This window comes from Mesorhizobium ciceri WSM4083 (assembly GCF_000519305.1).
Taxonomy (GTDB): domain Bacteria; phylum Pseudomonadota; class Alphaproteobacteria; order Rhizobiales; family Rhizobiaceae; genus Mesorhizobium; species Mesorhizobium ciceri_B.
The window spans coordinates 1-53,587 of the sequence record NZ_JAFG01000017.1; the positions used below are offsets into that span (position 1 = coordinate 1).

Genomic DNA, 53,587 nt, shown 5'->3' on the forward strand with positions numbered 1-53,587 from the left:
CTATCTACCGCCGCCGCAAGGAGACCGTCGAGCGCTCCTTCGCCGACGCCAAGCAACTGCATGGTCACCGCTATGCGCGGTTCCGAAGTCTCACCAAGGTCGCCTGCCAGTGCCTGCTCGCCGCCGCCGCACAAAACATCAAGAAGATCGCCCTTTGCCTGTGCCCGAAGCCCAAGTCGGCCCGCACATGAGGCCCAACGCCTCCTGTCAAAATCCCCTGACACAAACAGTCCAAGACACTTCAATCACATAACAAAAAACCCCGCCGAAAATCGACGGGGTTTGTCAGCAGTCTGAAGGGCCCCGTCGAAACGGGGCCATTTTTGTTTTCGGCCGTCAGTGCCAGTAAGGCGTGACTTTGTAGTATTCGTAGGATGCGTCGCGAGCGGTCTCGCCATCCGCGTCGGTCAGTTCGTTGATCGAATAGGCGGGTGCCGCCTTCAACTGCTCCTTGGAGAACGGCACGACATAGCCGCCCATGTCCTCATCATAGTCGAGGCTGGCCCACGGAATGGCGTGATATTTCTCGCCGATACCGAGGAAGCCGCCAAAACCGATCACCGCGAACATGATGCCGTTCGCCGTCTTGTCGAGCATCACATCCTCGATGCTGCCAATGCTCGTGCCTTCGGTGTTGTAGACCGATGTGCCGATCACCCGCGAAGCGGCAATGGCTTGGGTGTGGCCTGTCTGGGTTGTCATGATCATGCTCCTCACTGTCGTTGAACCATACTTGGACAATGAGGGGCGCAGGCGAAGGTTCCCGACTTTTTCGGCGTCGACCGATCACTCCGCGAGGATGAAGGTGACCTTCATATTGACGCGATAAGCGACAATCTTGCCGTCTTGAACGACGATCTTCTGGTCCTGGATCCAGGCGCCCTCGACGTTCTTCAGGGTTTTGGATGCGCGCGCAATTCCCTGTTCGATGGCGTCCTGAAAGCTCTTCTTCGACGACGATGTGATTTCGGTGACGCGGGCGACAGACATGGCTTCCTCCTGCCAAAACGCTCATTTGCCGGTCGAGCGTACAGGCGGCTTGCGCCTTCCACAAGCATCGGCGGTCGACAGAGGATATGTCCGGCCTAGAGACCCTTGGCGATGCGGTCGAATGCCATCAGCCGCTCGAGCAGGGCGGGCATGTCCTTCAGCGGCAGCATGTTCGGGCCATCCGAAGAGGTCGAGTTGTCAGGATCCTGGTGGGTCTCGATGAACACGCCGGCAACGCCGACAGCGACGGCCGCGCGCGCCAGCGTCTCGACAAAGCGGCGCTCGCCCCCCGAGGAGCCCCCCTGCCCGCCCGGCTGCTGCACCGAATGGGTAGCGTCGAAGATCACCGGAGCGCCGATCTCGGCCATGATGGGAAGAGCGCGCATGTCGGAGACCAGCGTGTTGTAGCCGAAGGACGCGCCGCGCTCGGTGGTCAGCACATTGGCATTGCCGGAGCCGGTGATCTTGGCAACGACGTTCTTCATGTCCCAGGGAGCGAGGAACTGCCCCTTCTTCACGTTGATCACCTTGCCGGTTTTCGCCGCGGCGACCAGCATGTCGGTCTGGCGCGACAGGAAAGCCGGAATCTGCAGGACATCGACATGCGGCGCGACGATGGCGCACTGCTCCTCGGTGTGGACATCGGTCAGCACCGGGAGCGAAAATTCCTTGCGCAGTTCGTCGAAGACGGGAAGTGCCGCGTCCATGCCGGCACCGCGCGTCGCCGACAGCGAGGTGCGGTTGGCCTTGTCGTAGCTGGTCTTGTAGACAAGGCCTATGCCGAGCCTGCCGGTCAGTTCCTTCAGCGCGCCGGCCATGTCGAAAGCGTGCTGGCGCGATTCAAACTGGCACGGGCCGGCGATCAGGGACAAAGCCGCCCTGTTGTCGAAGACGACATTGCCGACGGTTACAGACGAATTGGGCGCCATCGAATTGGACGCTTGCGGCTTGCTCATGGGATCTCCCGGAAGATGAAAGCCGCGCCCTGTCCGGGTGCGGACCGCACGACGATATCATTGCCCGCTATATCGTGTTGGACGGAATTGGCTGCAAGCAGCCTCGATGTCACATCGGCGTTCCGAACCGAAAAGACCACCGCTGCGAAGCGCAGATCTGTCGGCGAGCCGGCCGGCAGGCCAAAGCGCGCGGTGAAAGCCACGCGGTCAAGCACGCTCAAATCTGCATTCGGCAAGGGAAACATGCCGCCCTGCCTGTCGGCGGCCGCATCATCCACCGCCACGGAAATCAGCCCATGCTGCTTTCCAGGCGCATCGCTGACCGCCAAGATCTCGACAATTCCGGTCGCGCCGTTGGCGTGGGCCTGCAAAGCCGTGCGGTCGACATCAGGCGCGTTGACGCGCTCGCAGGCAAACAGGAAGGCGTCCGTGGCTTCGGCTCCGGCCGCGAAGGCAAGCTTGAACGAAGCGATGTCGCTTTTGCCGGCCGGGTCGGTGAAGGCGCGCGAAAAACCCAGCATGTCTCCCGCCGAGACGCCGGCATCGACATAGCGTGCATGGTCGGCATCGGCATTGCCCGTACCTAGAACAATGGCGGAAAATCCCTCGTCGCCCTTGCTGTCGCGATAGGCGCGATCACGCGTGACGAAGACATTGCCGTCCGCGATAGCCTTTGCCGCCACCTGTTCGTCGCCGACCGCCAGCGGTTCGAGATACGTACCGTCGGCCAGGAAAACACAGCAGTTTTCCGTTCCGAAGGGATGGATGCCGGTCGGGGCCACGACGAAGCCAAGCGCGGCGAGCCGAGCTCGCGCCACCTCAAGGCTCTGCGTCGGCAGCACCATGTGATCGAGCGGATGAGTGCCAGTGGTGGTTCGGGTCATGCAGCCGGGATGTGCATCATTCCGCAAATCGGTTCAAGACTTGATCGCAATCCCGGCCAGTTCGCCCCCGCCAGCCACCGGACGTCGAAAAAGGCACCAGTTGGGAAGAGGCCTCGATCAGCTTCCGGCAACGACATCGGCGGAATAGCGCAGCTCGCGCAGCGGTTTGACCTTGCTGGTGGTCTGCGCGTAGAGCGGGTGCGCCTTGTAGGCGGCCAGCGCGGCGTCATCGGCGAATTCCGCATAGACCACCACGTCGACCTCATCCGACAGCGGATCCACCTTGGTGTTGAGCGTGACCTCGAAGAGGCTGGAATGAGGAATGTCGCCGAGCGCCAGCAAGCCGGTGCGCACAGCCTCGACATCCTCTTTTCGCCGCGCGCTGAAGAAAACGATATGCCGGATCAACCCTGCCTCCTCGATCGAAAATGCCGGGGTCTTTTGTGACGGCAGGACGTTGGCGTCAATCGACAAGGATGTCGCGGCTGCAGCCGCCGGAGCTAAACCTTGCCGGTGGCATATCGCACAATGCGGCTAAGTTCTCTCACGGTGGTGTCGAGATACCGGCCCTGATTGTACATGCCGTCCCAGATCAGCAAAAACGCGATGGCGGCAATGACGATTACATAACGCATGGCTAAATCTATCGCACGAGCAATTCTGCGGCCATAGGCGTTTTTTGCGCGCTCGGCCTTTGCTGTGCAAAAAGGCGGATTCTCGCTGGCGCGAGCAATCCGCGTGGCACAGCCCCGCTTGCGGCCTGCCTCTTGAAGTTTCCCCGCATGACGTGGAAGATTGTCGCAGGGATTCACTGGGAAGCGCTGAAGCTCTGGTAAAGGAGCGCGTGTTTCATTCGAGCCCGCCCGTCACTGAGCCGGTCAGCGCCCGGGATCGGCAACGGCGTTCGAACCTGGCGAATGGTCCAAGAGAACCGTGGCTCGGCAATCTGCCCCGACACCGCGGAAATCCAGGGGGCATGAGATGGCACAAAAGGAACTTTTTGGCGCAGCATTGAGCGACGCGGTCAGGCTCGATGAGTTCAATTTCGCCGAGATCGTCAAAGGTCTGCCGGCGAAAGCGCGCATGGTGCTGTCGGCGGCGATGAACCTGCCGCGCGGTTCGCTCAAGGTGAGGTTGCCGGACGGCCGCGCCGTCCTCGTCGGCGGCAAGGGACCTGGCCCGGATGCCGAACTGGTGCTGAAGAATTGGCGTTTGCCCGGCCGCGCCTTTTCCGGCGGCACGATCGGCGTAGCCGAATCCTACATGGACGGCGATTGGGAAAGCCCTGATGTGACCAGCTTCCTTGAGCTGTTCGTCATCAATTCGGTCATTGGCGAGCGTATCGCGGGCGGCACCAGCTGGCTGATCAACACCGTCCAGCGCATCCGCCACTGGTTCAACCAGAACACGCGCACCGGCTCGAAGCGCAACATCTCGGCGCATTACGACCTCGGCAACGCTTTTTACAAACAATGGCTCGATCCGAGCATGACCTATTCCTCGGCGCTCTACACGACCGGCGCCAACGACCTGGAAAGCGCCCAAGCCGCCAAATACCGCGCTCTGGCGAAAGACACAGGGATTGGTCCGAAGGACCATGTGCTGGAAATCGGCTGCGGCTGGGGCGGCTTCGCCGAATTCGCGGCGCGCGAGATCGGCTGCCGCGTCACCGGGCTGACGATCAGCCGCGAGCAGCACGATTTTGCAACGGCTCGCATCGCCAAGGCCGGGCTTGCCGACAAGGTCGACATCAAGCTGCAGGACTATCGCGACGAAACCGGCACCTATGACCGCATCGCCTCGATCGAGATGTTCGAGGCGGTCGGCGAGAAATACTGGCCGGTGTTTTTCGGCAAGATGAAGGCCTGCCTGAGGCCCGGCGGCACCGCCGGCCTGCAGATCATCACCATCAACGAAGCCGCCTACGACACCTATCGCGCAAGGCCGGATTTCATCCAGCGCTACGTCTTCCCGGGCGGCATGCTGCCGACACCGTCGATCCTGAAGGCACTGGGCAAGGATCATGGCCTTGCCCATCTGCGCGAGCGCGTGTTTCCGGACGACTACGCGCGCACGCTTGCCGAGTGGCGCCACCGGTTCTGGGCGTCATGGGAAAAGATCGTCCCGCTCGGCTTCGACGATCGCTTCAAGAAGCTCTGGGAGTTCTACCTGCACTATTGCGAGGCCGGATTCCGCGCCAGCTACATCGACGTGCGCCAGGTGGTCTACAAGGCGTAAGCCGACATGCTCTTGAACAGGTTATGTCGAGCATGATCTCGACATCGCCGCGTCGTCGCCGTCAAAAAGTCCGATCGCAAAGCAGGATGCCGCGCAGGACGGTCGAATCGGAAATCACCTGATGCGCAGACGGACGATCTTCTTCGGCGTCATTGTTGTCGCTGCGGTGGGCATCTGGCTTAACAACACCTCCCTGTTGTCAAGCCGCCCCGCCGGCAAGCCGGAAGTGCTTGCCCATCGCGGCCTTGCCCAAGACTACGCGCGTGAAGGAATGACAGGACAGACTTGTACGGCCAGTCGCATGTTGCCGCCGCGCCATGGCTACATCGAAAACACAATTCCCTCGATGGAAGCCGCCTTCGCGCTGGGCGCGAACGCGCTCGAACTGGATGTTCACCCGACGACGGACGGCAAGTTTGCCGTCTTCCATGACTGGACGCTGGATTGCCGCACGGAAGGGAAGGGAGAAACGCGCAGCCATTCCATGGCCGAGTTGAAGACCCTCGATGTCGGCTATGGCTATACGGCGGATAGCGGCAAGACCTTTCCATTCCGCGGCAAGGGTATCGGCATGATGCCATCGCTGGATGAGGTTCTGACGCACTTCCCGGCTCGCCGCTTCAACATCAACGTCAAGAGCAACGATCCGGGCGAAGGCGAAAAGCTGGCCGCATGGCTTGCCACGCTGGCACCAGCCGAGCGCGGTTATCTCTCGGTCTATGGCGGCGACAAGCCGATTGCCGCGGTCAAGGCTGCGCTGCCGGACATGCATACGTTAAGCCGCGCATCACTGACGCAATGCATCCTGCGCTATGCCGCGATTGGCTGGAGCGGCTACGTTCCAGATTCCTGCCGCAAAGGCACTCTGCTCATCCCCGTCAACATCGCGAAATGGATGTGGGGTTGGCCGAACCGGTTTCTCGATCGCATGCAAGGCGTCGACAGCCGCGTCTACCTGCTCGGCCCCTATTCCGGTGGCGGCTTTTCGCAAGGGCTCGACGATCCCGAACTGATCAAGCAACTGCCGGACGGCTATTCCGGCGGCATTTCCACGGATGCGCTGGATCTCGTCATGCCTGACATCAAGCAACGTTTCGGGTCGGATCAATCCACGCCGTAGGGGGTTGCATCGAGCCGACCCATAAACCACCCTTCAAAGCAGGATGCGGTATTTCGCGAAGCCTGCCTCGCCCTCGCCTGCCGGCTCGATCTTCAGCGATTTCACCTGCGCGATGAAATCCTTCGCCTTGGCACCGGTTTCGAACACGGCGCTGGTTCCAGGCAGCGGCGCGAACGACCAGTTGTCGTCCGCCGACGGGTTGATTGTACCCTCGCTGACGATGTAGCGGACGATGACATCGCGATTGGTGTCCGGCGCCTCGTAGATGATCTTCGAGGCATTGATGTCAGGAAAATTTCCGCCGCCACCGGCCCGGTAGTTGTTGGTCGCGACGACGAATTTCTGTTTGGGATCAATCGGTTTTCCATCGAAACTCAGGTCGACGATGCGGTTGGCGCCAGCGTTGGCCAGCCCGCCCTTGGCATCGTATTTCGGCGGCTGCGACAGGTCGATCTTGTAGGTGACGCCGTCGATGACGTCGAAATTGTAGGACGGAAAATCGGTGTTGATGAGGGCCTGGTCGGCCTTATCAGGCTCGATCCGGTTGAAGATGCCGGCTGACATTTCCAGCCACTCCTTGACCTGCGCACCGGTGATCTCCACCGCCCGCACCGTGTTGGGATAGAGATAGAGGTCGGCAACGTTCTTGATGGCGATGTCGCCGGCCGGCACGTCGGTATAATAGTCGGCGCCGTTGCGCCCACCGGCCTTGAACGGAGCGGCCGCCGACAGCAGCGGCACATCCTTCCATTGCGTGTTCCTGAGAATGTCTTTGAGGTACCAGGTCTGCGCCTGGCTGACGACCTGCACCGACGGGTCGTCGGCGACCAGCGCGAAATAGGAATAGAGCGGCGCGGAGGTCTTGCCGACGGGACGCCGCACATAGGCCAGCGTCGCCTGGTGGTCCTGTTCGAGGGCCGCGATGATGCGCTTGTCGTCCGGGACAGTCGGTTTGTTCTTGTTGTCGACGCGTTCGAAGATCGGCCGCGCCTCGGAAGTGGCTGAAACCACCTTCCATTTCGACCCGTCACGTTCCAGCATCAGGTCGATCAGCCCCATATGCGAGCCCCAGAAACCGCCCATGACGGCGGGTTTGCCCTGCAGCGTGCCTTTCTGCGTATCGACGCCGTCGAGCGACTGGAAATCCTTCTTGCCGGGAAACACCAGATGCTGGTGACCGGTGAACACCGCGTCGATGCCGTCGACACCGGCGACGAAGAACGAGGCGTTCTCCATCATGTCGCCCTGCTTCACGTCGATGCCGGAATGCGACAGCGCAATGACGATGTCGGCGCCCTCCTCCTTCATCTGCGGCACCCAGGCCTTGGCCGCCTCGACGATGTCGCGCGTCTTGACGTTGCCTTCGAGGTTCTTGAGATCCCAGACCATGATCTGCGGCGGCACGAAGCCGATGATGCCGACCCTGATCGGCTGCTCGGCGCCCGAACCGTCCTTGATCTTCTTGTCGAGGATGACATAGGGCTTGAGGTAGAGCTTGTCGTCGCGCGGGTTCGCGGCAAGCTCGGTGCCGCGGATCAAATTGGCGCAGACGAAGGGAAAATTGGCACCGGCGAGCACCTTGTCCAGGAAAGACAGGCCGTAGTTGAACTCGTGGTTGCCCAGCGTCGAGCACTCGTAGCCGAGCAGGTTCATACCCTTCATGATCGGATGCACGTCGCCGTCCTTCAGGCCCTTCTCATAGGCGATGTAGTCGCCCATCGGATTGCCCTGCAGCAGGTCGCCATTGTCGATCAGCATCGAATTCACGGCTTCCTTGCGCACAGCATCGATGAGAGACGCCGTGCGCGACAGGCCCAGCGTGTCGTTCGCTTTGTCGGCGTAGTAATCGTAAGGCAGCACGTTCACATGGATGTCGGTGGTCTCCATGATCCGGAGATGCGCCTGGTTGGCTTGAGCCCTGGCTGAGAACGGATGCAGCATGATCAGCGCCCCTGTGGCGGCGGCGCCCGCAAGGAGACCACGGCGGGAGACGGGATGGAGCAGTTGCGACATGTTTTCTCCTTCGACAAGCTTACATGCCCTGCCCCGAAAGCGAACTTCGCTCTGAAACCCGCTTGAGTCCATTCAACAAGTCGCGCGCATGAAGCCGCCACTCGATCAGCGACAGGTGACGTGCCGATGAACGATCCGGTGAAGAAATCAGCCCTTGTCGTCGTCGCCCTGGGTGATCAGCCGAGCGCTGCGTTGCCCCGTCGCATAGATCCACAGCCAGCTCAGCGAAACCGCAAGCCGGTTGCGAAAACCGATCAGGAAATAGATGTGCGCCACTCCCCACAGCCACCAGGCGGCCCAGCCGGTGAGCTTGATCCAGCCGAAATCGATGGCGGCGGCGCGTTTGCCGATCGTCGCCAGATCGCCGGCATGCCTGTAGTGGAAAGGACGCGCGGTGGTGTCGCCACCGAGCCTGGCCTTGATGGTGGCCGCAACATGTCGGCCCTCCTGCTTGGCGGAAGGCGCCACGCCGGGAACCGGCCGCCCGTCCGGCCGCAGCACAAGGGCGGCGTCGCCGATGACAAAGATCTCCGGGCTGCCGGGCACGCTGAGGTCAGGCTCGACCAGCACCCTGCCCGCGCGGTCCGCCTTCGCTCCCAGCCATTCGGCGGCTGGCGAAGCGGCAACGCCGGCTGCCCACAGGATCGTTCGGGCTGCCAGTTGCTTATCGCCAAACACAACACCTTCGGCGTCGCAGCGTGTGACGGCCCGGCCGAGCTCGACCGTCACGCCGAGCCGCTCGAGCGCCTTCGATGCATAGTCGGAAAGTTTCGGTGCGAAATTGGCCAGGATCCGGTCGCCGGCCTCGATCAGCACCACGCGCGTTTGCCGCGTGTCGATGTTGCGAAACTCGCCGCGCAGCGTGTCATGCGCGAGCTCGACGATGGTGCCGGCAAGCTCGACGCCGGTCGGCCCGCCGCCGACGATCGCAATGGTCAGCAACGCCTGGCGTTTGGCGGGATCAGCCTCCCGCTCGGCCTGCTCAAAGGCCAGGAGAATTCGCCGCCGAATGGTGGTGGCGTCCTCCAGCGTCTTCAGGCCCGGTGCGAACGGCTCCCATTCGTCATGGCCGAAATAGGCGTGGCGGGCACCGGTGGCGAGCACCAGCGTGTCGTAGGCGACCGCGCTGCCGTCATCGAGCAGCACGCGCTTGCCGGCGCGGTCGACACCGGTGACATTGGCGAGCAGCGTCGTCACGTCCTTGCGCTTGCGCAGCAGGTGACGGATCGGCCAGGCGACCTCGGAGGTCGCCAGCGCCGTCGTCGCCACCTGGTAGAGCAGCGGCTGGAAGAGATGATGGTTGCGCTTGTCGATCATGGTGATGCGCACCGGAGCACCAGCAAGCGCGCGGGTGAATTCGAGGCCGCCGAAACCAGCGCCGACAACGACGACATGATGCCTGGCTTCGTTCATTTCGTTCACCCTGATAGCAAGATCGCCTGTCCTGGATGTAGGTATTTTTGTGCAATGCAACAACAGATAGCCAGTGCCCGAGACTCGTCGTTGCATGTCGTGAACGCACATGTTGTATCGTATCGCGAGGTATAGCGTTATCGAACACGCGACGAGGTGAGGCATGGCTGACGATCATGACGACGACGCTCCGGCACAGTATTCTTCGCCGCCCTGCTTCATGCACGAGTTCGATCCGGAATTCCGTGCGCCTTTGAGCGACTGGACCGACGTCAGGCGCTGGCGCAAGGCCGAGCGCGAACGGCTGATCGCCGCCCGGCTGGCGGTATCGGCCGACGCGCGAACGGTAATGTCGCAGCGCATTGCGGAAGGCCTCGACGCGATCATCGGCGAGATCACCGGGCGCATGGTCAGTCTCTATTGGCCGTTTCGTGGCGAGCCGGATTTGCGGCCTTGGATGGCCTCCATAAACGAACGCGGCGGCCGCACCGCGCTGCCCATCGTCATCGAGAAGGGGCAGCCGCTGATCTTTCGCGCCTACAAAGCGGGCGACAGGTTGGAGAAAGGCGTCTGGAACATCCCGATCCCGGCCGAGGGCGATCCGGTGCTGCCGGACATCGTCATCTCGCCGATCGTCGGTATCGATCCCCAGAATTACCGCCTCGGTTATGGCGGCGGTTTCTTCGACCGCACGCTGGCAGCGATGCCGTTCAAGCCGCTGGTCATCGGCGTCGGCTATGAGCTGCAGCGCATCGCCACCATCTACCCACAGCCGCACGATATCCCGATGGATCGCGTGGTAACGGAGGCCTAGGCCATTTCCGGCTTCATGCCCATGGCGGTCCTGTCGACGATTTCGCGTAGCGCAAAGGACGAATTGATCTTGGTCACATGCGGCATCGCCGACAGCCATTCCTTGTGGATGCGCTCATAGTCGACGAGATCCTTTGCCGCGATCCTCAGGATGTAGTCGTATTCGCCCGACATTAGATGGCAGGACAGAACATTCGGGCAGCGTTTGATCGCCGCCTCGAAATCCGACAGCGTCTTCTCGAACTGTCCCGACAGCGATATGTGCACGATCGCCGTCATCTGGTGGCCAAGTGCGGCATTGGAAAGCCGGGCATGGTAGCCCCGGATAGTTCCGGATTTCTCCAGATTGTCGAGCCGGCGCGAACAGGCCGACTGCGACAGGCCAACCTTCTCGGCCAGTGCCGCATTGGGTATCCTGCCATCCTTCTGCAAAGCCTCGAGAATGGCGATATCAATCCTGTCGAGCGGCATTATTCGTGAATCCTGCGAATATCCAGCTATTTCGCGCAACGATTATCGAAACAGGCCGGTTGGCGCAAGCGCATTCGCAAACACCTGCGCAACGATTCGTGGTTCACTCCATCTATACAGGGAACGAGCCCGAAGGGCCGGATCAGGAGAAGAAAATGCGCGTCGGCTGCCCCAAGGAAATCAAGAACCACGAATACCGCGTCGGCCTTACCCCTGGCTCGGTCCGCGAATATGTCGCCCATGGCCACGAAGTTCTGGTCGAGACCGGGGCCGGGGCCGGCATCGGCGCCGATGACAATGCCTATCGCGCCGCCGGCGCCACGATTGTCAAGACGGCCGCCGAGGTGTTCGCCAGGTCGGACATGATCGTCAAGGTCAAGGAGCCGCAGCCCAGCGAATGGGCGCAGCTTCGCGAAGGCCAGATCCTGTACACCTACCTTCACCTTGCTCCGGATCCGGAGCAGACCAAGGGCCTGCTTGCGTCCGGCGTGACCGCAATCGCCTACGAGACCGTGACCGACGATCGTGGCGGCCTGCCGCTGCTGGCGCCGATGTCGGAAGTTGCCGGACGCCTGTCGATCCAGGCCGGCGCCACGGCACTGCAGAAGGCCAATGGCGGCCGCGGCGTGCTGCTGGGCGGCGTGCCCGGCGTGCTGCCCGGCAAGGTCACCGTGCTCGGCGGTGGCGTCGTCGGCCTGCACGCGGCCAGAATGGCGGCCGGCCTTGGCGCCGACGTCACCATCATCGACCGCTCGATCCCGCGCCTGCGCCAGCTCGACGACCTCTTCGCCGGCCGCGTCCACACCCGTTACTCGACTGTCGAGGCACTGGAAGAAGAGTGTTTTTCAGCCGACATCGTCGTCGGCGCGGTGCTGATCCCGGGTGCCGCGGCGCCAAAACTGGTTTCGCGCGAAATGCTGTCGGGCATGAAGAAAGGCTCGGTGCTGGTCGACGTCGCCATCGACCAGGGCGGCTGCTTCGAGACCTCGCACGCCACCACTCATGCCGAGCCGACCTATGAGGTCGACGGCGTCATCCACTATTGCGTCGCCAATATGCCGGGTGCCGTGCCGGTCACTTCGGCCCACGCGCTCAACAACGCGACGCTTCACTACGGCCTGCAGCTTGCCGACAAGGGCCTGAAGGCGCTGGTCGACGATCATCATCTGCGCAACGGCCTCAATGTCCACAAGGGCAAGATCACCAACCGGGCAGTCGCCGAGGCGCTCGGCTACGAACTGGTCGAGCCGAAAGCCGTCCTCGCCGCCTGATTTTCGCGAAAACAGCTTCTTTCAATCCAGCCCGCCGGTTCCACACCGGCGGGTTTTTCTTGCGAGCCTGTTTTTCAGGCAAAGCATGGCGTGGAAAAATGTGACCCAACGGCACTTTGCTCATCATTGTTGCATATTTGTCATTCCCGTACCGGGCGACTCCCTGCTAGAGACATCCTGGGTTTATTCATTGGGGTACGGGCATATGTTCATTCGCACATCCGCGAAATCTTTTCTTCTTGGTGCTGTTTCTGCTGTGGCTTTGATGTCTGCTGCTCATGCAGCCGACGTCGTGCAGCCGGTAGAAGAAGCTGCCGGCTTTAACTGGAGCGGTCTGTACGTTGGTTTTGGCGTCGGCGCCGGTGCCAACGTACACAAGCTCAGCAGCGATTTTATTCCAGTCTCGCTGAACGGCATTGGTGGCGAAGGCGTCTATGGCGAGCTGACGGTTGGCTATGACTATATGGTCTCGCCCCGGTTCCTCATCGGCGGTCTGCTGGACGCTCACGTCGGCAACATCAAGACCACGCTGGACATTACGGGGTTCGACGCTTCGATCAAGGAAACCTACGGTTTCGACGCTGGTCTGCGGCTCGGCTACCTCTTGACGCCAAACACTCTGGGCTACGTGCTGGGTGGCTATTCCTGGCAGAAGTACAAGCTCGATACGAACGCCGGCTTCGACTTTGATTGGGATCAGAGCGGGTATTTTGTCGGAGGTGGCATCGAAACGGCCATCAACAGCAATTGGACGATCAAGACTGAGTATCGCTATACGGGCTTCGGGACCAAGGACGATCTTCTTTCCGAGGCTGGCATTGTCGGGGTTCCGGACGGTCTCCTCAATCTTGACACCTCGCGCCATACTTTCCAGATCGCAGCCAATTATCGTTTCGGTGCCCAGAACGGCGGCGGTGCTGCCTTCGAGACGCCAGCCTACAACTGGACCGGCTTCTATATCGGCGGCGCTGGTGGCGCCGGTGCGTCCGTGCATCAGATCAACGTTCCGCCGCTCGGCGACCTGGAATTCAATGGTCTCGGTGGCGAAGGTGCCTTTGGTGAACTGAACGTCGGCTACGATCATGACTTCGGCAGCTGGGTCGCAGGCGTCATGGTCGATGCACGCTACTCCGGCATGACTTCCAAGCTGGATCTCGGCGGCGGATCGATCAACGTCGATACCGACTATGGGTTCGATGTGTTGGGCCGCGTCGGCATGAAGATGAACGAATCGACGCTTGCCTATGCGCTTGCCGGCTACAGCTGGCAGCATTTCGATCTGAACGCTTCCGACCCGATCGGCGACATTCTCGACTGGGGTTCCAGCGGCTTCTCGGTTGGTGGCGGTCTGGAAACGGCTCTGTCCAGCAACGTTACCGTTGGTCTGGAATATCGCTATTCGCAGTTCGCCAAGAAGGACTTTTCTTCGGAATTCGGCGCACCTGACGACACCCTTACCGCGACTTCCTCTTTCCACACCGTGCGTCTCGGCGCGAAGTACAAGTTCAACTAAAAGGCCCTCCAGCCAAACAGTTGCAGCCCGTCGGCTATGCCGGCGGGCTTTTTTGTTGCGCGAATCCTTTTGCTACAAACGCAGGCAACAAAAAAGCGGAGCCAAAGCCCCGCTTCCTCGATATCGAGATTTGCCGCCGGTTCATCCGCGGTCGGCAAATCGATCGACAATGGCTTTCTATCGCGAATATGCGACGGGAGTACGACAACTGTTCCCAGCGGCTAATCTCAGCCTCAAGCGCGCTCGATGCGGCACTGGTAGCAATTGTTGCGCGCCGAGCGGACATGGACGTAAGCGATCTCGTCGCGTTCCAGCAAGGTCTTGGCCCGCCCGGTGATGTCTCCGATCGGGATCACGCCGCCGCTGCCATAGACGATACGATCATCCCCGCCATAGCCGCGCACGATGTAGTCGGGGCTTTCGAGAATCTCGGGCAGCGCCTCGCTCTCGGCAGCGCGGTCGCATTCCTCGGCATGCAGGAAGATCGGCCCGGTTTCGGCATAGGGCTGAAGCTGCGGGAATGGCCTGTATGCCAGAACAAGGTAGGCATCGCCGGCTCCTATGTTCTTCAAGCAATGCCGGCAAGGCATGCCGTCACCGTCGGAGATCTTTCGCTCGGGCATTTGGCCATAAGCATCGATCCCGCCGCGCTGCAGCGTCCTGACATCTTCGGTCGGCAAGGCTTTGAACTGGATGGTCATGGAAAAATCTCCGGTGTCGTGACTGGAAATTATGTCCTTGAACCCTCACCGCCCACCCGATTCCTGCCAAATGTCGAAGAGCCGATCGCCCGTCGGCGATCGGCTCTCATCAAGTCCCGTCAAAGGTGCCGGCCAATTAGAATTCGGAGCTGCGCCTCAACGGATGAAGTCGTCGAAGCGGCGCAGCGTCACCCGGCGATTCCGCCAGTTTTCGCTCTGCGTCTGCACCAGCAAAAACTCCTCGCCATAGCCGACTGTCTCGAGAGCATGACCCGGCACGCCGAATTCGCGCACCAGCGTGCGCTTGAGCGAAACGGCGCGCTGTTCGGACAGAGCCTGGTTCGACTGGAAGGAGCCGACGGCGTCGGTGTGGCCCTCGATCAGCACGCGGGCGCCGCGATCGCGGCGCAGGATGCGCCGCAGGGCGTCGGCAATGGTCTCGATCTTGTCGTATTGCGAGTTGGAAATAGCCGCCGAACCGAAGGCGAAGTTGATCGACTGGATATCGATCGAGCGGGCCATGCGGCGCAAATCCGGGCGCCGCTTGAATTCGCGGATGGTGACGCGCTCGTTCGGCCGCAATTTCACACGCGGCGCCGCCTCGAGCTTCCGCTCGATCGTCGCGGCCGATGGCGTTGTCGCTTGGGCTGCGGCCAAGCTTGGCATGGCAATGGCCGCGATCAGCGCAGCGGCAAGTGTACGGCGGGTCAGCATGTCTTCGTCTCCTTCGGCCTTGGCCGCATTGATGGTGCGGACAACATGCCAAAAGCAGCCTGAAGGGCCGATGAACGACGGGTTCAGATTAGAGCTGGTGTCAGCTTCCAGCTAGGGTCGCATGACGCTGGCCGCGCGCTCGGTGAAAGGCAGCGGATGGACGATTTCCTTCTTTTGCGCCACCGGTGCAAAGCCGAGCTTCTGGTAGAGCGGCAGAGCCGCCGGATGATCGAGCGTGCAGGTCTGCACCGTCACCCGCTTCGGCCCATGCGACCATGCGGCAGCGATCGCGGAGCCCAGGAACCAGCGGCCGATGCCTTGCCCGGTCGCATGTTCCATCATGCCGAAATAGGCGAGCTCGACTTCTTCCGGCAGATGCGGCTTGAGATCGAAGAAGCCGGCGGGCGCGCCGTCGAGGTAGAGCACCCTGATGTCACGGTCCTCGCGATGGATGCCGGCCGAAAGCTCGTCGTCATCCAGCCTCAGCACATTGACCCAGTGCCATTTGCGCCCCACCCGGTCCATCAGATAGCGGTAGAAATGCAGCGGAATGTCCTTGGTCTTCAGCAGCGCGACCTGACGGTTATACGGCACAGGCGGCGAATAGGCTGGAGGCACATGCATCTCGAGGAAGGTCACCGTGACGTCAATGTCTTCCAGCGCGCCGTTTTCCATCGTCTTCATTCCTTGCTGATCACAACGGGGCCGGTCGCCACGGGCGTGTCGGAAAGCCCGCCCCACTCCGTCCAGGAGCCGTCGTAAAGCCTGTTGTTCGTATGGCCAAGCGTTTCCAGCGCCAGCGTCACCACCGCCGCGGTAATGCCGGAGCCGCATGAAGTGACGACAGGTTTCGACAGATCGATGCCGGCCTCTTCGATCACCTTGCGCAGGCGGTCCTTCGACAGCAGCTCGCCATTTTCCGACAGCACCGAATAGGGCAGATTGCGCGCGCCGGGCATATGGCCGGAGCGGATACCCGCGCGCGGCTCAGGCTCGGTGCCGGCAAAGCGGCCCGGCCCACGGGCGTCGGCGATCTGGCTTGCCCTGGTGTCGACGATCCCGCGCATGTCGGCGAGGCTGGCGACGCGCCCGGCGTCGAAATCGGCATGAAACACGCTTGGCGCGATCTTGGTCGGCTCAGCCGTCACCGGCCTGCCGGCGGCTTTCCAGCCATCGAAGCCGCCATCCAGAACATAAGTCTGGAAGACGCCCATCACCCGGAACATCCACCACGCCCGAGGTGCGGAGAAGAAACCCGGACCATCGTAAACGACGATGGTGTCATCGGCCGAAACGCCCATGGCGCCGACATACCGGGCAAAATGCTGCGGCGACGGCAAGGTATGCGGCAGGGGCGAATCCGGGTCCGAAACGGCATCCTGATCGAGAAACCGTGCGCCCGGGATATGGGCGGACTCATACTCGCCGCGCGCATCACGCTTCTGCGCCGGGAGGTACCAGGATGTGTCGATGATCGTCAGGCCCGGCTCGCCGAGACGTTGCTGCAGCCAGTCTGCGTCGACGGTGAAGGGGCTGTCCTCGGCCATTCTTGTTCTCCTGCTCGCCTTTTGGCGATCACTGCCTGTTCAGTTTGCCGGCATCGGCCCAAAGCGGATGCGGAAGCGCCGGTTTTCACGGCCCTTCTTCTCGATCTTGCCGATGTGGATTTCGCCGACTTCTCCGGTGCTTTTCACATGGGTGCCGCCGCAGGGCTGGCTGTCCACCGAGGCGTTGTCGCCGATACAGACCAGGCGGATCTTGCCGGTGCCGACCGGCGGCCGCACGTTCTTGGATTTTACCAGGCCTGGATTGGCGGCCAGTTCCTCGTCGCTGATCAGTCTGACAAAGATCGGATGATCGGCCCGCACCAGCTCCATCAGCCCGGCGGTGACGTCCTCCTTGGTGAAGCCGGCATCCGGAGCGTCGAAGTCGACACGGCTGTCGTCCTCGGAAACCGAAGCACCGGTGATCGGAAACGGGCAGACGACGGTGAGCAGGTGGCAAGCCGCGTGCATGCGCATCAGGAGATGCCGCCGCTCCCAGTCGATCGCCAGCCTCAGCGCGTCGCCCACCTGCGGAACCGCCTGCTCCGGCGCTGGCACGTGTATGATCTCGTCCTTGGTCTCACCGGTGAGGGTGGCGGCAATGGCGATGCGGCTGCCATCGCCGCGTTCGAGATACCCGGTATCGCCCGGTTGGCCGCCCGAAGTGGCGTAGAAGATCGTCCGGTCGAGGATGATACCGCCGCGGTCGTTGACGGCAACCACCGTTGCGTCCGCCGTGCGCAGATAGGCGTCGTCACGAAACAGGGCGTCCGTCCTGTTTGCCATCACGCGACTTTCTCGAACGGCACCGAAATTGTACTGCGCTGTTCCATCCAGCCCGGCACTGGCAGCTGCCTTTCGCGCAGGAATTCCGGGTTGAACAGTTTTGACTGATAGCGCGTGCCGTAATCGCAAAGAATGGTCACGATGGTGTGGCCGGGGCCTAGTTCCCTGGCCAGACGGATCGCGCCGGCTATGTTGATACCGGTCGAGCCGCCGACGCAAAGCCCCTCTTCCTGGATCAGGTCGAAGACGATCGGCAGCGCATCCTCATCGGGGATCTGGAATGAAAAATCCGGCGTGAACCCTTCGAGATTGGCGGTGATGCGCCCCTGCCCGATGCCTTCGGTGATCGAGCTGCCTTCGGACTTCAGCTCGCCGCTGGTGTAGAAAGAATAGAGCGCGGCCCCCAGCGGATCGGCGAGCGCGATCTTCACATCCCGGCTTTTCGCCTTCAGTCCGGAAGCGACGCCGGCCAGCGTTCCGCCCGAACCGACCGCCGAGACAAAGCCGTCGACCTTGCCGCCGGTCTGGTTCCAGATTTCCTCCGCCGTGGTGCGAATATGGCCGTCGCGGTTGGCGACATTGTCGAACTGGTTGGCCCAGATGGCGCCGTTCGGCTCCGTCCGCGCCATCTGCTCGGCCAGGCGGCCGGACAGCTTCACGTAATTGTTGGGGTTCTTGTAGGGCACGGCAGGCACCTCGATCAGCTCGGCGCCGAGCAGTTTGATCGTGTCCTTCTTTTCCTGGCTCTGCGTGTCCGGGATGACGATGACGGTGCGGTAGCCTAGCGCCTTGGCAACCAGCGTCAGTCCAATGCCGGTGTTGCCGGCCGTTCCCTCGACGATCACACCGCCGGGCCTCAGCAGCCCGCGCTGCTCGGCGTCGCGGATGATGAACAGGCCGGCACGATCCTTGACCGACTGGCCCGGATTCATGAATTCGGCCTTGCCCAGGATCTCGCAACCAGTTTGTTCAGAAGCTTTGTTGAGGCGGATCAGAGGCGTGTTGCCGATCGCGTCGATCACAGAACGGGGCATCCAGGATTCCTTGTGTGCGTGCGCCGAAACCCTAGAAACCCGAAGCTGCGGTTTCAAGGCAAGAATTTGTCTGGTCCAGTCGCATTTGCAGTGCTGTTGTTGCGTCGGCGCTTCCCGAGGCTGGCCTCTTGCGCCACTGTTCATTTCCGGCTGACGTTGAAAAGCGGCTTTTCATTCGATTTCTTCACCGCTAGAGCAAAGCACCAACAAGTCGACAGGGCGCAGCATGACACTCTACCGGGCCAACCCGAAGCACGGCGTCGCCTGGATCACGGGCGGCTCAAGCGGCATCGGCCGTGCCCTGGCCAGGGATCTTGCTTCCCAGGGCTATGCCGTCGCGGTGACGGCGCTCGACGACGATCCGATCAACACGCTTGTCGTCGAGACCGCGCAGATGCCGGGCAGCGTCACGGCCTTTCCCTGCGATGTCACCGACGAGCCGCGCATGGCAAGAACCGTCGCCGCGATCGAGAAGGAACTCGGTCCCATCGTGCTCGCCATCTTCAATGCAGGGAACTACATTTCCACGCCGGGGGAGAATCTTGTCGTCAACGACTTTCGCCGGTCCTTCGAGGTCAATTATTTCGGCATCATCAACGGCCTCGTGCCGGCGGTCGAACGCATGCGTGTGCGGGCGCGCGGCCATGTCGTTCTGGTCGGCTCCGTGACATCCTATTTCGGCTGGCCGACAACGGCCGCCTATGGCGGCACCAAGGCGGCCATCAACATCCTGGCCGAGTCGCTGAAGTATGATTTCGACAAGATGAATGTGCGTATCCAGGTGTTCAATCCAGGCTTCATCGACACCCCGCTGACCGAGAAGAACATGCTGCCCATGCCGGGACTGATGCCGGTCAGCCGCGCATCGCGCCGCATGGCGCGAGGCATCAGGTCGGGCGGCTTCGAAGTCCATTTCCCGCGCCGGACAAGCTGGCCCCTGAAACTGCTCGGCCTGCTGCCGAGGCCGCTGTGCAGAGGGTTTATCGGCCTGATGACCAGTTGGAAGGCGCGGCCTCTGCATTACGACCGCAAGCCGCCGATCGAATAGGACGCCTGCGAAATTGGCCGGCTCCCCGTTTCGGGCCGCCGTCGCCATGGTTGAGACAAATGCTGCGTGGAGTCTGCGATGGGGCGACGGATCGTGCTTGCTGTGCTGGGCCTTGTCATTCTCGCACTGACCTTCGTGCTCGGCCCGCGCGTTCGCGTCGACACCACGATCCGTTTCGATCCCTCGCTCATCGGTGACGATCCGCAGGCCTATGTGGCAAAGGCGGAAGCCGCCATCCCCGGAATCCGCGACGGGCTGGAGAAGGAGATCGTCTGGGCCAATCCGATGGTGCATGCCAGGACGCCGCTGTCGATCGTCTACATCCACGGCTTTTCCGCATCGAAGGGCGAGGTCCGCCCGCTGCCCGACGAAGTGGCGGAACAGCTTGATGCCAATCTCTTCTACACACGCCTTACCGGTCACGGGCAGGATGGCGCGGCGATGACGCAAGGCAGCATCAACGCCTGGATCAACGACTATGAGGAGGCGCTCACCATCGGCCGGGCGATCGGCGACAAGGTGATCGTCATCTCGACTTCGACCGGCGGCTCGCTGGCGGTCTGGGCGGCAACGCAGCCCGGTGCGTCGGACGGGGTGGCGGCGATTGCGTTCATCTCCCCGAACTTCGGCGTCAAGGCTTCGGGCGCCGAGATCCTGACCATGCCGTGGGGCAAACAGATCGCCAAGCTGGTCGCCGGCAAGGAACATAGCTTCGTGCCGCGCAACGCGCTGAATGAAAAATTCTGGACCACCCGCTATCCGATCGAAGCAACCTTGCCGATGCAGGCGCTGACCGAGCTTGCCTATGGTGCGCCGGTGGAGAAGGCGACCATCCCTGCTTTGTTCATCTTTTCTGATTCGGACAAGGTGGTGCGGGCCGACCGCACCCGCGAGATTGCCGGGCGCTGGGGCGCCCCGCATGAACTGGTTCCGGTCGACGACACCGGCGACCCGGACAATCACGTCATTGCCGGCGACGCGCTGTCGCCATCGACCACGGCGTTTCTGGCGCAAAGGATCGCCGTCTGGATCGAAGCGGTGGTGAAGTAGGCCGACGAAAAAGGGCGGCCGAAGCATCGCTTCAGCCGCCCTTTCCTTGGTCTGTCCCGGCAATCAGCCAGGCTAAGCCTGACTGATTACAACGCGATCTGGCTTACGCAGCCCGCGCCGCCGGACGCTTGCCGCCGAAGCGGCGCTTGTTGTTGCCTTTGAAGGCGGGCTTGGCGCCATCAGGCTTGCGCTCGCCTGCGAAGGCAGGCTTGTCGCCGAAGCGCTTCTTGCCAAAGCCGTTGCCCTTGTTCTCGCCGCCGGGCCGCCTGCCGTCGCGACGGCCATTGCGGTCGTTGCGATCATTGGCCGGCTCGAAACGCTCGTTCTTTTCAGCCGGATTGCGCAGCGGATCCGGGCTGCCGAGATGGTCGGCAACGATCGGTAGCTTGGTGCGGATGATGCGCTCGACCTGGCGCAGCTTGCTGTTTTCGGAAGGATCGCAAAGCGTGATCGCGATGCCGTCCATGCCGTTGCGGCCGGTACGGCCGATGCGGTGGACGTAGCTCTCGGCTTCATCAGGCAGGTCGAAATTCACGACATGGCTGATGCCGGGCACGTCGATGCCGCGCGCCGCGATGTCGGTCGCCACCAGAATGCGCACCGAACCCTCGCGGAAATCGTTGAGCGCCTTCTGACGGGCGTTCTGCGACTTGTTGCCGTGGATGACGGCGGCCTTGAAGCCATCGCGCTCGAGGTCCTTGGTCACCCTGTCGGCACCATGCTTGGTGCGCGAAAAGATGATGACGGACTTCATCGCCTCGTCGGCGAGCATCGTCGACAGCACCTGGCGCTTCTGCTTGGTGCGGGCAAAGACGACGCCTTGCACGATCTCTGCCGCCGCCGTGCTTTGCGGCGCGACTTCGACGCGGATCGGGTTCTTCAATAGGCCCTTGGCCAGTTCGGCGATTTCATTGGGCATGGTCGCCGAGAACAGCACCGTCTGACGATCGGGCGCGGTTGCCTTGGCGATGCGCTTGACGTCGTTGATGAAGCCCATGTCGAGCATGCGGTCGCCCTCGTCGAGCACCAGCCACTTGGTGTCGGCAAGCACGAGGTCGCCCTCACGCACCAGATCGGTCAACCGGCCGGGCGTTGCGATCAGGATGTCGACACCGGGCGCAACCTTCTTCACCTGGCTGAAGCGCGAGACGCCGCCAAGAACGAGCGCGGTCGAAACATGCGCGCCCTTGGCGAGGATCTTGATCGTGTCCTCGATCTGCACGGCGAGTTCGCGTGTCGGCGCCAGGATAAGCGCACGCGCCGTCTTCGGCCGGCGCTTGGTGCCGAGTGCGATGATCTTCGACAGGATCGGCAGCGCGAAGGCCGCGGTCTTGCCCGAGCCGGTCTGGGCGATGCCGAAAATGTCACGGCCTTCCATCTGCGGCGGAATCGCCTGCGCCTGGATAGGCTTCGGCTCGGTGAAGCCGGCGTTGTGGGTGGCCTTGAGCAGCGCGCCCGTAATACCCAGCGCCGCGAAACCGGTGAGTTCCGCAGTGTTGCTACCGGGCAAAGTGTTTTCGTTGGTCAAAATAATCTTCTTTCACGCGGCTTCTGGCCGCAAACATCGATGGCGGCAGGGCGCAACCTGCCGTCGAAAAAATTGATATGAAACGACAAGGCGGGCGGACGCTAACGTCCACTCGGCTGCGCTGTCGTGCCCGCAGGCATCATGCCACGGGGCTTTTTCGCCGCTTTGTGATGTACCGGAAAAGGGCCGATATACCGGAAAGAGGGAAAACAGACGCAACCAGTCTCATTCGTCGAGAAGGCCGGATTCGTTCCCGGCCCAAGCGCCTATGGGCTGCATATGGCTGAGTTCACCGCCAAATGCAAGGGGCGTCATGCTGCAGCGCAACAAAACCCGTGGCGCAAGCGGCGCTTGCGCTCGCTTGCCGGCACGATTACCACGAAATGCCGCTGGCTTGGGAGGTAATCGATGAAAGACGTTCTGAAGGAACTCGAGCGCCGCCGCGAGATCGCCCGCATGGGTGGTGGCCAGGTCCGCATCGATGCCCAGCACAAGAAGGGCAAGCTCACCGCGCGCGAACGCATCGAGGTGTTTCTCGACGAAGGTTCGTTCGAGGAATTCGACATGTTTGTCGAGCATCGTTCGACCGATTTCGGCATGGAGAAGACCAAGATCGCCGGCGACGGCGTCGTCACCGGCTGGGGCACGGTCAACGGCCGCCCGGTCTACCTCTTCGCCAAGGATTTTACCGTGTTCGGTGGTTCGTTGTCCGAAGCCCACGCCGAGAAGGTCATCAAGGTGCAGGAAATGGCGCTGCGCAATCGTGCGCCGATCATTGGCATCTATGACGCCGGCGGCGCGCGCATCCAGGAAGGCGTCGCCGCGCTCGGCGGCTACGCCGAGATTTTTCAGCGCAACGTTCTGGCCTCCGGCGTCATTCCGCAGATTTCCGTCATCATGGGGCCTTGCGCCGGCGGCGACGTCTATTCGCCTGCCATGACCGACTTCATCTTCATGGTGCGAGACACCTCCTACATGTTCGTCACCGGACCGGATGTGGTGAAGACCGTGACCAACGAAACGGTGACCGCCGAGAGCCTCGGCGGCGCTTCCGTCCATACGACGAAATCGTCGATCGCCGACGGCGCCTATGACAATGACGTCGAGGCGCTGCTGCAGATGCGCCGGCTGGTCGACCTATTGCCGGCTTCCAACACATCGGAGCTTCCCGAGATCGAATGCTACCAGTCGGTCACCGACCATGATCTGTCACTCGACCGGCTGATACCCGACAACGCCAACAAGCCCTACGACATCAAGGAGCTGATCCTGAAGGTTGCCGACGAAGGCGACTTCTTCGAGATCCAGCAGAATTTTGCCAAGAACATCGTCACCGGCTTCGGACGCGTCGAGGGCCGCACGGTGGGCTTCGTCGCCAATCAGCCGATGGTGCTGGCCGGCGTGCTCGATTCCGATGCCAGCCGCAAGGCGGCCCGTTTCGTGCGCTTCTGCGACTGTTTTTCGATCCCGATCGTCACCTTCGTCGATGTCCCCGGCTTCCTGCCCGGTACGGCGCAGGAATATGGCGGGCTGATCAAGCATGGCGCGAAACTCCTGTTCGCCTATGCCGAGGCCACCGTGCCGAAGATCACCGTCATCACCCGCAAAGCCTATGGCGGCGCCTATGACGTGATGGCGTCGAAACATCTGCGCGGCGACATGAACTACGCCTGGCCGACAGCGCAGATCGCGGTGATGGGCGCCAGGGGCGCGGTCGAGATCATCTACCGCAAGGACATCGGTGACGCCGAAAAGATCGCAGCCCATACAAAGGCTTACGAGGATCGCTTCCTGTCGCCCTTCGTCGCCGCCGAGCGCGGCTATGTCGATGAGGTGATCATGCCGCACTCGACCCGCCGCCGCATCGCCCGGGCGCTGCGCATGCTGCGCAACAAGGATATGCAGAACCCCTGGAAGAAGCACGACAACATCCCGTTGTGAGGCAGCGGTAAGTTACTCTTCTTCCGCCGCCCCAAACCCCGCTCCCATGGTGGCTCGCACGGGGCTGCCCCATGGCGTCGCGTGGTTGTCGATGCGCATCTGGAAGATGAAGTAGGTCGGCGAGCAGAAGCCGATGCCTTTGACTTTGCCAATGCCTGGCGTGTCCGGCGGCAGCGACTGGCACATATAGTCCTCGCGGCAGAAATGATCGGCCGAACAGGCCGGCCGGTTGCCGCGATTGACGGCGCCGCCAAGGCATTGGTCGAAATTGTTGGTGGCCACGCAGATGTCGAATTTCTTGCCGCCGACCAGCCCGCAGATCTCGTTCGGCATCGGCTTGCCGGCTTTGAAGGCGGCGAATGTGCGGTCGTTGTCATCGCAGCGGCGATAGGCGATGCCGCCCGGCACGCCGATCTTCGGCGGACGGCAGGTGTAGGCGGTGCGCGAAACGTCAGGCGCGAAAGCCGCGAACTGGCCCGATTTGCTGTAGCGGTCGTTGAAAGGCTGCGCCGCGTTGCTGGCGATCGAGCCGGTCAGGCAGGGATGCCCGGAAAATATTTTTTCGCTGTCCTTGGGCAGCAGGCATTGCGCCAGTTTCGTCTGCACGCCCGAAGCGGTGGCCAGCGGCGTGCAGACGGTGCCGCCACCGCATTGCCAGGTCGCACCAAAGCGGGCCGCATCTTCCGGCATCAGGCACGGCATGGTCATCTCGGCCGGCGCGTAATCGACCGCATCGGCGTTCGTCCAGACCGCCGGCGGCGCAAAGGAGAGCGGACGGAAGCGGTTCGGCTGCTTGCCTTCGGCCGTGGCGGCGAGCCACGCCTGGCGCCGCGGGATCTCGGCATGAAGATGCGGTGAAATCCCGACCTCGATGCGGTTCAACGGCGACGTCGTCTTGTCGTCTAGCCCGATGAAATGGAAACCGGCGGTGGAGCCGGCCTGATGGCAACCCTGGCAGGCGCCATTGTCCAGCCGCTCGATCAGCGCTTCCGGCGTGCGCACCAGTTTCAGCGCGGAATAATCGAGCGGTGCGAATTCCTCGGGTGGGAATAATTGCGTAAACGGATGATTGGCCTGCCGTGCACTGCCGAAAGTCGACCATGAGATGATCTTCCTGGCCAGGAACTCGTCGGGGATTTCATAAACACCTTCGTCGACCGCCGGCAAATTGGCGCCGACATAGGCGGCGAGCCGTGCCTTCATCGCCGCGTCCTGCGAGAGTCGTGCGGTGTCGGGCGTGTTCTCCAGCGGCTTCTCGCTGATAGCAGCGCCATCGATGCCGAATACCCGCATGAGATAGGCCGCCTGCCCGCCGAACTCGGTTTCCTGGCCGGACGGGAAGCGCACCACCTGCGCGTTGAGCTCCAGCTGCTTGAAGGTCAGCCCAGCTCTCTCCAGCGGCCCGCCGGTCAGCCAGCCGGCATCGACGCTCTCGTCAAGCTGTGGCGTCCAGCGTCCGACAGTGCCGACGCAGCCGCCATCGGCATCGGGCGCGGCGCTGTAGACGGCATTAAAATTGAACGGCAGGCGCGATGCCAGCAGCTTGCCGTTCTTGCGAAAACTGTAGGCCAGGCGGTAGATGAAGCGCACCTCGCCGCAGCTCCTGTCGCCTTGCAGCATGGTGAAGTCGCGACGGTCGAGCCGGTTGACGACGCCGACCAGCCGGAAGCGCGCGGCATCGGTCTTGAGCCAGCGCATGTCCATGATGCGGCCGACATTGCCGTCGGTGACCTCGTAGAGCGGCCGCCCGCCGGCCTTCATCTCGGCACGGAGTGCTGCAACATCGGAGGCTACCGTTTCGACGATGGCGTGATAGGCCGGCGCCTCGTCGTAAAGCGTCTTCAGGCCGTCCTCGCCGTCGACCGCGAAAACGTCGGCAAAGCCATAGCCCTTGGCATCGAGCGCAGCGAGCACCGCCGGGTCGTCGATGATCGTCACAGGACCTTGGGCGCGCGCCGTCGACGCCACGAAGGCGCCAAAGAGAGTGGCGAGCAGCAGAGCCAGGGGGCGTTTCATGGAACAGCCATGCGCGCGTCGAAGAGTTCGCGCAACACCGGCACCAGCGCCAGAGGCAGATCCTCGGCGATCAGACCGGGTCCGAACCGGCTGCCTGCTTCGGCGTGCAGCCACACCGCCGCACAGGTACCCTCGAAGGGCGGCATGCCTTGCGCCAGCAGACCGGCAATGATGCCCGACAGCACATCGCCTGACCCGGCTGTGGCCAGCCATGGCGCGCCGTTGGAATTGATCGCCGCTTTGCCATCGGGAACAGCGATCACCGTGTCGGCGCCCTTGTAGACGATGACGGCATTGGCCCGCGCGGCGGCCGCTCGCGCCTTGGCCAGCTTCGACAGGGTTTTGTCGCCAGCGATATCGGGGAACAGCCGGCCGAATTCACCGTCATGCGGTGTCATCACCAACGCCGGAGCGTTCGGCTGACGGGCGGCTTCGAACAGCGCCGAGGGCTGATGGGCCAGAGAGGTGATGGCGTCCGCGTCCAGCACGATCGCAGCGTGGCTTGGGGCTGCCTCGTTGCGTGCACCATCCGCAAAGACCTTGATCAGCTGCAGGGCGAAATCGCCCACCTTGGGCTTTGGCCCGAGCCCCGGTCCGAACACCAGCGCCTCGGGATGGCGCGCCGTCAGAAATTCCTGCACCTCCTCGAGCGAGCCCGCCTCGCGCAGCATGATCGAGGTCAGGTGCGTCGCGTTCACCTGCATGGCATTGCCAGGCGACAGCACGGTGACCGCCCCTGCCCCGCTTCTCGCGGCGGCCATCGCCGACAGCCGCGCCGCGCCGGTAGCACTGGGACCGCCGGAAAAGACGCCGACATGGCCGCGCTTGTATTTATGCGCGTCCACCGCAGGCACCGGAAATTCCCGCAACCACAGGTCCGGCACATTCTCGAAGGTCGACACAGCGAGCTGGGCGATGATGCCGTCGCCGATGCCGATATCGGCGAGCACGATTTCACCGCATTGCCCGCGCCCCGGCAGCAGCAAGTGGCCGGGCTTTTTCCGGGCGAAGGTGACGGTGAGCTCGGCGCGAAACGCCCTGCTCAATATTTCGCCGCTGGCTCCCGAAACGCCCGACGGCAAGTCGATCGCGACCACAGGCAGGCGCAAGGCTGTCACTGTATCGACGGCTTTCGCGGCATCGCCGGACAGCGGCTTGGACAGCCCTGCCCCATAGAGCGCGTCGATCACGATCGAGCCAGACTCGGCGTCGAAATCGGACAGCGGCCGGGGCTTGATCTGGCATTCCGCGGCGGCGAGCGCCGCATCGCTTTGCGGCCTTGGCGCTCCGGATGACCAGATCGTTGTGCCGACGCCGCTGGCGGCCAGGATGCGGGCAACGACATAGCCATCGCCGCCATTGTTGCCGGGACCGCACAGCACATGGACATGCGGCGCTGCGGGATAACGCTTGAGAATCTCAGCCGCGACCGCTTCACCAGCGCGCCGCATCAGGCCGATGCCGTCGGTTGGGCCAGCGGCAATCGTCAGCCGATCGGCCTCGCTCATTTCGGCCGGGGAAAGAAGTTCGTTGCTCATGGATTGCCGATCCGCATGCTATCAAGCATTGTCCAATTTCGATCCCAAGCAAACAAGGGGGAGTTGCCGAGATCTGCAGCCATAACGTCGGCACGAAGGCATCGCGGGCAGAAAATTGCCTGAGGGATAGGCGATATGCCTGATTTTTGTGCGGACGTGGGTGCTGGCGCTGTGTAGGCTCTGGCAGCCCATGCCGCTTCCGGTGCAGTGAATGGCGTGAATTTGCATCCCGGTGCGGCGCGGCTTTGAAATCTTATGAGACCGCTTCGAATCCGCTGAATTGGCACAGTTCGTGCTTGATGGAGGCGCAAGCGGGGGGTCACAACCCGTTTTTTTGGCAGTGGAGGCCACTTTTTACATGAAAAAGATCGAAGCGATCATCAAGCCATTCAAGCTGGACGAAGTGAAGGAAGCGCTTCAGGAAGCCGGACTGCAAGGCATCACTGTCACCGAAGCAAAAGGCTTCGGTCGTCAGAAGGGCCATACGGAACTCTATCGCGGCGCCGAATATGTCGTCGATTTCCTGCCCAAGGTGAAGATCGAGGTCGTGCTTGGCGACGACGCGGTCGAAGGCGCGATCGAGGCCATCCGCAAGGCGGCCCAGACCGGCCGTATTGGCGACGGCAAGATCTTCGTCTCCAATATCGAGGAAGTCGTGCGGATACGCACCGGCGAAACGGGCATGGACGCGGTCTGAACCGACCGCCCCATCCTCCTGAAAACGTCATCATCAAAAAAAGTCATCACACAGGGATACATGACATGACGACAGCCAAAGACATCATGAAGCAGATCAAGGACAACGACGTGAAATTCGTCGACCTGCGCTTCACAGACCCGAAGGGCAAGCTGCAACACGTGACGATGGATGTCATCGAGGTCGAGGAAGACATGTTCGCCGATGGCGTGATGTTCGACGGCTCGTCGATTGCCGGTTGGAAGGCCATCAATGAGTCCGACATGGTGCTGATGCCCGACCCGGAAACGGTTCACATGGATCCGTTCTTCGCCCAGTCGACCATGGTCATCCTGTGCGACATCCTCGATCCGGTTTCGGGTGAATCCTACAACCGCGATCCGCGCGGCACGGCCAAGAAGGCCGAGGCCTACATGAAGGCCGAAGGCATCGGCGACACCATCTATGTCGGCCCGGAAGCCGAATTCTTCGTCTTCGACGACGTGAAGTACAAGGCCGATCCCTACAACACCGGTTTCAAGCTCGACTCCACGGAACTGCCGTCGAACGACGACACCGACTACGAGACCGGCAATCTCGGCCACCGTCCGCGCGTCAAGGGCGGCTACTTCCCGGTGCCGCCGATCGACAGCGCGCAGGACATGCGCTCGGAAATGCTGACCGTGCTCGCCGAGATGGGCGTGCGCGTCGAAAAGCATCACCATGAGGTGGCGGCGGCCCAGCACGAACTCGGCATCAAGTTCGACGCACTGGTGCGCAACGCCGACAAGATGCTGATCTACAAATATGTCGTCCACCAGGTCGCCAATGCCTATGGCAAGACGGCGACCTTCATGCCGAAGCCGATCTTCGGCGACAACGGCTCGGGCATGCACGTCCACATGTCGATCTGGAAGAACGGCAAGCCGACCTTCGCCGGCAATGAATATGCCGGTCTGTCGGAAAGCTGCCTGTTCTTCATCGGCGGCGTCATCAAGCATGCCAAGGCGATCAACGCCTTCACCAACCCGCTGACCAATTCCTACAAGCGCCTGGTGCCGGGTTACGAAGCGCCGGTTCTGCTCGCCTATTCGGCGCGCAACCGCTCGGCGTCCTGCCGTATCCCGTTCGGCTCGTCGCCGAAGGCCAAGCGCGTCGAGGTCCGCTTCCCCGATCCGGGCGCGAACCCCTACCTCGCCTTCTCCGCGCTGCTGATGGCCGGCCTCGACGGCATCAAGAACAAGATCCATCCCGGCCAGCCGATGGACAAGGATCTCTACGACCTGCCGCCGAAGGAGCTGAAGAAGATCCCGACCGTCTGCGGCTCGCTGCGCGAAGCCCTGCAAAGCCTCGACAAGGACCGCGGCTTCCTGAAAGCCGGCGGCGTCTTCGACGACGACCAGATCGACAGCTACATCGAGCTGAAGATGGCCGAGGTGATGCGCTTCGAAATGACCCCGCATCCGGTCGAATACGACATGTACTACTCCGTCTGAGATTTCAGTCTCAGTCCAAGATTAGCTATAATTCTCAAAGCCCTTGAAAGACTCCCTCTTTCAAGGGCTTTTTGCTGTGCTCCAATAGGAATTGCCAGCCGACCGGCATGTCTCCACGCGCGGCAGTCGCGCATGGACAGCCGTATCCGCCTTTCGTCTTCGACGATCATACGATGCCTGGATTCTTGGACCCACGGTCCATCGGAGCGGCCGGCTTGAGCGCATCGGTCCGGTGACTTCAATCACAACTCGGCGGTGTTCGGTAGATGATCAAGGGAGGCCGCTCGGTCGCCAACGTCGGAGCCAGGAGCGAGCGGAGCACTGTCTCAGGCTACAGTGACCGCTCGTCCGGCGCCCACGCCAATGCCGCCGTTCAAGAAAACCCCGCCCGTCCGAACAGCATTGCGTGACGTAACCCCAAGGCCTGCGAATACGCATGCCGCGGCGTGATCTGTCAACGCCGCCAGCCGGGCCGCGAATGACCGATTCTGCTGTATGAACAGATGCTTATGGAAGGTCCATTGCCCCGGATAAGGGCTGGAAAAAGGCGCTTTTCCGGGCTTTATAGCGAGTGATCGCCGGAGGCTCACACGGCTGCGGTCAGAACTCCCGGGCGATTTGCGACCGCGTGAATTCCCTGACTTTTTCTGGGTATGTTTCCCCAGGGATGCAGTCAGCCGGGTAACGGCCAAAAAAGAACCCCGGCGCGAACACCGGGGTTCTCCTGTCATACAGTTCGAAACACTTACGCGGCGGCCGAAACCTGGGCGCTTGCCGGAACCGAAGCGATCGTCTTCAGGATCTGCGAGGCGATCTGGTAGGGGTCGCCCTGCGAATTCGGACGGCGGTCTTCCAGATAACCCTTGTAGTCGCCCTTGATGAAGGAATGCGGCACGCGGATCGAGGCGCCACGGTCGGCAATGCCATAGCTGAACCGGTTCCACGGCGCTGTCTCGTGCTTGCCGGTCAAACGCTTGTCGTTGTCCGGGCCGTAGACGGCGATGTGATCCATCAGGTTCTTGTCGAAGGCCGCCATCAGCGCTTCGAAATAGGCCTTGCCGCCGACTTCGCGCATATAGGCGGTCGAGAAGTTGGCGTGCATGCCCGAGCCGTTCCAGTCGGTGTCGCCGAGCGGCTTGCAGTGGTATTCGATGTCGATGCCGTATTTCTCGGTCAGGCGCTGCATGAGGTAGCGGGCCATCCACATCTGGTCGGCGGCTTTCTTGGAGCCCTTGCCGAAAATCTGGAATTCCCACTGGCCCTTGGCAACTTCGGCGTTGATGCCTTCGTGGTTGATGCCGGCGGCAAGGCAAAGGTCGAGATGCTCCTCGACGATCTGGCGCGCGACGGAGCCGACATTGGAATAGCCGACGCCGGTGTAGTACGGGCCCTGGGGTGCGGGATAGCCGCTCTCGGGGAAGCCGAGCGGGCGACCGTCCTTGTAGAAGAAATATTCCTGCTCGAAGCCGAACCAGGCGCCTTCATCATCGAGGATGGTGGCGCGCTTGTTGGAGGCATGCGGCGTGACGCCATCGGGCATCATGACTTCGCACATGACCAGCACGCCGTTGGTGCGGGCGGGATCGGGATAGACCGCGACCGGCTTCAGCACGCAATCGGAGCTGTGCCCTTCGGCCTGCTGGGTCGAGGAACCATCGAAGCCCCACAGCGGCAGCTGCTCGAGATCAGGGAATTCGGCGAATTCCTTGATCTGCGTCTTGCCGCGAAGGTTGGGGACCGGGGTATATCCATCGAGCCAGATATACTCGAGCTTGTATTTCGTCATTCTAACCTCTCGTTGCTTGATCACCGAACACTGAACGGCGTCGACATGCGTCTGCCTTCAGCAGCCGGCCTGCCGCATTCTTAAAATGCAATTCGTGTGCCATTCTTGGTGTGGAGGGTGCGGCAAAATTGACCCGGTATCCACTCGAAGTCAGTGAGCCACCTAAGCGATGCGTTCGGATCAATCACAGTCGTTCTTTGCACAAATAGTGTGCAAATGCTGATCTTTTCATAGGCATATTGCCTAACTTGATTGCAGACCTTATCTTCGGACCAAGTTGAATCGAAAAGGTTCGGCGGAAGAAAGGAACCCGGCAATGGAAATCATTTCCACACGACCGTCGGCCAAAATTTTGATGTTCCCGGCGGCAGCGCGCCTCTCTGCCTCAAATTTGAGCGGAAAGGCTAAGTTTGCGGCAGAGCTTGCCTCACTGCGTGGTGCCCGCGCGGATTTCGGCGACGGCTGGTACCATGAGGCAGCCATCGAGGATGAGGCCCGGGGCCGCAAGAGCTGACACAAAGGGGCAGCAGCCCTCGCCGACGAATTGGTCTGAAAAGAAAAACCCCGGCGCGATTGCTCGCGCCGGGGTTTCTTTTGAACGCCGGGGCTGCCTACTCTTTGGCGTGCAGGTCGGTGCCGAGCGTGTCCTTGACGAAGATCATGCCGATGACCAGCGTTATCGCCGCGATAACCACCGGGTACCAAAGGCCATAGTAGATGTCGCCCTTGTAGGCGCTGAGCGCGAACACGGTTGCCGGCAGCAGGCCGCCGAACCAGCCATTGCCGATGTGATAGGGCAGCGACATGCCGGTGTAGCGAATGCGGGTTGGGAACATCTCGACCAGAATCGCCGCGATCGGCCCGTAGACCATGGTCACGAACAGCACCAGGATGAACAGGATGCCGATCGTCATTGGCCAGTTCACTGCTGCAGGATCGGCGAACATGGCGAACGCGCCGCCGCCTGGAATGTTGTAGACGGTGACTTCGGGTGCGCCCGCTGCCTCATCGGTGGTCAGCAGCTTGTCCTTGACCGCCTGGTCGATCGGCACCGTCGCCTTTTCACCGGCACGGATGGCAGCGGCGTCCAGCTTCAGTTCCGGGTTGGCGGCAACAAACGCATCGAGCTTCTGGTCCGCAACCTTGGCTGCCGCGCGCTTCAGCGGATAGCCGCCGTCCTGCAGCGACATATTGACGGCCTTGATGAAGGCGGTTTCCTTGGCCTTGGCCTGATCACCGGCGGCGATGGCGTCATAGGACTCGACCGTCTCGTTGCCGATCTTGACAGATGCGGGTGTGCCGGCGGCGGCCGTCGACACGACGTCATAGGGAACCGAGTTCTTGGTCAGGAACGAGGTCGCGATATCGCAGGATGTCGTGAACTTCGCGGTACCCACCGGATTGAACTGGAACTTGCAATCTCCAGGTGCTGCCGTCACCGTCGCCCGCGTGTTCTGCTGGGCTGTGGCAAGCGCCGGATTGGCAGCCCAGGTCAGTGCCTTGAACAGCGGGAAGGTGCATACAATCGCTAAGGCAAGGCCCGCCATGATGATCGGCTTGCGGCCGATCTTGTCGGAGAGCCAGCCGAAGACGACGAAGAAGATCGAACCGACTGCCAGGGCGATCGCGATCATGATGTTGACCGACTGCGCGTCGACCTTGAGCACGTTGGTCAAGAAGAACAGCGCGTAGAACTGGCCGTTATACCAGACCACGGCCTGACCGGCGGTGAGGCCGAGCAGCGCCAGCAGTGCGATCTTGGCATTCTTCCATTGACCGAAGGCTTCCGTCAGCGGGGCCTTGGAGCCCTTGCCCTCATCCTTCATGCGCTGGAAGGTCGGCGATTCGGAAAGCGAAAGCCGGATCCAGATCGAGATGCCGAGCAGCAGGAAAGACACGATGAACGGAATACGCCAACCCCAGGCAGCATAGTTTTCCTTGCTCAATGAAGCCTGTACGATCAGGATCACAACCAGCGACAGGAACAGGCCCAGCGTCGCCGTGGTCTGGATCCACGAGGTGTAGTAGCCGCGTCGGTTGTCCGGCGCATGTTCAGCGACGTAAGTGGCCGCGCCGCCATATTCGCCACCCAGTGCCAGGCCCTGCAGCATGCGCAGGATGATCAGGATCACCGGAGCGGCGATGCCCAAAGTGGCATAGCCGGGCAGCAAGCCGACCAGGAAGGTCGACAGGCCCATGATCGTCATGGTGACGAGGAAGGTATATTTACGGCCGACAAGGTCACCGATGCGGCCGAATAGCAGTGCGCCGAACGGGCGCACAAGGAAGCCTGCGGCGAAAGCCAGCAGCGCGAAGATATTGCGGGTCGCTTCCGGGATGGCTGGACTGAAAAAGGTCGAACCAATGAACACTGCCAGCGAGCCGTAGAGATAGAAATCATACCATTCGAAAACGGTGCCGAGCGAGGAAGCGAAGATGACTTTCTTCTCCTCCCGCGTCATGCCGCGGCTTGCTCCGCCGGCGGTCGATGCTATTGCCATTGCGTTATCCTCCCGTGAGACCCGTTCTCAGTGCTGCGCGACACCGTCCGCGTTCTCCTCCGAGCACGGACTCAACGACAGCCATTCGGGAAAAATGACAGAAAGCGCCCGCCAAAGGCAGCGCGTCTTTGGGATTATGACTTTGGTATTAGGTGCGCTGCGGGATGAAACCGGGCGAGCTGGGAAACGCCCTTAGCCCTTGAGCACTTCCAGCAGGCCGACAGCAGCCATCATGTCGCGCTTGCGAGCCGCGCGGCGGGCAACGGCCTCCGCATCCTGCCCCCATTGCTCGATCTGCCAGTCCTCGTCGACATGGGCAGCGGCCCAGGCACTCTCGGCATCGAGTTCCCCGAAATCGACAGCCAGCGCCAGCAGAGCCGAACCGGTCAGCGACGTCATCACATGGATGGCGGCGAGCCGCAGCGGCTCTGTTCGCTGGGCAAGATGGCTGCCCAGCACCGCGATGGTCTCACGCGGCTGCTCGACATGGATGATCCCCTCGGCGAGATTGAAACGGACCCCGAGTGTTCCCCTCGCCCAGTCGATCACCGGATCCCAATGCTGGTTCTGCCGCTCCACCAGCCCCTGCGGTACGTCGGCGCGGTAGCAGAGCAGATCGGACGAGGCAAAGCGCAGGATATCCTCCAGCACCGCCTGCGGGTCGCTGGCGACGCCATCGATGGCGGTGTTCACAAGCCGCATCACCGGCATGGTCACCGGATTGATGGTCTCGCTTTGGGCGGCGAACTCGTTGGCAACGAGCGCGGCTGCCGCCTCGGTAGGCACTGCCAGCAGCGCCTTGCCCGGCGTGCGCACCGGCTTGCCGTCGAGATGCACGGCAAAGCCGCCTTCGACCGGCACGACCGACACGGTTTTGTAGAAGCGCTTCGGCAGAGGCGTCTTCATCTGGATCTGGGCGCGGCGCACCGGATCCGGGTCGGAAAGATATTTGCCCGCTTCGAGGTCGTTGAGGATGTCACGCATAGAAGGTCTCTCTTACACCGGCGTCAGCTTGCGCACCGGCCGGTTGACGATGATCAGGCCGGCGGCAATCAGGCCGAGTGCCAGGAAAATGCGCATGGTCAGCGGCTCATTCAAGAACATGGCGCCGCACAAAACGCCGAAAACCGGCGACAGGAAGGTGAAACTGGACAGGCCCGACGCCGGATAGCGCCGCAGCAGCCAGAACCACAGCACATAGGTGAAGGCGACGATGTAGACAGCCTGGAAAAGCAGCGCCAAAGTCGGCAGCACGGTCGGGTCGCGAACGGGCGGGCCGGCGAGAGGCAGCACCAATATGCCGACGATCGCTGCCCCGGCGAGCTGGTAAAGCAAAAGCTTCTCGGCGCTCGCCTCGACCAGCTTCGAGCGCTTGATGAGGATGTTGGTCAAAGCCCAGAAGAATCCGGAGCCAAGGCTCAGCAGATCGCCGAACAGCATGTCTCCGCTGCCGCCAAGCTTGTCGGAAAACACCGCGGCAAGGCCGGCAAAGGCCAGCAGCAGGCCAAGGAGTTTTCTCAATGTGATCTGCTCGCCGAGCAGGAAATGGCCGCCGAGCAGCATCCAGAACGGCATCGTGTTGACCAGCAGCGTGTTGCGGGCAACGGTCGTATGCTCCAGGCCGACATAAAGGCAAAGGAACTCGATGCCGAAAAGCGCGCCAACCACGATGCCGGCGAGCAAGGTCCCGTCGCGCGTGAAAAGCGCGATGCCGCGCCACCGGCACCAGGCAAAGACACACAGGCCGCCGATGATCGAGCGCGCGATCGACAGGAAAACCGGATCATAGCCGGCGTAGGAGATCTTGGCGGCGACGTAATTCAGCCCCCAGGAAAAGGTCAGCCCGACCATGATGGCGGCGGCGGCCATGTCGACCGTGTCGCGCCGGTCGAGCGCGTCGGTGGCGCCGCTCACGATCAGTCCTCCGCGCTGGCGTCGTCGAAGCCGATCAGGTTCCAGCTCTGGCGCATGTGCGGCGGCATTGGCGCGGTGACATCGATGACGCCCTTGTCGGGATGCGGAATGATGATGCGGCGGGCGTGCAGATGCAGGCGGTTTTGAATGCCGCCGGGAAAGTCCCAGTTGGTGTCGGCCTCGAAATATTTCGGATCGCCCAGGATCGGGCAGCCGATGTGGGCTGCATGAACGCGAAGCTGGTGGGTACGGCCGGTATAAGGCTCCATCTCAAGCCAGGTCATCGTCTGCGCCGCCTGCTCGATGATCCGGTAGTAGGACACGGCGTGATCGGCGCCCTTTTCGCCGTGCGCGGCGACACGCACGCGGTCACCGTCCGGCGTCGGCTCCTTGATCAGCCAGGTCGAGATCTTGTCCTCGCGCTTGGGCGGCACGCCCTTGACCAGCGCCCAATAGGTCTTCTTGGTCTCGCGGGCGCGAAACGCTTCCGAGAGCTTCATGGCGGCCAGCCGGCTGCGGGCGACGACCAGCACGCCCGAGGTGTCGCGGTCGAGCCTGTGAACCAATCTGGGCTTCTCGCCCTTCTGGTTGCGCCAGGCTTCCAGCATGTCGTCGACATTGCGGGTGACGCCCGAGCCGCCCTGCACCGCAAGGCCCGCCGGCTTGTTGAAGACGAAAACCTTAGGGTCCTCATGGATCAGCATTTTCGACAGGACATCGGCATCGCCCTGGTTGCGGATCGAGTGGCCGGTCAGCGCACTCTCGCCCTTCTTGTCGACCTCGAGCGGTGGGACGCGAACCATCTGGCCGGGCTCGACACGGGTGTCGGCCTTGACCCGGCCGCCGTCGACACGGATCTGGCCGGAGCGCAGAAGCTTCTGCAAATGGCCGAAACCAAGGCCCGGGAAATGGGTCTTGAACCAGCGGTCGAGCCGCATGCCCGCCTCGCCGGCCTCCACCGTGATCTGTTCAACGCCTGCCATGTTTTTTGTCGCTTATCCGTTTCCCGAGCGAAGCCCGGCCTGTTCTTGGCGCGGCAATAGCACTAAGGCAGGCTTCTTGCGAGCCAAAGTCCCAGGAACAGGGCGATAATGGCGCCAATGACGCTGGCAAGGGCATAAGCCAGCGCAGGCAGCGTGGCTCCCCGATCCCACAGCGTCGCGAAATCGAGCGAAAAGGCTGAGAAGGTGGTGAAGCCGCCAAGAATGCCGGTAGCAACGAAAAGCCTGACCTCGTTCGATCCGCCACGGCGCATCATGGAGGCGATGAACAGCCCCATGGCGAAGGAGCCGATGATGTTGATGGCCATCGTGCCCCAGGGATAGCTGGGGCCGACAAGGCGCAGCGCGCCGATGTTGGTAAGGTGACGAATTCCGGCACCGATGCCGCCACCGACGACGACGAGAAACAGGTTGAACATGACCGTTTACTGCCCCCGCACGGCTGCCCCGTCAATCCCTCGTTGCGGGCGCAACCGCACGCAGATCGAGCTCACCACTCAGGCGTTGCCCATCCCGGATACTTTTTCCTGAACTCGTTATAGAGGTCATCGATCTCCGTTTTGCCGATAGGGCGCACCTGTTCGTAGAGGTAGCCCTTGACGTCGCCGGACAGCTGGTAAGCCGCGATGCGCCTGTATGCTGCGCCGATGCCTTTGCCCTCGACAATGGATTGGTCCGGTATCGAGACACAGAGCTGCGCGCCCGGCTGCAGATGGATAAGGGGCGGATCGGTCACGACAACGTATTTGGACTTCAATGCCGCCGGTCTGAATCGATCGCGGCTATCGACCTGACAAGCCCACTCGATGCGAGGGTAAAGGTCCTTGTCCATTTCATACAGTAATGAGTCGCTCATGATCCCGCTGGATGCAAATACCGACAACCGGTCCTCGGATCCCATCTTTCCAAGAAGGTCATCGATAAGGCGCCTGTATTCTGGAAGATTGTCGAGGTGCAGCGGGAGCGTGGCTTCCCTGGCAAAGACGTAGCTGATCGGTGACAGCACCTGGCGGCTTATCGGGAAAAAGGTACCGAAAAACGCCAGTACGGCGGCAACGGCTATCGCGGCGTTCGACCATCGCGATCTCAGCGCCGGCATCGACACGACCGCAACGATTGCCTGGGCGTAGGCAGGAAAGAGCCAAAGAAACATTGGCACCGAATGATGGCGATCCGGGTCCTGCATGCGGGTGAAGAGGAAGAAGGTGAGTACCGAAGCAACGGCACAGAACAGGGAAAATCTGTTTTGGCGTATGATGGAGATGTAAAGGCCGAATACGATCAACAGCCAGTTCACATAGCTGAGCCGCGATCCTACCTGGTCAACCTGTGAAACGAAGCTTGTCTTGTATCCGCTGTAAAGGTCGCCATAGCTGGTTCCCAGTATCTTGAGGATCAGGGGTTGCTGGAAGGTCAGCGCGGCTCCGACAACCACGAGGATCGCGCACAGGCCCCCGACGGCGGCATTGCGGAGAGCCGGAAAGTCGCGGTCTTTGGCGACCTGCAGAAAACAGAAGAAGGCTGCGGAAATTCCGACCCCGATGACGGGATAGGCATACCAGCGGCGCAGCACGAATGCCAACCACAGGCATACGCCGACACGTATTCCGCCGATCACCGGTTCCTGGGTCAGGAACCTCGATTTCCAGAGAAAATAGGTTGCCGCGCAAAGCGCGAGACAGCCGGCAATGTCAGGCAACCCACGAAGGGTCGCCGCCCAGAAGGGCGTGTAGAGAAAGGCCGCAATCCATACGGTGAGCCAGTTTCGGCATGAAGACGTCCCGGTCGCCGCCTCCAGATAGCTTATCCTGCCGATGAGAAGAGCGGTCGGGACCAGATAAACAGCGACTATTCCGGCGATGTAGGAAAACCGCGAATCGCCAAAAATGATGTGAAACGGCATCAGCGGCACCAGGATCGCCGCACTGTAGTCATCCATGGCGATCGAGGTCCTCAAATGGCTGAGCCACTCGAGAGGGCTCTGGACCAGGAGCGTGCCTTGCCGGCTAAACGTGTCGAAATAGGCAGCGAAGTCCCAGTAATATACAGGCTGTTCAAGCCCTACATAGGTGAGAGCAAGAGCAACTCCCACAAGAGCGGTGCACACATATGTCGTTGCCCAAAATCCGAGAGATTTGTTCTTCGTCACTTGCGGCCGCCAGAAGGAGAAGAGGCAGAACTGTCAAAGTCAGCCCGAGGCCGCCGTTCATGCAGCCAGGAGCCGTTCCGGCACATGAGCGGCCACAAGGATGGCCAAGTCTCACACGCAGAGCACCCAAATGCCGCCGGCAGCGCCGATTTTCTAAAGTTCAGGTCGTCCCGACATTCTTCGGCTTGGTCGAACCGATCATCTTCCAGTTCTTGTAGAACATGGAATTGATGCGCTCGACGCTCACCGAGACGACGGCGAGCATGCCCGCGATGAGGCGGGGAACCGGGGATGGCCTGATAATGTCCATGAACACGCAGTAGCGGCGGCCGTCATACTCGTTGACCGAGCGATGCAGCAGCGTGTCGTCGAAGATGAACAGCGGATTGTCGTACCAGTAGTTCTTGACGTTGCCGCACTCGACGAAAATTTCCGATTTCACCGGGACCAGATTGTAGAGAATGCGCAGGCTGAGCCGCAGCGGGCCGAAATGCCAGGAGGTCGATTCGCGCTTGCTGAAGACGGAAACGGCGATGGTCTTGATGTATTTGAAATCCTTGTTGAACTCGGCGACATTGTCGATCCTGTGCTTGCCATACCACTGGTAGACATACATGCCGCGCCGGCCGGCGCCGAAATTGGCATCGATATCGGCAATGATCTCATCCTTGCGCGCCTTGAAGATGTCCAGGACCTCGTTGACCTCGCGCTGATAGTCGGCGGGAAACTGCTCCAGCTTCCAGACGCCCGGATTTCTGTAGCACAAGAGGTCGACCAGCAGGTTGAACGGCGAAAGCAGCCAGGTGAACAGGCCGTTGCCGAGAAAATAGCCTGAGAACAGCGACAGATCCTTGCGGTCGTTGCGCAGCACGTCGATCAGGCCGCAGATGATGAAGATCGTCGTCAGGATGGGAATGAAATAGAAGCCAAGGGCGAGAAGCGGGATGGCAATGGCGAACTTGCGAAGGGATTTGCGAAGGGTTTTTGTCATTTTTCCACGCGCGAAGCGCGATCCTGTTGCGAATGAGGTGCCCAAATCAAGGCAACGGCCACCGCCCGGCCGTGCGCCTTGATAAGGTTTTTTGGGTTACCACACAACGGCCCTGCTATCGTGGCCGGCTGGCTGCCTGGTGGATCTGGTCAACGGCCTCACGCAAACCGGCTATTCCCGCTCCTTGCGCAGCTTCGCCCAATAGTCGAGCCGCTTCCTGATGTCGCGCTCGAAGCCGCGCTCGGGCGGATCATAGAAGGTCTGGCGGCCCATCTTCTCGGGAAAATAATCCTGACCCGAAAAGGCGTCCGGCTCGTCATGGTCGTAACGATAGCCGGCGCCATAATCCTCCTCTTTCATCAGCTTGGTCGGCGCGTTGAGGATGTGCTTGGGCGGCAGCAGCGAGCCATGTTCCTTGGCGGCGCGCGTGGCCGCTTTGAAAGCGTTGTAGACGGCATTGGATTTGGGTGCGGTGGCGAGATAGACGGTGGCCTCGGCAAAGGCGAGTTCGCCCTCGGGCGAGCCGAGATAGTCGTAGGCATCCTTGGCGGCATTGGCGACGACAAGCGCCTGCGGGTCGGCAAGGCCGATGTCTTCCATGGCCATGCGCACCAGCCGGCGGCCTAGATAGAGCGGATCCTCGCCGGCATCGAACATGCGCGCGAGATAGTAGAGAGCCGCGTCAGGATCGGAACCACGTACCGATTTGTGCAGCGCCGAGATCAGATTGTAGTGGCCGTCCTGGCCCTTGTCGTAGATCGGCGCGCGGCGCTGGACGATGCGCTGCAGACCCTCGGGATCGAAGACTTCGCCGGGCTTTGCCGCCCGCCAGACTTCTTCCGCGAGCGTCAGCGAGGCCCGGCCGTCGCCATCGCTCATGCGGATGAGCATGGCCCGCGCCTCGTCGTCAAGCGGCAGCGCCCTGCCCTCGGTCTCCTCGGCCCGCGCCATCAGCTTGGCGATGCTCTCCTCGCCAAGCGAGTGGAAGACCAGAACGCGCGCGCGCGACAACAAGGCAGCATTCAATTCGAAGGACGGGTTTTCGGTCGTGGCGCCAACCAGCACGACAGTTCCGTCTTCCATGACCGGGAGAAAGCTGTCCTGCTGGGCGCGGTTGAAGCGATGGATCTCGTCGACGAACAGCAAGGTCTGGCGGCCATTGGCACGGCGCAATTTGGCTGATTCGAACACCTTCTTCAGGTCGGCGACGCCGGAAAAGACAGCCGATATCTGCTCGAAGGCCAGGCTGGTTTCGCCGGCAAGCAGGCGCGCCACGGTGGTCTTGCCGGTGCCGGGCGGCCCCCAGAAAATCATCGAGCCGAGCGAGCCGGAACCGATCAACCGGGTCAGCGCGCCGTCAGGGCCGGTCAGATGCTCCTGGCCGACGACCTCGCCAAGATTCTTAGGCCGCAGCCTGTCGGCCAGCGGCCGCCCGGGCGGCGTCTTTTCCGGTTCATCGACGCTGAACAGATCGGCCATGCACTTCTTTTTCGTTGGAGCATGAGCCCGAATGCACGGAACCCAGCCCTAATAACGCAACACCTGACGCAGTATCTGCCCGCCGCGCTCGACCGTAAAGCGCCACCAGCGCGTATCCGTCTTGGCCGCCAGCTCCAGGGTCGCCGCGGTATCGATGGTGGTGCCGTTCACCTCGCGCACGATGTCGCCCGGCTGGAAGCCGAAATCGGCGGCCGGTGAATCGCGGTTGATGTCAACCACGGTGACGCCCTTGATGTCCGTGCGCAGGCCAAGCCGCTGCGCGAGCCGGGGCGACAGCTCCGCGACCTTGGCGCCCGAGAACGGGCTGCGCCCATGCAGCGTCACCTCGGCAGCCTTCATGCCTTCCGGAGCACGTTCCAGCGCGATATCCATCGCCGCCTGCTGGCCCTTGGTCAAAACCGCGAAATTCGCGGTGGTGCCGATCGACAGCGTCGCCATCCGGTAGTCCAACGCTTCGATGCTCTCGACCGGCTTGCCGTTGAGCTGCAGCACGACGTCGCCGGGCTTGAGCCCCGCCTTGGCGGCGGGTCCTGTCGTCTCAACCGACGAGACCAGCGCACCGGTCGGCTTCTCCATGCCGAGTGATTCGGCGATCTGCGGTGTCACCGCTTCGAACTCGGCGCCGATATAGGGCCGTTCGAAGAAATCGAGCCCGGCCTTGGCCGCGTCGGCAAAGGCGCGAACCATATTCGAGGGAATGGCAAAGCCGATGCCGATCGAACCGCCGCTGCGGCTGTAGATGGCGGTGTTGATGCCGACCAGCTGGCCGCCCATGTTGATCAGCGCGCCGCCGGAATTGCCAGGATTGATGGCGGCGTCGGTCTGGATGAAGAAGCTGGAATCGGAGACGCCGATATGGCTGCGGGCCAGTGCCGAGACGATGCCGCTGGTGGTGGTCTGGCCGACGCCGAAGGGGTTGCCGATGGCCAGCAGCAGATCGCCGACCTCGAGCGCGTCGGAATCGCCGATGGCAATGACCGGAAACGGCTTGTCCGAGGTGATCTTGAGCACGGCGAGGTCGAGCGTCTCGTCCTTGAGCAGCACCTTGCTGTCGAACTCACGCCCGTCAGCGGTCGCCACCTTGACCTGGTCGGCATCCTTGATGACGTGGTAATTGGTGACCACGATGCCGGTCGGATCGACCAGCACGCCGGAGCCCAGCGAAGACTGCGCACGCGGTTGCGAGCGGCCGAAGAATTCCTCGAAGAACGGATCCCCGTCGAAAGGCGATGTCACCTTGGCGGTCTGCGAGGCATAGACATTGACCACGGCGGGCGCCGTCTGCTTGACCAGCGGTGCAAACGACAGCTGCACCTCCTCGCGGCCGAACGGCACACGCTTGTCGGGACCAGCCGTGGCGTTCTCGCCCTCGACACCATGCAGCAGGTCGGTCAGCACATCGGACAGGCCGGGATCGGTCTTGGTCTCCTCGGCCAATGCCTGCCTGACCACCGGTGCGGCCGCAAACGCCATGAAGGCGAAAAGCAGAACAAAGGGCAGTCTTCTGGCGCGCATTCGCGAATCCTCCAAGGCAAGTTCGGGGGCATTGTCCCGACGATTGTGCAAAATGAAAGGCTAAGCCGCTGAAATCCGATTATTTTGGGCCAAAACCCCAGGGGCATGCCCGGAAATCGGATTCCGCCCCGGTTTGCTGCTTTCAGAAAACAAAAAAGGGGCCCGCAGGCCCCTTTGAACTCATTGGGAAAACCGAGCCTTATGCGGCTGCGGCATCCGCGTCGGCACCTTCGGCTTCGATGCGGGCGCGGTCGCCGGCGCCCTTGGCCGAGACGTCGCGATCCACGAACTCGATGACAGCCATGGCGGCGTTGTCACCATGACGGAAGCCCGCCTTCATGATGCGCAGATAGCCGCCATTGCGGTTGGCATAGCGCGGCGCGATAGTGTCGAACAGACGCTTGACGACGCCTTCATTGCCGATCTGGGCAATGACCTGGCGGCGGGCGTGCAGGTCGCCGCGCTTGCCGAGCGTCACCAGCTTCTCCACGATCGGACGCAGGTCCTTCGCCTTCGGCAAGGTCGTGACGATCTGCTCGTGCTCGAGCAGCGACACGGCGAGGTTGGCGAACATCGACTTGCGATGGCTAATGCTTCGGGCGAAGCGGCGGCCTTTGAAACCGTGGCGCATGGCTCTTTTCCTTCTTCAGTTGTTCAAGAGGCCGCGGCCTCTGATGGTTTTCCGCATGACCGTCGGATCGAGCGGCCCACGCCGCCGATCCTTGGAATTCATGCTCAATATTGGTCTTCGTAACGCTTAGCGAGGTCTTCGATGTTTTCCGGCGGCCAGTCCGGCACTTCCATGCCGAGGTGCAGGCCCATCGCCGCCAGGACTTCCTTGATCTCGTTCAACGACTTGCGGCCGAAGTTCGGTGTGCGCAGCATCTCGGCTTCGGTCTTCTGGATCAGGTCGCCGATATAGACGATGTTGTCGTTCTTCAGGCAGTTGGCCGAACGCACCGAAAGCTCGAGTTCGTCGACCTTTTTGAGCAGCGCCGGGTTGAAGGCGAGCTCGGTGACGGCCTCGGCGGCGACTTCCTTCTGCGGCTCGTCGAAGTTGACGAACAGGCCGAGCTGGTCCTGCAGGATGCGAGCGGCGAAAGCCACCGCGTCCTCGCCGGTGATCGAACCGTCGGTCTCGATCGTCATGGTCAGCTTGTCATAGTCGAGAACCTGGCCCTCGCGGGTGTTTTCGACCTTGTAGGAGACCTTCTTGACCGGCGAATAAAGGCTGTCGACCGGGATCAGGCCGATCGGCGCGTCTTCGGCGCGGTTGCGGTCGGCCGGCACGTAACCCTTGCCGGTGTCGACGGTGAATTCCATGCGGATTTCAGCGCCTTCGTCCAGCGTGCAGATGACGTGGTCGGGGTTGAGGATCTCGACGTCGCCGACCGTCTGGATGTCGCCGGCAAGAACCGCACCCGGTCCCTGCTTGCGAACGACCATGCGCTTGGGACCATCGCCTTCCATGCGGATGGCGATTTCCTTGATGTTGAGGACGATATCGGTCACGTCCTCGCGCACGCCGGCGATGGACGAGAATTCATGCAGAACGCCGTCGATCTGCACGGCGGTAACAGCCGCACCGCGCAGCGAAGACAGAAGCACGCGGCGCAGCGCGTTGCCCAGCGTCAGGCCAAAGCCACGCTCGAGAGGCTCGGCGACCAGCGTGGTCAGCGTCTTCTTCTTCGACGAGAACTCGATCTTGTTCGGCTTGATCAGTTCCTGCCAATTTTTCTGGATCATGATGCTTTCCTTCCGTTGACCCGCCACCATCCAATCGTGGCGGGCGACCTGGAATGCCGCGGAGGAGCGCCCAAGGGGCGCTCGCGCGGCGTTCGGTAAATGCTTAGACGCGACGCTTCTTGCGCGGGCGGCAGCCATTGTGCGGGATCGGCGTCACATCACGGATCGAGGTGATGGTGAAGCCGGCCGCCTGCAGGGCGCGCAGTGCCGATTCACGACCGGAGCCGGGTCCGCAGACCTCGACTTCGAGCATGCGCATGCCGTGTTCCTGGGCCTTCTTGGCAACATCCTCGGCAGCCATCTGGGCAGCGAACGGGGTCGACTTGCGCGAACCCTTGAAGCCCTGGGCACCGGCCGACGACCAGGCAATCGAATTGCCCTGCGCGTCGGTGATGGTGATCATCGTGTTGTTGAAGGTCGAATTGACGTGGGCAACGCCCGACGAAATGTTCTTGCGTTCGCGACGGCGAACACGAGCGGCTTCCTTGGCCATGATAGTCCTTTCAGTTGATCTCTACACCGCCGTAATGCCAGCGGCTCCACCTAGGAAAGCGAGTAGTGAGTAGGGATTAGCGAATAGGGTCCCCTACTCGCTATTGGCTACTCGCTATTCGCTGACTTACTTCTTCTTGCCGGCGATCGACTTGGCCGGGCCCTTGCGGGTGCGCGCATTGGTATGCGTGCGCTGGCCACGGACCGGCAGCGAGCGGCGATGACGCAGGCCGCGGTAGCAGCCGAGGTCCATGAGCCGCTTGATGTTCATCGAGACTTCGCGGCGCAGGTCGCCTTCAACCTGGTAATCGCGGTCGATGGTTTCGCGGATCTGCAGCACTTCCGCGTCGGTCAGCTGGTTGACGCGGCGCTCGGCCGGGATGCCGACCTTGTCGACGATCTCCTGGGCGAACCGCTTGCCAATGCCGTGAATGTACTGAAGCGCAATGACAACGCGCTTGTTGGTCGGAATGTTGACGCCGGCTATACGAGCCATGTTCTTCCCTTCTCCATGTGGGCCAGCCAACCCTCGAAAACAAGGCAGGCTCGGCGCTGTCTTAAGTTGCCCCGCGTCCGGTGGAGGCCGGCCCATGCGGGAGTTTCCAGTTCAATGCGGCTGCCTTGCCCTTGCGGACAAGCAAAGCTCATGCCTGATAGGAAGACGGGCCGCCATACCGCAGCGAACCGCCTCCGTCAAGTGCAATCGTTAATTTCCCCGCACCGCGTCCTTGAGCACCGCTTCGATCTGTTCCGTCACGGCGTCGATATCGGCCATGCCGTCGACACTGCGGAGCTTGCCCTTGGCATAGTAGTAGCCAATCAGCGGCGACGTCTTCTTGTAGTATTCCCTCAGCCGCTCTTCGAACACGGTCGGGTTGTCGTCCTTGCGAACGGGAAGGCCGGCGGCCTGTGCCTCGTCGGCGCGCTTGACGATCCGGCCAACCAGGGCCTTGTCGTCGACCACGAGCTCAATGACGGCGTCGAGGCCCTGGGAGCGATCCGTCAGCATCTGCTCGACCGCATCCGCCTGCACCAGGGTCCGCGGATAGCCGTCGAGGATGAACCCTTTGGCGCAATCCGGCTGATCGATACGCTCGGCGACGATCGCGTTGACGATCGCATCGGACACCAGTTCACCGGCATCCATCACCGCCTTGGCGCGCTTGCCGACTTCGGTGCCTGCCTGGACGGCAGCACGCAGCATGTCGCCCGTCGAGAGCTGGGGTATGCCGTGTTTTTCTACCAGTCTTTGTGCTTGCGTCCCCTTGCCCGCTCCTGGCGGCCCAAGCAATATCAACCTCATCTGGCTTTCTTCCCCCCGCGCAGCTTCGACTTCTTGATCAGGCCTTCATACTGGTGCGCGATCAGGTGACCCTGAATCTGCGCAACCGTATCGAGCGTGACACTGACCACGATCAGAAGCGATGTGCCACCAAGGTAGAATGGTACGCCAGTCGCCGAGATCAGGAACTCCGGCAGCAAGCACACCAGCACCAGATAGATGGCGCCGACGACGGTGATGCGGGTGAGAACGTAATCGATGTAATCGGCGGTGCGCTCGCCCGGACGATAACCCGGGATGAAGCCCGAATGCTTCTTGAGCTGGTCGGCGGTGTCCTTCGGGTTGAAGACAATCGCAGTGTAGAAGAAAGCGAAGAACGCGATCATCGCCGCATAGAATGCCATGTAGAGCGGCTGGCCATGGCCGAGCGCGGCCAGGATGGTGCTTGCCCAGGCCGGCATGTTGGCCGTCTGCGAGAAGCCCGCGACGGTGGCCGGCAGCAACAGCAGCGACGAGGCGAAGATCGGCGGAATGACACCCGACGTGTTGAGCTTCAGCGGCAGATGCGAGGTATCGCCCTGGAACATGCGGTTGCCGACCTGGCGCTTCGGATACTGGATCAGCAAGCGGCGCTGGGCGCGCTCGAAGAACACGATGAGCGCGATGACGACGACAGCCAGCACGATGATCGCCAGGATCAAGCCGGTCGACAGCGCGCCGGTACGGCCAAGCTCAAGCGTGCCGGAGATGGCATGCGGCAGGCCGGCGACGATGCCGGAGAAGATGATCAGCGAAATGCCGTTGCCGATGCCGCGCGCGGTGATCTGCTCGCCCAGCCACATCAGGAACATGGTGCCGCCGACCAGCGTGACGACGGTCGAGATGCGGAAGAACATGCCGGGATCGCTGACGATGCCATTGCCGCCTTCCAGGCCGACAGAAATGCCATAGGCCTGAACCAGCGCAAGCAGCACGGTGCCGTAACGCGTATACTGGTTGATGACCTTGCGGCCCTGTTCGCCTTCCTTCTTCAGCGCTTCCAGTGACGGGATGACCGAGGTCATCAGCTGCATGATGATGGAGGCGGAGATGTAAGGCATGATGCCGAGCGCAAAGATCGCCATGCGCTGCACGGCGCCGCCGGCGAACATGTTGAACATGCCGAGCACGCCCTTGCTCTGCGAAGAGAAGGCCTGGGCGAAGGCGTCGGGATTGATACCGGGAAGCGGGATGTAGGTGCCGAGGCGATAAACCAGCAGCGCGCCGATCGTGAACCAGATGCGCTTCTTCAAATCCTCCGCCTTGGCGAAGGCCGAGAAATTCAGATTCGAGGCTAATTGTTCAGCAGCCGAAGCCATGCCTGATTCTCCGCTTGGTAACGCTTGATGGCCCTGAGGTCAGGCGGCGCGTTTCACCGAAGCTCACGAGATAAGCTCCGGGCTCTAAACATGCAAGCGGCCGCGTTGACGCGGCCGCCTCGTTGAGCAGATCAAAGCGCAATCGTGAGCAAAAACGGATGCCACTCCTGCCGATCGCGCTTCAAATTGCCGTTACTCGGCAGCTGCCTTTTCCTGCGGCAGCTTGACCGAACCGCCGGCCTTTTCGATCTTCTCGATCGCGGCCTTGGAGGCGCCGGCAACGTCAAAGGCGAGCTTCGCCTTGATCTCGCCGTCCGAGAGGATGCGCACGCCGTCCTTGACGCGGCGGATGACGCCGGCGGCAACCAGCGATTCAGCCGTCACGGTCGCCTTGGCGTCGAGCTTCTTGGCGTCGATGGCCACCTGGATGCGGGCCAGCGACACAACGGTGAAGCTCTTGGCGAAGATGTTGTTGAAGCCACGCTTCGGCAGGCGCCGATAGAGCGGCATCTGGCCGCCCTCGAAGCCGTTGATGGCGACGCCGGAGCGCGCCTTCTGGCCCTTGACGCCACGACCGCCGGTCTTGCCGGAGCCGGAGCCGATACCACGGCCGAGACGCTTCTTGGAGTGCGTCGCGCCGTCCTTGTCACGCAGATCGTTGAGTTTCATCTGAGTTCTCCTGCGCTCTGGCTCAGCCCTCGTCCACGACGCGGACGAGATGCTGGACGGCAGCGATCATGCCGCGCACGGAGGGCGTATCTTCCAGCGTGCGCTGCTTGTGCATCTTGTTGAGGCCGAGGCCGACCAGCGTCGCGCGCTGTTCCTTCGGACGGCGGATCGGCGAACCGATCTGCTCAACGGTGATGGTCTTGGTTGCTTTCTTGGCCATGGTCAAAATCCCTGGTCAGATCGACTATTCTTCAGCCGCAACGGCGGTGCCGCGGCGGGCCTGAAGGGTCGAATACTTGATGCCGCGAGCAGCAGCCACATCCTTGGGATGCATCTGGCTCTTCAGCGCGTCGAAGGTGGCGCGAACCATGTTGTAGGGGTTCGACGAACCCATCGACTTGGCGACCACGTCATGCATGCCGAGCGTCTCGAAGACAGCGCGCATCGGGCCACCGGCGATGATGCCGGTACCTTGCTTGGCGGCGCGCAGCAGCACGCGTCCAGCACCCCAGCGTCCTTCGACGTCGTGATGCAGCGTACGGCCCGAGCGCAGCGGCACGAAGATCATGTCGCGCTTGGCCGATTCAGTTGCCTTGCGGATGGCTTCCGGCACTTCGCGCGCCTTGCCGTGACCAAAGCCGACACGGCCCTTCTGGTCACCGACGACGACGAGTGCTGCAAAACCGAAGCGACGGCCGCCCTTGACGACCTTGGCGACGCGGTTGATGTGGACGAGCTTGTCCACCATGCCGTCATCGCGCTCTTCACGATCGCGGCCGCGGCCGCCATCCCTACGTTCCTGTGCCATATCCTGTTCCTTGTTTTTTTCCGGAAGCACGGTTGCTGATAAGATCCGGTGCCTCGCCCCGAATAAATCGGGAAACGGTCACCGGGGGCGAAATCAATCCCTTCGCATAATCCCTATCCGAAAAGTCTGCAACTTTTCGGGACTATGCTTAGAAGCTCAAGCCGCCTTCGCGGGCAGCCTCGGCGAGCGCCTTGACGCGGCCGTGATAGATGTAGGCACCGCGGTCGAAGACGACTTCCTTGACGCCGGCCTTGGTGGCGCGCTCGGCGATCAGCTTGCCGATCGCGGCGGCGGCAGCGGTGTCGGCGCCGGTCTTGAGCGAACCCTTGAGGTCCTTCTCGAGCGTCGAAGCGGCAGCGATGGTGTGGCCCTTGGCGTCGTCGATGACCTGCACATAGATGTTCTTCGACGTGCGGTGGACCGACAGACGCGGACGCTCGCCGGCGACCTTCTTGATCTGACGACGGACGCGCTGCGCGCGGCGCTGCGTGGATTCCTTGGTACCCATGATGGTCTTCCTTGCCTTCAAAAAACGGGGGCCGCCATATGCGGTAGGCGAAAGCGCCTCCCGCGACCGCTCCCCGCGGCGTTACACTTCTTGGCTTGGCCTCAACTTCTCGACGCCAGGCCCGCTACTTCTTCTTGCCTTCCTTGCGGACGATCTTCTCGCCGGCATAGCGGACGCCCTTGCCCTTGTAGGGCTCGGGACCACGATACTCGCGGATCTCGGCCGCAACCTGGCCGACCTGCTGCTTGTCGATGCCGGCCACGGTGATTTCAGTCGGCTTCGGCACGGTGATGGTGATGCCCTGCGGCGTCTCATAGACGACGTCATGGCTGAAGCCAAGCGCCAGCTGCAGGTTCTTGCCCTGAAGTGCCGCGCGATAGCCGACGCCGGTGATCTCGAGCTTCTTCTCGAAACCGTCCTTGACGCCCTGCAGGATGTTGACGATCTGCGTGCGCGACATGCCCCACTTGGAGCGGGCGGTCTTGGTCTGGTCGCGCGGCTGGACAGCAATCTCGCTGCCTTCCATCTTGACCAGCACTTCGTCGTTCACCACGAACTTCAGCTCACCCTTGGGGCCCTTCGCCGTCACGGTCTGGCCGTTGACGGTCGCGGTCACGCCCTGCGGCAGCGAAACGGGTTTCTTTCCAATACGAGACATTTTGTTGTCCTCGTCACTTCTCTTGTTTCAGGTCTCTGTCTTCGGGAACGATCCGAAGACCGGATTCCACTTTGCGGTCAACTGCCAGATCAGAAGATCTGGCAGAGGATCTCACCGCCGACGTTCTGTTCACGTGCTTCATGGTCGGCCATCACGCCCTTCGGTGTCGAAAGGATGGCGATGCCGAGGCCGTTGGCGACCTGCGGGATCGACTTGGCCGAAACATAGACGCGGCGGCCTGGCTTCGAGACGCGGGCGATTTCGCGCACGACCGGCGCGCCGTCGAAATACTTCAGCTCGATTTCGATTTCGGACTTGCCGTTGTCGAAGTCGGTCTGGCTGTAATCGCGGATATAGCCTTCAGCCTTCAGCACGTCGAGGACGCGGGTGCGCAGACGCGAAGCCGGCGTCGAAACGCTCGACTTCTTGCGGCCATACGCGTTGCGGATGCGGGTCAGCATATCGCCGAGAGGATCGCTCAATGACATATTATGTCCTCCTTACCAGCTCGACTTGACCAGGCCCGGGATCTGGCCGTTATTGCCGAGATCACGAAGCGCGATGCGCGATACTTTGAGCTTGCGATAGTAGGCGCGCGGACGGCCGGTGACTTCGCAGCGGTTGCGGATGCGGATCTTGGCCGAGTTGCGCGGCATCGCGGCAAGCTTGAGCTGAGCGCGGAAGCGCTCTTCCATCGGCTTGGACTGATCCATGATGATCGCCTTCAGGGCAGCGCGCTTGGGACCGTACTGGTCGGCAAGCTTGCGGCGCCTGTTGTTCTTCTCGACTGAGCTGGTCTTTGCCATTTCAGATTTTTCCTTTTCTCGCTGCCGTTACTGGCGGAAGGGGAAGTTGAAGGCCTTGAGCAATGCCCTGGCTTCGTCATCCGTCTTCGCAGTCGTACAAACGATGACGTCCATGCCCCAGATCTGATCAACCTTGTCGTAGTTGATCTCCGGGAACACGATGTGTTCCTTGATGCCCATGGCGTAGTTGCCACGGCCATCGAAGCTCTTCGGATTCAGTCCGCGAAAGTCGCGGACGCGCGGCAGTGCGATGTTCACGAGGCGGTCGAGGAACTCGTACATGCGTTCCTTGCGCAACGTGACCTTGGCGCCGATCGGCATCTTCTCGCGGACCTTGAAGCCTGCGATCGAGTTGCGGGCGCGGGTGACGACGGCCTTCTGGCCGGCGATCATCGCCAGGTCTTCGGCCGCGATCGAAGGCTTCTTCGAATCGGCGGTCGCTTCGCCAACGCCCATGTTCAGCACGATCTTGTCGATGCGCGGAACCTGCATCTCGTTGTCGTAGCCGAACTGTTCCTGCAGCGCCTTGCGGATGGTCTCGTTGTAGACCTGCTTGAGGCGCGGCGTGTTCTGAGCCTTGGACTGTTTGCTTTCAGCCTTGGGCTTCGTGGTTTGAGCCTTAGCCATTGATGACTTCTCCCGAGCGCTTGGCGACGCGCACCTTCTTGCCGTCCTTCTGGAAGATGAAGCCGACGCGGGTCGGCTTGCCATCCTTGGGGTCGGCCAGCGCGATGTTCGACAGCTGGATCGGCGCTTCCTTGGTGATGATCCCGCCCTCTTGGGACTGGGACTGCTTCTGGTGACGACGGATCATGTTGACGCCGCGCACCAGCGCGGTGTCTTCCTTCGGCTGCACCGAGAGGACTTCGCCCGAACGGCCCTTGTCCTTGCCGGCCAGCACGACGACCTTGTCGCCTTTTCTAATCTTTTGCATTGGTCCGGCTCCTTACAGCACTTCAGGCGCGAGCGAGATGATCTTCATGTGGTTCTTGGCGCGGAGTTCGCGCGGAACCGGTCCGAAGATACGCGTGCCGATCGGCTCTTTCTTGTTGTCGACGAGAACGGCCGCGTTCTTGTCGAAACGGATCACGCTGCCGTCCGGGCGGCGGATGTCCTTGGCCGTGCGAACCACGACCGCCTTCATCACATCGCCCTTCTTAACGCGGCCGCGCGGAATGGCTTCCTTGATCGACACCACGATGATGTCGCCCACGGAAGCGTATTTCCGCTTCGAGCCGCCCAGCACCTTGATGCACATGACACGACGGGCGCCGGAATTATCCGCGACGTCGAGGTTTGTTTGCATCTGAATCATGACTGGCCGCCTTCTTCTCTTCTAACGGGATGGGCTCAAAGCCCCTCCCCGGTCTGTCCAAAATTCGTTGTTTACGCCCGAGGTCAGGCTTGGTCCGAAGACACGACGATCCAGCGCTTGTCCTTGGAAATCGGCTTCGATTCCTGGATGAACACCTGATCGCCAACCTTGTGGGCGTTGTTCTCGTCGTGCGCCTTGTACTTCTTGGTCATGCGCACGGTCTTCTTCATCACGGGATGCGTGAAGCGCCGTTCGACCTTGACGACAACCGTCTTCTCGTTCTTGTCGCTGACGACGGTGCCCTGCAGAATGCGCTTTGGCATGGTTTTCGTCCTTAAGCCTTCTTAGCCGCGGACTTTTCCGCAGCGATGGTCTTGATACGCGCAATATCCTTACGGACCTGTCTCACGCGCGCGGTCTTCTCGAGCTGGCCGGTGGCCTTCTGGAAGCGCAGGTTGAACTGCTCCTTCTTCAGGCTGGCCAGGTCGTCGGTCAGCTGGTCCTGGGTCTTGGTCCGGATGTCTTCGGCTTTCATGATCAGCCCGTCCTTATTCTGCGATGCGCTGCACGAAGCGCGTCTTGACCGAGAGCTTGGCCGCGCCGAGACGCAGTGCCTCACGGGCGGTTTCTTCATTGACGCCGTCGATCTCGAACATGATGCGGCCCGGCTTGACGCGCGCCGCCCAATAATCGACCGCGCCCTTGCCCTTACCCATGCGGACTTCGGTCGGCTTCGAAGTGACCGGCACGTCCGGGAAAATACGGATCCAGACGCGACCAGCGCGCTTCATTTCACGCGTGATCGCGCGGCGGGCCGCCTCGATCTCACGTGCG

Annotated in this window: 60 protein-coding genes (1 of these 60 cut by a window edge); 13 read left to right on the plus strand and 47 right to left on the minus strand. The window is 61.8% G+C overall.

Features of this window, described 5'->3' with window-relative positions:
• Positions 1-191: transposase (locus MESCI2_RS01000000135255; RefSeq protein WP_032901256.1), on the plus strand; the 191-nt coding region annotated here is incomplete at its 5' end.
• A gap of 145 nt (positions 192-336) precedes the next feature.
• Here the strand turns inward: MESCI2_RS01000000135255 and MESCI2_RS0123500 are convergent.
• From MESCI2_RS0123500 to MESCI2_RS1000000139170, 6 genes are all read right to left on the minus strand, one after another.
• Positions 337-702 carry a PRC-barrel domain-containing protein gene (locus tag MESCI2_RS0123500; protein WP_027038697.1) on the minus strand — a complete coding sequence of 122 codons (366 nt, stop codon included), beginning with the start codon at positions 700-702 and terminating at the stop codon, positions 337-339.
• Positions 703-786: 84 nt separating this feature from the next.
• Positions 787-990, minus strand: coding sequence for a dodecin family protein (locus MESCI2_RS0123505; RefSeq protein ID WP_013531476.1), 204 nt, complete (start codon positions 988-990; stop codon positions 787-789).
• Positions 991-1,085: 95 nt separating this feature from the next.
• Complete coding sequence (gene kdsA / locus MESCI2_RS0123510) at positions 1,086-1,946, minus strand: 3-deoxy-8-phosphooctulonate synthase (protein WP_027038698.1); 861 nt, start codon at positions 1,944-1,946, stop codon at positions 1,086-1,088.
• The gene (locus MESCI2_RS0123515) at positions 1,943-2,830 is read right to left on the minus strand and encodes a VOC family protein (RefSeq protein WP_027038699.1); all 888 of its coding nucleotides are present in this window, start codon (positions 2,828-2,830) and stop codon (positions 1,943-1,945) included. The genes kdsA and MESCI2_RS0123515 overlap by 4 nt, the downstream gene beginning before the upstream one ends.
• Positions 2,831-2,947: 117 nt before the next feature.
• Complete coding sequence (locus tag MESCI2_RS0123520; RefSeq protein WP_027038700.1) at positions 2,948-3,238, minus strand: Dabb family protein; 291 nt, start codon at positions 3,236-3,238, stop codon at positions 2,948-2,950.
• A 92-nt stretch (positions 3,239-3,330) separates the two neighbouring features.
• Positions 3,331-3,465: a hypothetical protein gene (locus tag MESCI2_RS1000000139170; protein WP_276325624.1), complete on the minus strand. Its 135-nt coding sequence runs from the start codon at positions 3,463-3,465 to the stop codon at positions 3,331-3,333.
• Between the two features lie 132 nt (positions 3,466-3,597).
• Here MESCI2_RS1000000139170 and MESCI2_RS1000000139210 point away from each other — a divergent pair, with 132 nt between their 5' ends.
• The 3 genes from MESCI2_RS1000000139210 (at position 3,598) to MESCI2_RS0123535 (ending at position 6,188) form a co-directional block, all read left to right on the plus strand.
• Positions 3,598-3,666 (plus strand): hypothetical protein, encoded by a 69-nt coding sequence (locus MESCI2_RS1000000139210; protein WP_346558022.1) that lies wholly within the window; start codon positions 3,598-3,600, stop codon positions 3,664-3,666.
• A gap of 145 nt (positions 3,667-3,811) precedes the next feature.
• Complete coding sequence (locus MESCI2_RS0123530) at positions 3,812-5,068, plus strand: SAM-dependent methyltransferase (RefSeq protein ID WP_027038701.1); 1,257 nt, start codon at positions 3,812-3,814, stop codon at positions 5,066-5,068.
• Positions 5,069-5,189: 121 nt separating this feature from the next.
• Positions 5,190-6,188, plus strand: coding sequence for a glycerophosphodiester phosphodiesterase family protein (locus tag MESCI2_RS0123535; protein WP_027038702.1), 999 nt, complete (start codon positions 5,190-5,192; stop codon positions 6,186-6,188).
• 33 nt (positions 6,189-6,221) lie between these two features.
• On the opposite strand, the gene MESCI2_RS0123540 is transcribed toward MESCI2_RS0123535, so the two are convergent.
• Together MESCI2_RS0123540 and MESCI2_RS0123545 are read right to left on the minus strand one after the other, a co-directional pair.
• Complete coding sequence (locus MESCI2_RS0123540) at positions 6,222-8,201, minus strand: bifunctional 2',3'-cyclic-nucleotide 2'-phosphodiesterase/3'-nucleotidase (RefSeq protein WP_027038703.1); 1,980 nt, start codon at positions 8,199-8,201, stop codon at positions 6,222-6,224.
• A gap of 147 nt (positions 8,202-8,348) precedes the next feature.
• On the minus strand, positions 8,349-9,614 hold the full coding sequence (locus tag MESCI2_RS0123545; RefSeq protein ID WP_027038704.1) for an NAD(P)/FAD-dependent oxidoreductase: 1,266 nt from the start codon (positions 9,612-9,614) through the stop codon (positions 8,349-8,351).
• A gap of 163 nt (positions 9,615-9,777) precedes the next feature.
• Between MESCI2_RS0123545 and MESCI2_RS0123550 the strand changes: the two genes are divergently transcribed.
• Complete coding sequence (locus MESCI2_RS0123550) at positions 9,778-10,428, plus strand: 5-formyltetrahydrofolate cyclo-ligase (protein WP_027038705.1); 651 nt, start codon at positions 9,778-9,780, stop codon at positions 10,426-10,428.
• On the opposite strand, the gene MESCI2_RS0123555 is transcribed toward MESCI2_RS0123550, so the two are convergent.
• On the minus strand, positions 10,425-10,898 hold the full coding sequence (locus MESCI2_RS0123555) for an Lrp/AsnC family transcriptional regulator (RefSeq protein WP_013531467.1): 474 nt from the start codon (positions 10,896-10,898) through the stop codon (positions 10,425-10,427). The two genes, MESCI2_RS0123550 and MESCI2_RS0123555, sit on opposite strands and share 4 nt — an antisense overlap.
• 155 nt (positions 10,899-11,053) lie before the next feature.
• Between MESCI2_RS0123555 and ald the strand changes: the two genes are divergently transcribed.
• Complete coding sequence (ald, locus tag MESCI2_RS0123560; RefSeq protein WP_027038706.1) at positions 11,054-12,169, plus strand: alanine dehydrogenase; 1,116 nt, start codon at positions 11,054-11,056, stop codon at positions 12,167-12,169.
• A gap of 205 nt (positions 12,170-12,374) precedes the next feature.
• The gene (locus tag MESCI2_RS0123565) at positions 12,375-13,682 is read left to right on the plus strand and encodes an outer membrane protein (RefSeq protein WP_027038707.1); all 1,308 of its coding nucleotides are present in this window, start codon (positions 12,375-12,377) and stop codon (positions 13,680-13,682) included.
• Positions 13,683-13,915: 233 nt separating this feature from the next.
• Here MESCI2_RS0123565 and MESCI2_RS0123575 read toward each other — a convergent pair whose 3' ends face one another.
• From MESCI2_RS0123575 to MESCI2_RS0123600, 6 genes are all read right to left on the minus strand, one after another.
• Positions 13,916-14,383 (minus strand): DUF1203 domain-containing protein, encoded by a 468-nt coding sequence (locus tag MESCI2_RS0123575; RefSeq protein ID WP_027038708.1) that lies wholly within the window; start codon positions 14,381-14,383, stop codon positions 13,916-13,918.
• Between the two features lie 156 nt (positions 14,384-14,539).
• Positions 14,540-15,097, minus strand: a complete 558-nt coding sequence (locus MESCI2_RS0123580) for an OmpA family protein (RefSeq protein ID WP_027038709.1) — start codon at positions 15,095-15,097, stop codon at positions 14,540-14,542.
• Between the two features lie 111 nt (positions 15,098-15,208).
• Positions 15,209-15,772 carry a GNAT family N-acetyltransferase gene (locus tag MESCI2_RS0123585; protein WP_027038710.1) on the minus strand — a complete coding sequence of 188 codons (564 nt, stop codon included), beginning with the start codon at positions 15,770-15,772 and terminating at the stop codon, positions 15,209-15,211.
• A gap of 5 nt (positions 15,773-15,777) precedes the next feature.
• Positions 15,778-16,644, minus strand: coding sequence for a 3-mercaptopyruvate sulfurtransferase (gene sseA, locus MESCI2_RS0123590; protein ID WP_027038711.1), 867 nt, complete (start codon positions 16,642-16,644; stop codon positions 15,778-15,780).
• Between the two features lie 39 nt (positions 16,645-16,683).
• Positions 16,684-17,427, minus strand: coding sequence for an alanyl-tRNA editing protein (locus tag MESCI2_RS0123595; RefSeq protein WP_027038712.1), 744 nt, complete (start codon positions 17,425-17,427; stop codon positions 16,684-16,686).
• Positions 17,427-18,461, minus strand: coding sequence for a cysteine synthase A (locus MESCI2_RS0123600; RefSeq protein WP_027038713.1), 1,035 nt, complete (start codon positions 18,459-18,461; stop codon positions 17,427-17,429). Before MESCI2_RS0123600 ends, MESCI2_RS0123595 begins: the two co-directional genes overlap by 1 nt.
• A 226-nt stretch (positions 18,462-18,687) precedes the next feature.
• Between MESCI2_RS0123600 and MESCI2_RS0123605 the strand changes: the two genes are divergently transcribed.
• Both MESCI2_RS0123605 and MESCI2_RS0123610 read left to right on the plus strand, forming a co-directional pair.
• Entirely contained in the window at positions 18,688-19,509 is an 822-nt protein-coding gene (locus MESCI2_RS0123605; RefSeq protein ID WP_027038714.1) for an SDR family oxidoreductase, read from the plus strand.
• Between the two features lie 78 nt (positions 19,510-19,587).
• A complete protein-coding gene (locus MESCI2_RS0123610) occupies positions 19,588-20,559 on the plus strand; it encodes an alpha/beta hydrolase (RefSeq protein WP_027038715.1) in 972 nt (323 codons plus the stop codon).
• 103 nt (positions 20,560-20,662) lie between these two features.
• Here MESCI2_RS0123610 and MESCI2_RS0123615 read toward each other — a convergent pair whose 3' ends face one another.
• Positions 20,663-22,087 (minus strand): DEAD/DEAH box helicase, encoded by a 1,425-nt coding sequence (locus MESCI2_RS0123615; protein WP_027038716.1) that lies wholly within the window; start codon positions 22,085-22,087, stop codon positions 20,663-20,665.
• A 408-nt stretch (positions 22,088-22,495) separates the two neighbouring features.
• Here MESCI2_RS0123615 and MESCI2_RS0123620 point away from each other — a divergent pair, with 408 nt between their 5' ends.
• Positions 22,496-24,028, plus strand: coding sequence for an acyl-CoA carboxylase subunit beta (locus MESCI2_RS0123620; RefSeq protein ID WP_027038717.1), 1,533 nt, complete (start codon positions 22,496-22,498; stop codon positions 24,026-24,028).
• A gap of 12 nt (positions 24,029-24,040) precedes the next feature.
• Here MESCI2_RS0123620 and MESCI2_RS0123625 read toward each other — a convergent pair whose 3' ends face one another.
• Entirely contained in the window at positions 24,041-26,044 is a 2,004-nt protein-coding gene (locus tag MESCI2_RS0123625) for a hypothetical protein (protein ID WP_027038718.1), read from the minus strand.
• Complete coding sequence (locus MESCI2_RS0123630; protein ID WP_027038719.1) at positions 26,041-27,582, minus strand: bifunctional ADP-dependent NAD(P)H-hydrate dehydratase/NAD(P)H-hydrate epimerase; 1,542 nt, start codon at positions 27,580-27,582, stop codon at positions 26,041-26,043. The genes MESCI2_RS0123625 and MESCI2_RS0123630 overlap by 4 nt, the downstream gene beginning before the upstream one ends.
• A gap of 358 nt (positions 27,583-27,940) precedes the next feature.
• Between MESCI2_RS0123630 and MESCI2_RS0123635 the strand changes: the two genes are divergently transcribed.
• Positions 27,941-28,279 (plus strand): P-II family nitrogen regulator, encoded by a 339-nt coding sequence (locus tag MESCI2_RS0123635; RefSeq protein WP_006205430.1) that lies wholly within the window; start codon positions 27,941-27,943, stop codon positions 28,277-28,279.
• Positions 28,280-28,344: 65 nt separating this feature from the next.
• On the plus strand, positions 28,345-29,754 hold the full coding sequence (gene glnA / locus MESCI2_RS0123640) for a type I glutamate--ammonia ligase (RefSeq protein WP_027038720.1): 1,410 nt from the start codon (positions 28,345-28,347) through the stop codon (positions 29,752-29,754).
• Between the two features lie 745 nt (positions 29,755-30,499).
• On the opposite strand, the gene MESCI2_RS0123645 is transcribed toward glnA, so the two are convergent.
• Entirely contained in the window at positions 30,500-31,540 is a 1,041-nt protein-coding gene (locus tag MESCI2_RS0123645; protein ID WP_027038721.1) for a glutamine synthetase beta-grasp domain-containing protein, read from the minus strand.
• A 316-nt stretch (positions 31,541-31,856) separates the two neighbouring features.
• Between MESCI2_RS0123645 and MESCI2_RS0123650 the strand changes: the two genes are divergently transcribed.
• A complete protein-coding gene (locus MESCI2_RS0123650; RefSeq protein ID WP_027038722.1) occupies positions 31,857-32,054 on the plus strand; it encodes a DUF2735 domain-containing protein in 198 nt (65 codons plus the stop codon).
• 97 nt (positions 32,055-32,151) lie between these two features.
• Here the strand turns inward: MESCI2_RS0123650 and MESCI2_RS0123655 are convergent, their stop codons facing one another.
• The 28 genes from MESCI2_RS0123655 to rplP all read right to left on the minus strand — a co-directional run.
• Positions 32,152-34,041, minus strand: a complete 1,890-nt coding sequence (locus MESCI2_RS0123655) for an MFS transporter (RefSeq protein WP_027038723.1) — start codon at positions 34,039-34,041, stop codon at positions 32,152-32,154.
• 192 nt (positions 34,042-34,233) lie between these two features.
• Positions 34,234-35,025, minus strand: coding sequence for an ATP12 family chaperone protein (locus tag MESCI2_RS0123660; protein WP_027038724.1), 792 nt, complete (start codon positions 35,023-35,025; stop codon positions 34,234-34,236).
• Positions 35,026-35,037: 12 nt separating this feature from the next.
• Entirely contained in the window at positions 35,038-35,910 is an 873-nt protein-coding gene (locus tag MESCI2_RS0123665) for a DMT family transporter (protein ID WP_050596649.1), read from the minus strand.
• Positions 35,911-35,957: 47 nt separating this feature from the next.
• Positions 35,958-36,938, minus strand: coding sequence for an RluA family pseudouridine synthase (locus tag MESCI2_RS0123670; RefSeq protein ID WP_027038726.1), 981 nt, complete (start codon positions 36,936-36,938; stop codon positions 35,958-35,960).
• A 62-nt stretch (positions 36,939-37,000) separates the two neighbouring features.
• Positions 37,001-37,375 carry a fluoride efflux transporter CrcB gene (gene crcB / locus MESCI2_RS0123675; RefSeq protein ID WP_027038727.1) on the minus strand — a complete coding sequence of 125 codons (375 nt, stop codon included), beginning with the start codon at positions 37,373-37,375 and terminating at the stop codon, positions 37,001-37,003.
• A 71-nt stretch (positions 37,376-37,446) separates the two neighbouring features.
• Positions 37,447-38,895, minus strand: a complete 1,449-nt coding sequence (locus tag MESCI2_RS0123680) for a hypothetical protein (protein ID WP_245270444.1) — start codon at positions 38,893-38,895, stop codon at positions 37,447-37,449.
• Positions 38,896-39,265: 370 nt separating this feature from the next.
• Positions 39,266-40,096, minus strand: coding sequence for an aspartyl/asparaginyl beta-hydroxylase domain-containing protein (locus tag MESCI2_RS0123685; RefSeq protein ID WP_027038729.1), 831 nt, complete (start codon positions 40,094-40,096; stop codon positions 39,266-39,268).
• A 171-nt stretch (positions 40,097-40,267) separates the two neighbouring features.
• The gene (locus tag MESCI2_RS0123690; protein ID WP_027038730.1) at positions 40,268-41,575 is read right to left on the minus strand and encodes a replication-associated recombination protein A; all 1,308 of its coding nucleotides are present in this window, start codon (positions 41,573-41,575) and stop codon (positions 40,268-40,270) included.
• Positions 41,576-41,623: 48 nt separating this feature from the next.
• Entirely contained in the window at positions 41,624-43,111 is a 1,488-nt protein-coding gene (locus MESCI2_RS0123695) for a DegQ family serine endoprotease (RefSeq protein ID WP_027038731.1), read from the minus strand.
• 199 nt (positions 43,112-43,310) lie between these two features.
• Positions 43,311-43,742, minus strand: coding sequence for a 50S ribosomal protein L17 (rplQ, locus tag MESCI2_RS0123700; RefSeq protein WP_027038732.1), 432 nt, complete (start codon positions 43,740-43,742; stop codon positions 43,311-43,313).
• A gap of 104 nt (positions 43,743-43,846) precedes the next feature.
• Positions 43,847-44,857 carry a DNA-directed RNA polymerase subunit alpha gene (locus tag MESCI2_RS0123705; protein WP_013531438.1) on the minus strand — a complete coding sequence of 337 codons (1,011 nt, stop codon included), beginning with the start codon at positions 44,855-44,857 and terminating at the stop codon, positions 43,847-43,849.
• Positions 44,858-44,960: 103 nt separating this feature from the next.
• Entirely contained in the window at positions 44,961-45,350 is a 390-nt protein-coding gene (gene rpsK, locus MESCI2_RS0123710) for a 30S ribosomal protein S11 (protein WP_006205444.1), read from the minus strand.
• Positions 45,351-45,476: 126 nt separating this feature from the next.
• Positions 45,477-45,845: a 30S ribosomal protein S13 gene (gene rpsM / locus MESCI2_RS0123715; protein ID WP_013531437.1), complete on the minus strand. Its 369-nt coding sequence runs from the start codon at positions 45,843-45,845 to the stop codon at positions 45,477-45,479.
• Positions 45,846-46,055: 210 nt separating this feature from the next.
• Positions 46,056-46,652, minus strand: coding sequence for an adenylate kinase (locus MESCI2_RS0123720; protein WP_027038733.1), 597 nt, complete (start codon positions 46,650-46,652; stop codon positions 46,056-46,058).
• Complete coding sequence (gene secY / locus MESCI2_RS0123725; RefSeq protein ID WP_027038734.1) at positions 46,649-47,989, minus strand: preprotein translocase subunit SecY; 1,341 nt, start codon at positions 47,987-47,989, stop codon at positions 46,649-46,651. The genes MESCI2_RS0123720 and secY overlap by 4 nt, the downstream gene beginning before the upstream one ends.
• Positions 47,990-48,181: 192 nt before the next feature.
• Positions 48,182-48,658 (minus strand): 50S ribosomal protein L15, encoded by a 477-nt coding sequence (gene rplO, locus MESCI2_RS0123730; protein WP_013531434.1) that lies wholly within the window; start codon positions 48,656-48,658, stop codon positions 48,182-48,184.
• A 22-nt stretch (positions 48,659-48,680) separates the two neighbouring features.
• Positions 48,681-48,878, minus strand: a complete 198-nt coding sequence (gene rpmD / locus MESCI2_RS0123735) for a 50S ribosomal protein L30 (protein ID WP_006205449.1) — start codon at positions 48,876-48,878, stop codon at positions 48,681-48,683.
• 24 nt (positions 48,879-48,902) lie between these two features.
• On the minus strand, positions 48,903-49,466 hold the full coding sequence (rpsE, locus tag MESCI2_RS0123740; RefSeq protein ID WP_006333394.1) for a 30S ribosomal protein S5: 564 nt from the start codon (positions 49,464-49,466) through the stop codon (positions 48,903-48,905).
• Between the two features lie 148 nt (positions 49,467-49,614).
• Positions 49,615-49,974 carry a 50S ribosomal protein L18 gene (rplR, locus tag MESCI2_RS0123745; RefSeq protein WP_027038735.1) on the minus strand — a complete coding sequence of 120 codons (360 nt, stop codon included), beginning with the start codon at positions 49,972-49,974 and terminating at the stop codon, positions 49,615-49,617.
• Between the two features lie 124 nt (positions 49,975-50,098).
• On the minus strand, positions 50,099-50,632 hold the full coding sequence (gene rplF, locus MESCI2_RS0123750) for a 50S ribosomal protein L6 (protein ID WP_013531432.1): 534 nt from the start codon (positions 50,630-50,632) through the stop codon (positions 50,099-50,101).
• Between the two features lie 89 nt (positions 50,633-50,721).
• Positions 50,722-51,120 carry a 30S ribosomal protein S8 gene (gene rpsH, locus MESCI2_RS0123755; RefSeq protein ID WP_013531431.1) on the minus strand — a complete coding sequence of 133 codons (399 nt, stop codon included), beginning with the start codon at positions 51,118-51,120 and terminating at the stop codon, positions 50,722-50,724.
• Between the two features lie 12 nt (positions 51,121-51,132).
• Positions 51,133-51,438 carry a 30S ribosomal protein S14 gene (rpsN, locus tag MESCI2_RS0123760; protein WP_013895695.1) on the minus strand — a complete coding sequence of 102 codons (306 nt, stop codon included), beginning with the start codon at positions 51,436-51,438 and terminating at the stop codon, positions 51,133-51,135.
• Between the two features lie 27 nt (positions 51,439-51,465).
• Positions 51,466-52,065: a 50S ribosomal protein L5 gene (gene rplE / locus MESCI2_RS0123765; protein WP_013531429.1), complete on the minus strand. Its 600-nt coding sequence runs from the start codon at positions 52,063-52,065 to the stop codon at positions 51,466-51,468.
• On the minus strand, positions 52,058-52,372 hold the full coding sequence (rplX, locus tag MESCI2_RS0123770) for a 50S ribosomal protein L24 (protein WP_013531428.1): 315 nt from the start codon (positions 52,370-52,372) through the stop codon (positions 52,058-52,060). The genes rplE and rplX overlap by 8 nt, the downstream gene beginning before the upstream one ends.
• 12 nt (positions 52,373-52,384) lie before the next feature.
• Positions 52,385-52,753, minus strand: coding sequence for a 50S ribosomal protein L14 (gene rplN / locus MESCI2_RS0123775; RefSeq protein WP_006205457.1), 369 nt, complete (start codon positions 52,751-52,753; stop codon positions 52,385-52,387).
• 83 nt (positions 52,754-52,836) lie between these two features.
• On the minus strand, positions 52,837-53,076 hold the full coding sequence (gene rpsQ, locus MESCI2_RS0123780; RefSeq protein ID WP_010909280.1) for a 30S ribosomal protein S17: 240 nt from the start codon (positions 53,074-53,076) through the stop codon (positions 52,837-52,839).
• A gap of 11 nt (positions 53,077-53,087) precedes the next feature.
• A complete protein-coding gene (gene rpmC / locus MESCI2_RS0123785; protein WP_006205459.1) occupies positions 53,088-53,288 on the minus strand; it encodes a 50S ribosomal protein L29 in 201 nt (66 codons plus the stop codon).
• A gap of 13 nt (positions 53,289-53,301) precedes the next feature.
• On the minus strand, positions 53,302-53,587 hold the 3' portion of the coding sequence (gene rplP / locus MESCI2_RS0123790; RefSeq protein WP_013531427.1) for a 50S ribosomal protein L16. 128 nt of this gene lie beyond the right edge of the window; the window shows 286 of its 414 coding nt (coding positions 129-414); its start codon lies beyond the right edge, outside the window; its stop codon occupies positions 53,302-53,304.

Excerpts from the sequence above, each read along its gene's own strand:
- MESCI2_RS0123500 (WP_027038697.1), bottom strand. The coding sequence starts at position 702 with ATGACAACCCAGACAGGCCACACCCAAGCCATTGCCGCTTCGCGGGTG.
- MESCI2_RS0123505 (WP_013531476.1), bottom strand. The coding sequence starts at position 990 with ATGTCTGTCGCCCGCGTCACCGAAATCACATCGTCGTCGAAGAAGAGC.
- kdsA (WP_027038698.1), bottom strand. The coding sequence starts at position 1,946 with ATGAGCAAGCCGCAAGCGTCCAATTCGATGGCGCCCAATTCGTCTGTA.
- MESCI2_RS0123515 (WP_027038699.1), bottom strand. The coding sequence starts at position 2,830 with ATGACCCGAACCACCACTGGCACTCATCCGCTCGATCACATGGTGCTG.
- MESCI2_RS1000000139170 (WP_276325624.1), bottom strand. The coding sequence starts at position 3,465 with ATGCGTTATGTAATCGTCATTGCCGCCATCGCGTTTTTGCTGATCTGG.
- MESCI2_RS0123530 (WP_027038701.1), top strand. The coding sequence starts at position 3,812 with ATGGCACAAAAGGAACTTTTTGGCGCAGCATTGAGCGACGCGGTCAGG.
- MESCI2_RS0123535 (WP_027038702.1), top strand. The coding sequence starts at position 5,190 with ATGCGCAGACGGACGATCTTCTTCGGCGTCATTGTTGTCGCTGCGGTG.
- MESCI2_RS0123540 (WP_027038703.1), bottom strand. The coding sequence starts at position 8,201 with ATGTCGCAACTGCTCCATCCCGTCTCCCGCCGTGGTCTCCTTGCGGGC.
- MESCI2_RS0123545 (WP_027038704.1), bottom strand. The coding sequence starts at position 9,614 with ATGAACGAAGCCAGGCATCATGTCGTCGTTGTCGGCGCTGGTTTCGGC.
- MESCI2_RS0123550 (WP_027038705.1), top strand. The coding sequence starts at position 9,778 with ATGGCTGACGATCATGACGACGACGCTCCGGCACAGTATTCTTCGCCG.
- MESCI2_RS0123555 (WP_013531467.1), bottom strand. The coding sequence starts at position 10,898 with ATGCCGCTCGACAGGATTGATATCGCCATTCTCGAGGCTTTGCAGAAG.
- ald (WP_027038706.1), top strand. The coding sequence starts at position 11,054 with ATGCGCGTCGGCTGCCCCAAGGAAATCAAGAACCACGAATACCGCGTC.
- MESCI2_RS0123565 (WP_027038707.1), top strand. The coding sequence starts at position 12,375 with ATGTTCATTCGCACATCCGCGAAATCTTTTCTTCTTGGTGCTGTTTCT.
- MESCI2_RS0123575 (WP_027038708.1), bottom strand. The coding sequence starts at position 14,383 with ATGACCATCCAGTTCAAAGCCTTGCCGACCGAAGATGTCAGGACGCTG.
- MESCI2_RS0123580 (WP_027038709.1), bottom strand. The coding sequence starts at position 15,097 with ATGCTGACCCGCCGTACACTTGCCGCTGCGCTGATCGCGGCCATTGCC.
- MESCI2_RS0123585 (WP_027038710.1), bottom strand. The coding sequence starts at position 15,772 with ATGGAAAACGGCGCGCTGGAAGACATTGACGTCACGGTGACCTTCCTC.
- sseA (WP_027038711.1), bottom strand. The coding sequence starts at position 16,644 with ATGGCCGAGGACAGCCCCTTCACCGTCGACGCAGACTGGCTGCAGCAA.
- MESCI2_RS0123595 (WP_027038712.1), bottom strand. The coding sequence starts at position 17,427 with ATGGCAAACAGGACGGACGCCCTGTTTCGTGACGACGCCTATCTGCGC.
- MESCI2_RS0123600 (WP_027038713.1), bottom strand. The coding sequence starts at position 18,461 with ATGCCCCGTTCTGTGATCGACGCGATCGGCAACACGCCTCTGATCCGC.
- MESCI2_RS0123605 (WP_027038714.1), top strand. The coding sequence starts at position 18,688 with ATGACACTCTACCGGGCCAACCCGAAGCACGGCGTCGCCTGGATCACG.
- MESCI2_RS0123610 (WP_027038715.1), top strand. The coding sequence starts at position 19,588 with ATGGGGCGACGGATCGTGCTTGCTGTGCTGGGCCTTGTCATTCTCGCA.
- MESCI2_RS0123620 (WP_027038717.1), top strand. The coding sequence starts at position 22,496 with ATGAAAGACGTTCTGAAGGAACTCGAGCGCCGCCGCGAGATCGCCCGC.
- MESCI2_RS0123625 (WP_027038718.1), bottom strand. The coding sequence starts at position 26,044 with ATGAAACGCCCCCTGGCTCTGCTGCTCGCCACTCTCTTTGGCGCCTTC.
- MESCI2_RS0123630 (WP_027038719.1), bottom strand. The coding sequence starts at position 27,582 with ATGAGCAACGAACTTCTTTCCCCGGCCGAAATGAGCGAGGCCGATCGG.
- MESCI2_RS0123635 (WP_006205430.1), top strand. The coding sequence starts at position 27,941 with ATGAAAAAGATCGAAGCGATCATCAAGCCATTCAAGCTGGACGAAGTG.
- glnA (WP_027038720.1), top strand. The coding sequence starts at position 28,345 with ATGACGACAGCCAAAGACATCATGAAGCAGATCAAGGACAACGACGTG.
- MESCI2_RS0123645 (WP_027038721.1), bottom strand. The coding sequence starts at position 31,540 with ATGACGAAATACAAGCTCGAGTATATCTGGCTCGATGGATATACCCCG.
- MESCI2_RS0123650 (WP_027038722.1), top strand. The coding sequence starts at position 31,857 with ATGGAAATCATTTCCACACGACCGTCGGCCAAAATTTTGATGTTCCCG.
- MESCI2_RS0123655 (WP_027038723.1), bottom strand. The coding sequence starts at position 34,041 with ATGGCAATAGCATCGACCGCCGGCGGAGCAAGCCGCGGCATGACGCGG.
- MESCI2_RS0123660 (WP_027038724.1), bottom strand. The coding sequence starts at position 35,025 with ATGCGTGACATCCTCAACGACCTCGAAGCGGGCAAATATCTTTCCGAC.
- MESCI2_RS0123665 (WP_050596649.1), bottom strand. The coding sequence starts at position 35,910 with ATGGCCGCCGCCGCCATCATGGTCGGGCTGACCTTTTCCTGGGGGCTG.
- MESCI2_RS0123670 (WP_027038726.1), bottom strand. The coding sequence starts at position 36,938 with ATGGCAGGCGTTGAACAGATCACGGTGGAGGCCGGCGAGGCGGGCATG.
- crcB (WP_027038727.1), bottom strand. The coding sequence starts at position 37,375 with ATGTTCAACCTGTTTCTCGTCGTCGTCGGTGGCGGCATCGGTGCCGGA.
- MESCI2_RS0123680 (WP_245270444.1), bottom strand. The coding sequence starts at position 38,895 with ATGGATGACTACAGTGCGGCGATCCTGGTGCCGCTGATGCCGTTTCAC.
- MESCI2_RS0123685 (WP_027038729.1), bottom strand. The coding sequence starts at position 40,096 with ATGACAAAAACCCTTCGCAAATCCCTTCGCAAGTTCGCCATTGCCATC.
- MESCI2_RS0123690 (WP_027038730.1), bottom strand. The coding sequence starts at position 41,575 with ATGGCCGATCTGTTCAGCGTCGATGAACCGGAAAAGACGCCGCCCGGG.
- MESCI2_RS0123695 (WP_027038731.1), bottom strand. The coding sequence starts at position 43,111 with ATGCGCGCCAGAAGACTGCCCTTTGTTCTGCTTTTCGCCTTCATGGCG.
- rplQ (WP_027038732.1), bottom strand. The coding sequence starts at position 43,742 with ATGCGCCACGGTTTCAAAGGCCGCCGCTTCGCCCGAAGCATTAGCCAT.
- MESCI2_RS0123705 (WP_013531438.1), bottom strand. The coding sequence starts at position 44,857 with ATGATCCAGAAAAATTGGCAGGAACTGATCAAGCCGAACAAGATCGAG.
- rpsK (WP_006205444.1), bottom strand. The coding sequence starts at position 45,350 with ATGGCCAAGGAAGCCGCTCGTGTTCGCCGTCGCGAACGCAAGAACATT.
- rpsM (WP_013531437.1), bottom strand. The coding sequence starts at position 45,845 with ATGGCTCGTATAGCCGGCGTCAACATTCCGACCAACAAGCGCGTTGTC.
- MESCI2_RS0123720 (WP_027038733.1), bottom strand. The coding sequence starts at position 46,652 with ATGAGGTTGATATTGCTTGGGCCGCCAGGAGCGGGCAAGGGGACGCAA.
- secY (WP_027038734.1), bottom strand. The coding sequence starts at position 47,989 with ATGGCTTCGGCTGCTGAACAATTAGCCTCGAATCTGAATTTCTCGGCC.
- rplO (WP_013531434.1), bottom strand. The coding sequence starts at position 48,658 with ATGAAACTCAACGATCTGCGTGACAAGGACGGCGCGACGCACTCCAAG.
- rpmD (WP_006205449.1), bottom strand. The coding sequence starts at position 48,878 with ATGGCCAAGAAAGCAACCAAGACCATCACCGTTGAGCAGATCGGTTCG.
- rpsE (WP_006333394.1), bottom strand. The coding sequence starts at position 49,466 with ATGGCACAGGAACGTAGGGATGGCGGCCGCGGCCGCGATCGTGAAGAG.
- rplR (WP_027038735.1), bottom strand. The coding sequence starts at position 49,974 with ATGGGTACCAAGGAATCCACGCAGCGCCGCGCGCAGCGCGTCCGTCGT.
- rplF (WP_013531432.1), bottom strand. The coding sequence starts at position 50,632 with ATGTCTCGTATTGGAAAGAAACCCGTTTCGCTGCCGCAGGGCGTGACC.
- rpsH (WP_013531431.1), bottom strand. The coding sequence starts at position 51,120 with ATGTCATTGAGCGATCCTCTCGGCGATATGCTGACCCGCATCCGCAAC.
- rpsN (WP_013895695.1), bottom strand. The coding sequence starts at position 51,438 with ATGGCAAAGACCAGCTCAGTCGAGAAGAACAACAGGCGCCGCAAGCTT.
- rplE (WP_013531429.1), bottom strand. The coding sequence starts at position 52,065 with ATGGCTAAGGCTCAAACCACGAAGCCCAAGGCTGAAAGCAAACAGTCC.
- rplX (WP_013531428.1), bottom strand. The coding sequence starts at position 52,372 with ATGCAAAAGATTAGAAAAGGCGACAAGGTCGTCGTGCTGGCCGGCAAG.
- rplN (WP_006205457.1), bottom strand. The coding sequence starts at position 52,753 with ATGATTCAGATGCAAACAAACCTCGACGTCGCGGATAATTCCGGCGCC.
- rpsQ (WP_010909280.1), bottom strand. The coding sequence starts at position 53,076 with ATGCCAAAGCGCATTCTGCAGGGCACCGTCGTCAGCGACAAGAACGAG.
- rpmC (WP_006205459.1), bottom strand. The coding sequence starts at position 53,288 with ATGAAAGCCGAAGACATCCGGACCAAGACCCAGGACCAGCTGACCGAC.